This is a genomic window from Helicobacter bilis (assembly GCF_001999985.1).
In the GTDB taxonomy this organism is placed as follows: Bacteria; Campylobacterota; Campylobacteria; order Campylobacterales; family Helicobacteraceae; genus Helicobacter_A; species Helicobacter_A rappini.
The window spans coordinates 1497719-1555389 of record NZ_CP019645.1 but is presented as its reverse complement, the minus strand read 5'-3'; the positions used below and the strand labels follow the sequence as shown (position 1 = coordinate 1555389).

Annotated in this window: 46 protein-coding genes (1 of these 46 cut by a window edge); 18 read left to right on the top strand and 28 right to left on the bottom strand. The window is 33.9% G+C overall.

What is annotated here, in order from left to right:
- Window positions 1-356 precede the first annotated feature (356 nt).
- The 10 genes from XJ32_RS07250 to XJ32_RS07205 all read left to right on the top strand — a co-directional run bounded on the left by XJ32_RS07250 (window position 357) and on the right by XJ32_RS07205 (window position 13115).
- Window positions 357-872 (top strand): PBECR3 domain-containing polyvalent protein, encoded by a 516-nt coding sequence (locus XJ32_RS07250; RefSeq protein WP_077388843.1) that lies wholly within the window; start codon window positions 357-359, stop codon window positions 870-872.
- A 107-nt stretch (window positions 873-979) separates the two neighbouring features.
- Window positions 980-1552 (top strand): hypothetical protein, encoded by a 573-nt coding sequence (locus XJ32_RS12870; RefSeq protein WP_254422308.1) that lies wholly within the window; start codon window positions 980-982, stop codon window positions 1550-1552.
- 36 nt (window positions 1553-1588) lie between these two features.
- Entirely contained in the window at window positions 1589-2833 is a 1245-nt protein-coding gene (locus tag XJ32_RS07240; protein WP_077388842.1) for a glycosyltransferase family 10 domain-containing protein, read from the top strand.
- 352 nt (window positions 2834-3185) lie between these two features.
- A complete protein-coding gene (locus tag XJ32_RS07235) occupies window positions 3186-5801 on the top strand; it encodes a heavy metal translocating P-type ATPase (RefSeq protein WP_077388841.1) in 2616 nt (871 codons plus the stop codon).
- 118 nt (window positions 5802-5919) lie between these two features.
- Window positions 5920-6207 carry a hypothetical protein gene (locus tag XJ32_RS07230; RefSeq protein WP_004089118.1) on the top strand — a complete coding sequence of 96 codons (288 nt, stop codon included), beginning with the start codon at window positions 5920-5922 and terminating at the stop codon, window positions 6205-6207.
- Between the two features lie 16 nt (window positions 6208-6223).
- The gene (locus XJ32_RS07225) at window positions 6224-6964 is read left to right on the top strand and encodes a formyltransferase family protein (RefSeq protein WP_077388840.1); all 741 of its coding nucleotides are present in this window, start codon (window positions 6224-6226) and stop codon (window positions 6962-6964) included.
- A gap of 20 nt (window positions 6965-6984) precedes the next feature.
- A complete protein-coding gene (locus XJ32_RS07220) occupies window positions 6985-8163 on the top strand; it encodes a cation:proton antiporter (RefSeq protein WP_077388839.1) in 1179 nt (392 codons plus the stop codon).
- Window positions 8164-8473: 310 nt separating this feature from the next.
- Window positions 8474-10456: a ferrous iron transport protein B gene (feoB, locus tag XJ32_RS07215; RefSeq protein ID WP_077388838.1), complete on the top strand. Its 1983-nt coding sequence runs from the start codon at window positions 8474-8476 to the stop codon at window positions 10454-10456.
- 1 nt (window position 10457) lies between these two features.
- Window positions 10458-11048, top strand: coding sequence for a ribonuclease HII (gene rnhB, locus XJ32_RS07210; RefSeq protein WP_077388837.1), 591 nt, complete (start codon window positions 10458-10460; stop codon window positions 11046-11048).
- Between the two features lie 573 nt (window positions 11049-11621).
- Entirely contained in the window at window positions 11622-13115 is a 1494-nt protein-coding gene (locus tag XJ32_RS07205; protein ID WP_077388836.1) for a hypothetical protein, read from the top strand.
- A gap of 66 nt (window positions 13116-13181) precedes the next feature.
- Here the strand turns inward: XJ32_RS07205 and XJ32_RS07200 are convergent, their stop codons facing one another.
- The gene (locus tag XJ32_RS07200; protein ID WP_077388835.1) at window positions 13182-13454 is read right to left on the bottom strand and encodes a hypothetical protein; all 273 of its coding nucleotides are present in this window, start codon (window positions 13452-13454) and stop codon (window positions 13182-13184) included.
- 10 nt (window positions 13455-13464) lie between these two features.
- Window positions 13465-14001, bottom strand: a complete 537-nt coding sequence (locus XJ32_RS07195) for a coiled-coil domain-containing protein (RefSeq protein WP_254422307.1) — start codon at window positions 13999-14001, stop codon at window positions 13465-13467.
- A gap of 74 nt (window positions 14002-14075) precedes the next feature.
- On the opposite strand from XJ32_RS07195, the gene XJ32_RS07190 reads away from it, so the two are divergent.
- Entirely contained in the window at window positions 14076-14711 is a 636-nt protein-coding gene (locus XJ32_RS07190; RefSeq protein ID WP_005218673.1) for a hypothetical protein, read from the top strand.
- 394 nt (window positions 14712-15105) lie between these two features.
- On the top strand, window positions 15106-15693 hold the full coding sequence (locus XJ32_RS07185; RefSeq protein ID WP_077388833.1) for a hypothetical protein: 588 nt from the start codon (window positions 15106-15108) through the stop codon (window positions 15691-15693).
- A 303-nt stretch (window positions 15694-15996) separates the two neighbouring features.
- On the opposite strand, the gene XJ32_RS07180 is transcribed toward XJ32_RS07185, so the two are convergent.
- The 6 genes from XJ32_RS07180 to XJ32_RS07160 form a co-directional block, all read right to left on the bottom strand.
- Complete coding sequence (locus XJ32_RS07180) at window positions 15997-16467, bottom strand: DNA methyltransferase (protein WP_167619991.1); 471 nt, start codon at window positions 16465-16467, stop codon at window positions 15997-15999.
- Window positions 16468-16536: 69 nt separating this feature from the next.
- Complete coding sequence (locus XJ32_RS07175; RefSeq protein ID WP_254422526.1) at window positions 16537-16695, bottom strand: DNA methyltransferase; 159 nt, start codon at window positions 16693-16695, stop codon at window positions 16537-16539.
- Between the two features lie 41 nt (window positions 16696-16736).
- Entirely contained in the window at window positions 16737-16868 is a 132-nt protein-coding gene (locus XJ32_RS13200) for a hypothetical protein (RefSeq protein ID WP_302475930.1), read from the bottom strand.
- The gene (locus tag XJ32_RS07170) at window positions 16865-17515 is read right to left on the bottom strand and encodes a type II restriction enzyme NmeDI-related protein (protein ID WP_077388830.1); all 651 of its coding nucleotides are present in this window, start codon (window positions 17513-17515) and stop codon (window positions 16865-16867) included. Before XJ32_RS07170 ends, XJ32_RS13200 begins: the two co-directional genes overlap by 4 nt.
- Window positions 17516-17584: 69 nt before the next feature.
- The gene (locus XJ32_RS07165) at window positions 17585-18466 is read right to left on the bottom strand and encodes a DNA methyltransferase (RefSeq protein ID WP_167619990.1); all 882 of its coding nucleotides are present in this window, start codon (window positions 18464-18466) and stop codon (window positions 17585-17587) included.
- A 166-nt stretch (window positions 18467-18632) separates the two neighbouring features.
- Window positions 18633-19190, bottom strand: a complete 558-nt coding sequence (locus tag XJ32_RS07160) for a hypothetical protein (protein WP_077388828.1) — start codon at window positions 19188-19190, stop codon at window positions 18633-18635.
- 379 nt (window positions 19191-19569) lie between these two features.
- On the opposite strand from XJ32_RS07160, the gene XJ32_RS07155 reads away from it, so the two are divergent.
- On the top strand, window positions 19570-30735 hold the full coding sequence (locus XJ32_RS07155; RefSeq protein ID WP_077388827.1) for a helicase-like domain-containing protein: 11166 nt from the start codon (window positions 19570-19572) through the stop codon (window positions 30733-30735).
- A 134-nt stretch (window positions 30736-30869) separates the two neighbouring features.
- Window positions 30870-31703 carry a hypothetical protein gene (locus XJ32_RS12865; RefSeq protein ID WP_233714107.1) on the top strand — a complete coding sequence of 278 codons (834 nt, stop codon included), beginning with the start codon at window positions 30870-30872 and terminating at the stop codon, window positions 31701-31703.
- Window positions 31704-31792: 89 nt separating this feature from the next.
- Here the strand turns inward: XJ32_RS12865 and XJ32_RS11900 are convergent, their stop codons facing one another.
- The 9 genes from XJ32_RS11900 to XJ32_RS07105 form a co-directional block, all read right to left on the bottom strand.
- Entirely contained in the window at window positions 31793-31951 is a 159-nt protein-coding gene (locus XJ32_RS11900) for a hypothetical protein (RefSeq protein WP_155761474.1), read from the bottom strand.
- Between the two features lie 1205 nt (window positions 31952-33156).
- Window positions 33157-33639, bottom strand: coding sequence for a hypothetical protein (locus XJ32_RS07140; protein WP_077388826.1), 483 nt, complete (start codon window positions 33637-33639; stop codon window positions 33157-33159).
- A 613-nt stretch (window positions 33640-34252) separates the two neighbouring features.
- Window positions 34253-34834 carry a D-sedoheptulose 7-phosphate isomerase gene (gmhA, locus tag XJ32_RS07135; protein WP_077388825.1) on the bottom strand — a complete coding sequence of 194 codons (582 nt, stop codon included), beginning with the start codon at window positions 34832-34834 and terminating at the stop codon, window positions 34253-34255.
- A 90-nt stretch (window positions 34835-34924) separates the two neighbouring features.
- Window positions 34925-36031 (bottom strand): glycosyltransferase family protein, encoded by a 1107-nt coding sequence (locus XJ32_RS07130; protein ID WP_254422306.1) that lies wholly within the window; start codon window positions 36029-36031, stop codon window positions 34925-34927.
- On the bottom strand, window positions 35992-36354 hold the full coding sequence (locus XJ32_RS07125; RefSeq protein ID WP_254422525.1) for an NAD-dependent epimerase/dehydratase family protein: 363 nt from the start codon (window positions 36352-36354) through the stop codon (window positions 35992-35994). Before XJ32_RS07125 ends, XJ32_RS07130 begins: the two co-directional genes overlap by 40 nt.
- Window positions 36321-37010, bottom strand: a complete 690-nt coding sequence (locus tag XJ32_RS07120; protein ID WP_077388822.1) for an NAD-dependent epimerase/dehydratase family protein — start codon at window positions 37008-37010, stop codon at window positions 36321-36323. Before XJ32_RS07120 ends, XJ32_RS07125 begins: the two co-directional genes overlap by 34 nt.
- Window positions 36995-37921 carry a phosphotransferase gene (locus tag XJ32_RS07115; protein WP_077388821.1) on the bottom strand — a complete coding sequence of 309 codons (927 nt, stop codon included), beginning with the start codon at window positions 37919-37921 and terminating at the stop codon, window positions 36995-36997. The genes XJ32_RS07120 and XJ32_RS07115 overlap by 16 nt, the downstream gene beginning before the upstream one ends.
- A gap of 151 nt (window positions 37922-38072) precedes the next feature.
- Window positions 38073-39146 (bottom strand): bifunctional chorismate mutase/prephenate dehydratase, encoded by a 1074-nt coding sequence (locus tag XJ32_RS07110; RefSeq protein ID WP_155761541.1) that lies wholly within the window; start codon window positions 39144-39146, stop codon window positions 38073-38075.
- A gap of 201 nt (window positions 39147-39347) precedes the next feature.
- The gene (locus XJ32_RS07105; RefSeq protein WP_077388820.1) at window positions 39348-40766 is read right to left on the bottom strand and encodes a phosphomannomutase/phosphoglucomutase; all 1419 of its coding nucleotides are present in this window, start codon (window positions 40764-40766) and stop codon (window positions 39348-39350) included.
- Between the two features lie 381 nt (window positions 40767-41147).
- Between XJ32_RS07105 and argF the strand changes: the two genes are divergently transcribed.
- Complete coding sequence (gene argF, locus XJ32_RS07100) at window positions 41148-42128, top strand: ornithine carbamoyltransferase (RefSeq protein WP_077388819.1); 981 nt, start codon at window positions 41148-41150, stop codon at window positions 42126-42128.
- Window positions 42092-42535 carry a DUF2603 domain-containing protein gene (locus XJ32_RS07095; RefSeq protein WP_077388818.1) on the top strand — a complete coding sequence of 148 codons (444 nt, stop codon included), beginning with the start codon at window positions 42092-42094 and terminating at the stop codon, window positions 42533-42535. Before argF ends, XJ32_RS07095 begins: the two co-directional genes overlap by 37 nt.
- 430 nt (window positions 42536-42965) lie before the next feature.
- On the opposite strand, the gene XJ32_RS07090 is transcribed toward XJ32_RS07095, so the two are convergent.
- The 6 genes from XJ32_RS07090 to XJ32_RS07065 all read right to left on the bottom strand — a co-directional run bounded on the left by XJ32_RS07090 (window position 42966) and on the right by XJ32_RS07065 (window position 49049).
- On the bottom strand, window positions 42966-44393 hold the full coding sequence (locus XJ32_RS07090) for a DNA recombination protein RmuC (RefSeq protein ID WP_077388817.1): 1428 nt from the start codon (window positions 44391-44393) through the stop codon (window positions 42966-42968).
- Between the two features lie 28 nt (window positions 44394-44421).
- On the bottom strand, window positions 44422-45888 hold the full coding sequence (gene truD / locus XJ32_RS07085) for a tRNA pseudouridine(13) synthase TruD (RefSeq protein WP_077388816.1): 1467 nt from the start codon (window positions 45886-45888) through the stop codon (window positions 44422-44424).
- 76 nt (window positions 45889-45964) lie between these two features.
- Window positions 45965-46897 carry a hypothetical protein gene (locus XJ32_RS07080; RefSeq protein ID WP_254422305.1) on the bottom strand — a complete coding sequence of 311 codons (933 nt, stop codon included), beginning with the start codon at window positions 46895-46897 and terminating at the stop codon, window positions 45965-45967.
- Window positions 46898-46909: 12 nt separating this feature from the next.
- Window positions 46910-47128, bottom strand: coding sequence for a hypothetical protein (locus XJ32_RS07075; RefSeq protein WP_077388814.1), 219 nt, complete (start codon window positions 47126-47128; stop codon window positions 46910-46912).
- Between the two features lie 300 nt (window positions 47129-47428).
- Entirely contained in the window at window positions 47429-47857 is a 429-nt protein-coding gene (locus tag XJ32_RS07070; protein ID WP_077388813.1) for a thiamine-phosphate pyrophosphorylase, read from the bottom strand.
- A gap of 250 nt (window positions 47858-48107) precedes the next feature.
- A complete protein-coding gene (locus XJ32_RS07065) occupies window positions 48108-49049 on the bottom strand; it encodes an aldo/keto reductase (RefSeq protein ID WP_077388812.1) in 942 nt (313 codons plus the stop codon).
- A 154-nt stretch (window positions 49050-49203) separates the two neighbouring features.
- On the opposite strand from XJ32_RS07065, the gene tgt reads away from it, so the two are divergent.
- Window positions 49204-50328: a tRNA guanosine(34) transglycosylase Tgt gene (tgt, locus tag XJ32_RS07060; protein WP_077388811.1), complete on the top strand. Its 1125-nt coding sequence runs from the start codon at window positions 49204-49206 to the stop codon at window positions 50326-50328.
- A gap of 121 nt (window positions 50329-50449) precedes the next feature.
- Here the strand turns inward: tgt and XJ32_RS07055 are convergent, their stop codons facing one another.
- The 3 genes from XJ32_RS07055 to pheS are packed head-to-tail and all read right to left on the bottom strand — an operon-like array spanning window position 50450 to window position 54527.
- Window positions 50450-51070: an AMIN domain-containing protein gene (locus tag XJ32_RS07055; protein ID WP_005217413.1), complete on the bottom strand. Its 621-nt coding sequence runs from the start codon at window positions 51068-51070 to the stop codon at window positions 50450-50452.
- Between the two features lie 56 nt (window positions 51071-51126).
- Window positions 51127-53514 (bottom strand): phenylalanine--tRNA ligase subunit beta, encoded by a 2388-nt coding sequence (gene pheT, locus XJ32_RS07050; protein ID WP_077388810.1) that lies wholly within the window; start codon window positions 53512-53514, stop codon window positions 51127-51129.
- Window positions 53514-54527, bottom strand: coding sequence for a phenylalanine--tRNA ligase subunit alpha (gene pheS, locus XJ32_RS07045; protein WP_020995386.1), 1014 nt, complete (start codon window positions 54525-54527; stop codon window positions 53514-53516). Before pheS ends, pheT begins: the two co-directional genes overlap by 1 nt.
- A gap of 162 nt (window positions 54528-54689) precedes the next feature.
- On the opposite strand from pheS, the gene XJ32_RS07040 reads away from it, so the two are divergent.
- A complete protein-coding gene (locus XJ32_RS07040) occupies window positions 54690-55028 on the top strand; it encodes a histidine triad nucleotide-binding protein (RefSeq protein WP_020995385.1) in 339 nt (112 codons plus the stop codon).
- Between the two features lie 431 nt (window positions 55029-55459).
- Here XJ32_RS07040 and XJ32_RS07035 read toward each other — a convergent pair whose 3' ends face one another.
- Window positions 55460-56734 carry a hypothetical protein gene (locus XJ32_RS07035; protein ID WP_077388809.1) on the bottom strand — a complete coding sequence of 425 codons (1275 nt, stop codon included), beginning with the start codon at window positions 56732-56734 and terminating at the stop codon, window positions 55460-55462.
- A gap of 887 nt (window positions 56735-57621) precedes the next feature.
- On the bottom strand, window positions 57622-57671 hold the 3' end of the coding sequence (locus XJ32_RS07030) for a hypothetical protein (RefSeq protein WP_077388808.1). Its footprint extends 352 nt past the window's final position; only the last 50 of its 402 coding nucleotides appear in the window; its start codon lies beyond the right edge, outside the window; the stop codon is at window positions 57622-57624.

Here is a 57671-nt window from a genome sequence, read left to right as displayed (position 1 = left end):
AATACTTAACGCTTATTAATCTTACTTATCATAACATACCGAATGGATGACCAGCATCCGCCGCAATAAGATATTATCGTTATAGAATAGCACCACGCCCAGATTTTTTAAATACCGCTAGAAATGAAAGCTAGGTATTTTCTGGTTAATTACTTCAATAAATGTAAAAAGGAACAAAGCTTTATTTTTTAGTGATATTTGCTTTGAAGTTATTCCCAAGCTTACTAATGGGGTAGCCCCTGATAAAAGATTGATTAAAGAGATGCTAGAAGATGGATTAGCAGAAGTAGTAAATGAAAAAATGGGTGAATGGCGACTAAAACCTAAGCAATGTAAAAACTCATAAGGAAGTAGAAATGAAAAACAAACAGCATACAATCCCAACAAAAAGTAAAGTAGAAAAGGATTTAAGCACAGATGAGATAAAACAGATTATAAACACATGGGATTTAAATAACCCAAAGAAAAGCGATAAACTCATAATATCAAAGGTAGATGAATCTGAACTAGAATTACTTGCCAAAGATTTTGATTTTAAAGGTAATTATGCGGTTGCAAGGGAAATAGATTCAGAACATTTAGCTCATGCTTTAAATAGGCATGGTGATGATAGCAATACAGCAAATATTGCTATTAGTAAAGATGAGATTTTTGAGTTTTATCCAAATATTACAAAGCAGTATGATAGCAGAGTAGTAACAGAGAATAATACAATTATCTACTCAAAACAAATCAATGGGCATTTCATTGTGATAGAAGAAGTATTAACAGGTAGAAATAAACTTCGTTTTGATACTGCTTGGAAACAAAAAGGGAAGCTAAATGAAAAAGTGTTGTTTAAGAATGCTAAGGTATTCCCCAATGCAAAATAGCATAAAGTGGCAAGTGATAAACACAGCCTAGACCAAATTCTAGGTGGGACTTCCCACAATCAAAACCTTAGCATACTAAGATTATACCACAAAAAAAAGGATTTAACATGATACAAACAAAAAATCTCACTCTAAAGAAATTCCAAGAGAATTTTGATTTTATAGAAGCTAAGATGAAAGATAGTCAAATATATAAAGATGCCTTAGATAGTTTTGTAAAATATATGCCAAGCTACGCTTTTACAGATGACCAAAAGGCTTTAGCTTATAGCGATTTTATGGCTAAAACATTTTTAGGTGTATTTCAAAGTGCAGTCCAAACAGCATTAACCATAGACCAAAACGAAGTGGCTACAAGAGATGCACAAAATCAAAGTGCATTAGGAATTTTGGGTAAGAAAAAAGAAGTAGCAATGCTATCAAATCAAGTGAAAGAAAGCTTTTTTAAGATACAAGCAAGTAAAATGCAAACAGCACAACTTCAAGCTCAAGCCTTGCAAGATAAAATCAAGGCAGAAGTATTACATAAAAGTGCCAATGATAACGCACAGATAAACAAAGCAAACTGCATAGTTGTTCGCAATGGGATCAATTTATTGGGTTGTAAACCTACCAATTTAATTTATATTGCAGTCACTATATATGGTGAATATTTCTTGATTTTCATTATTTTGATGTAAAATTAACTTTTGAAATTTACTATAAGAGCAGGAAATATGAACAAACGAGTCTTAAATATGAGAATACTAGATTGGTGGAATGAGGATAATGAAGTAAATTTCTATAGTAATGCTCTCATTCAGCTACTACAACAAAAATATGATGTTGCATATAGCAATACCCCTGATTTTATCTTATGTGGTCCTTTTGGATATAAGCATTTAGAATATGATTGTGTGCGTATTTTTTATACAGGAGAGAATGTTCGCCCAGATTTTAATCTCGTGGATTATGCGATAAGTTTCGATTATGCAGTATTTGAGGATAGACATTTACATGCACCGTTAATATTTTTCAACACTTATCGTTCAAAAGAGTTGCAAAATACCTTAAAAAGTCGCATTCATTTAAGCAAATATAAAACAAAGTTTTGCGGTTTTGTCGCGAGTAATGGCTATATGACTGAAATGAGAGATAACTTTTTTGAGGCATTGTGTGCTTACAAGAATGTAGATTCTGGTGGTAAGTGGAAAAATAATATTGGTACTAGTGTCGATGATAAAATAGAATGGCTAAAATCATATAAATTTAATATTTGTTTTGAAAATGGTAGCTATCCGGGGTACCTAACAGAGAAGTTATTTGATGCATTTATGAGTGGGTGTGTGCCAATTTATTGGGGAGATACGAGTCTTAGATGTGGGATAGATAAAGAGTGTAACGAAACATCCAATAAAGATTCTAAAAAGGATATTTCACCGGAGGTTTGCACGAGCAATTTTTTTACCCGCAATTATAAGTATGACGAAAATCTGGATTCTAACGCTATGGGGGGGGGGGGGGAATATGGCATATTTGATACGCGTATTCCAAATATCCCTCCATATTTATTTGACTACAAAATTAACCCAAAAGCTTTTATCAATGCGCATGAATTTCCTACCTTCAAAGATCTTATAGATGAAATAAAGCGTATAGATGACAATGACAAGGCCTTTAGAGACATGCTAAACGAACCAATTTTTCTTGACGATTTTGATCCTCAAGAATTTTATTCTCAAAGAGTCTTTCATTTTCTTGATTATATTGTATCTCAAGGTCCCACTTGCGCAAAAAGAATAGGCAGGGGTTCTTATTTGCAAAGAAAAGAAAATGTGATGAAAACATGTCCTTACAATATTGATAGTTCGATAACACCCAAATTTATGCATTATTGCATGAAACATAGAAATTTTATTGAAAATATTAGAAAAATAAGCGAATTTCCACGAGATATAATACGCATTATGCGGGGAAAATAGATTCTTAATATTTTTAGCTTTATGCGACATTATTTTACTTGTATCACTTTAATATGCAGGTAAAAATTCTTATTATCTCACACATAAACAAATACACTCTTTGTGTAATATTTTCAAACAACTACTACAAGTTATACAACATGGTTTTATATGGAAATCTTTGAGTATTCATAAGCCATCAGCGCAAGACATTTTCACAATTAAACCCATTTGCAGTTAAGTGCAGATAATCATATATAAATAAAAATTCCAGATATACATATACCCCTATGGGTATATTAATCATGTTTATGTTATACTCTGCTTTTATTTTATATGGATTAAAATATGATTGAAATATAAGTGAGTTTATATGCAAAAATTTATTTTAGAAAATCTTGATTGCAATTCATGTGCGAATAAACTTGAGAAATCCTTGCAATCTATGCCTTGTGTAGAGAGTGCAAATATAAACTTTAGCACAAATACACTCTATATAAAGACAAGCGATATAGAAGCGATAAAAGCACAAATCGCTAAGATAGAACCAGATATAATCGTGCGTAGCACACATGAAAACACACATAATGTGTCTTATAAAAAAGAGTTGTCTCTGCTTTTAGCCCTTCTCTTTGGCTTTGCTGTGTGTATGTTATGTTTGCATTATACACCTTTAGAATCTAGCTCTTTTATCAAGTCTTTTAATATGATACTTGGTGTTAGCTATGCAGTGCTTTTGCATTATATGGAATCTCTATCATTTTTACATAGCATTTTTAGTGCAGTTACACCATTTCAGATTCTAATCTATATCATTTTATTACTACTCTACATTATCGCAGGATTGCCTATATTTAGGGCAGTATGGCGTAATATGAAAAATAAAGTCTTTTTTGATGAAAATACGCTTATGTTTATCGCGACTATTGCGGCATTTTGCATTGGTGAAATAAGCGAGAGTGTGGCAGTTATGCTCTTTTTCCGCATAGGCGAGTTTTTAGAATCTCTAGCTCTCAAGCGATCTAAAAAATCTTTGTATGATTTGCTAGATATTACACCAGAGATAGCGCATTTACAGATAAAACAAGCAGATTCTAATAGTATGGATTCTAGCGAGACGATTTGGCAGGATACTCACCCAGAGTTATTAAAGGTTGATGATATAATCCTCGTAAAAGTTGGCGAGAAAATCCCCGTTGATGGCATTATTATGCAGGGTGAGAGTTCGCTCAATATGCAGGCAATAAGTGGTGAGAGTAAGCCTATTGATGTAGCAAGTGGCGATGAGGTTTTAGCAGGGGCTATTAATATGCAAAGTGTGCTAACTATAAAAGTGAGTAAGCCTTTTTCTCATTCTCAAGTTGCAAAGATAAAAGCCATGATAGAAGACTCAAGCAACACAAAGGCAAAGAGTGAGCAAATCATTACGCAGTTTGCTAAAATCTACACGCCGATTGTATTTTTCATAGCACTTGGCATTGCGTTTATTCCACCGCTTTTTGATGGGGAATGGCATGAGTGGATTTATCGCTCTTTAGTGGTGCTTATGGTGAGTTGCCCTTGTGCTTTGGTGCTGTCTGTGCCGCTTGGATATTTTGGTGCATTAGGCATTGCAAGTAGAAAGGGCATACTCATTAAAGGCTCTACGCATTTTAGTAACCTTGCTAAGTTGCAGCAAGTCGTATTTGATAAAACAGGCACATTAACACAAGGCGTATTTCAAATAGAATCTATAAATCCGCTAACAGATATAAGCAAAGAATCTTTACTAGAGATAGCACAAAGGGCACAAAGATTCTCAAATCACCCAATAGCAAAAGCCATTATGCAAGATTCTAAAAATATGAAAGACTCTAAAAACACGCATATTTGTGAGATAGAAAGCTTTGAAGAGATAGGTGGAAAAGGCGTATATGCTAAGTGTTGCGGAGATAGAATCTTAGTTGGCAATGAATCTTTAATGAAAGATAAAGGCATAGATATAAGCCCATTCTACACGCATAAAGATACACAAGATAGCGGGTTTAGCATAATCCATATTGCAAAAAATGGAATCTATCAAGGCTACATTATGCTAGGTGATATACTAAAAGAAGAGAGTAAAGAATGTGTGCAGATTTTGCGGAATCTTGGAGTAAATCCACTTGCAATTTTAAGTGGCGATAATGAAAAAAGTGTCGCACATATCGCAAGAATGCTTAATATACAAAGCTATTATGCAGGGTTACTCCCTACACAAAAAGCAGAAAAATTACAGGAATTAATGGGGCTAGATTCTATATCTTATAAATGCGAAGTGGGGGTTAGTATGAAAAATAAAGAAAAGTTAGAATCTAGTGCTTGTCATGCTAAGGTGTTAGCTGAAATATCTAGCATGGAATCTCAACAAGATAAGATTCTAGATTCTAACAATAAAGATTTTTCACTTACTGCTCAAAATGACACGAAAATGGAATCTACAACTTGTCATGTTGAGCGTAGCGAAACATCTAAAAGATTAGAATCAAATTTAGAATCTAAACAAGATATTTCGCTTAACGCTCAATATGACAAGATTCTAGATTCTATAAAAATGCACCCTAAACCCTGCACCCACCCAGATTCGGCAGAGATTCTAGATTCTCGTAAAAACACCACAAAGCATAAAATCACAGCCTTCATAGGCGATGGCATTAATGATTCTATCGTATTAAAACAAGCAGATATTGGCATAAGCGTTGGCACAAAAGATTCTCATAGCGATATTAGTAAAGAGAGTGCAGATATAATTCTTACAAATCCTTCACCTATGGGTATAGTCCATGCCATAAAAATCGCAAGAAAGATTCAAGCACTCACTTGGCAGAATATTGCATTTGCATTAGGCACAAAGCTCATTTTAGTCCTGCTTGGTATCGCAGGTATTGCAAATATGTGGCTTGCTGTATTTGGCGATGTGGGTGTCGCCCTTTTAGCCTTGCTGAATGCCTTAAGGGTTGTTCGGGTGTAAATAAAATGACTAATAAGAGATAAACCTAATAAATACTAGAGTTTGCATATTCCATGAAACTTTGTTATAATGCCACTTTTATTGCTTACGCTTTGATGGCTATTAAAGGGATATGTAAATGCAGCAACACGATAAAAAACATAAAAAGTCTCACAACACACAAGCCTTGCAAAATAAAATACGAGATGAAGAAATACAAGAGCTAGAATCTCAAATCCTTGATATGTTTGAGGTAGCATTTCATTTTGCAGGTTTAAAGCCTAGCAATCTAGATGATGCACTGAACTATTATATGGAAGTTATGGAATCTCAAGATGATGATTTACCCTATAATGCACAAACAATTATTGCAAATATCTTGCTTATAAGACAAGACAAACCAGAATGGTTTGACACGCTAAACTAATCACAAAAGGAATTCTATGGGACAAACGATAAATGTAGTAATACTTGCAAGCGGAAATGGCACAAATATGGAGAATCTAGTCCTATCTCTGCATAATAAAACAATCACTCAAGCCATGCGGCAAAATGGCGTGAATCTCACAAAAAATAGCACGACTAAAGACAAAGCGCCCCTGCAAACAAGCCCAAATGCCTTTATCATAAATAGTGAGACAATACAAGATTCTATGCTTGCTAAAGATCCCTTAATCAATGTTTTAAGCATTGTAAGTGATAATAAAGACGCACATGCTCTTCATCGTGCAAAAAGGCTTGGTCTGCCTACACAGATAATAGATAGCACAGATAAAAGCAGACAAGAATTTGATAAGGCTTTATTGCTATATTTAACGAGTCTGCAGAGAGAATATGGGCTTAATTGTATCTTGCTTGCTGGATTTATGCGGATTTTAGGGGCTGAATTTTTAGAGAGATTAAAGCATATAAGAATCCTTAATATCCACCCAAGCTTTTTACCATTACATAAAGGGCTAAATGGTATTGAAAAAAGCTATGCTGATAGTAATGACTTTGGCGGTGTCAGTGTGCATTTTGTAACAAAAGAGCTTGATTCTGGTATGATTATCTTGCAAGAAAAAATACAAAAGATTCCAAATGAAAGCCTTGAAGACTTCACACAAAGAGTGCATGATGTGGAATATAGACTTTATCCACAAGCCTTTCTCAAGGCATTCGCTCAAGGCATACATAATGTTTAGATTCTAAGAAAAGTAAAGCTATGCACGGACAAGAGTTATCTACTTTTGCGGTTATTGCATTATTGATTGTAGCAGCACCTTATGTGAGTAGATTTACTCGCATTCCTGTTGCGGTTGTGGAGATTCTACTTGGTGCTTTTGCGTGCTATTTTGGAATCTTTAAAGGCAGTGAAACGCTTAATGTAGTAGCACATGTAAGCTTTTTGTATCTCATGCTTTTAGCGGGTATGGAAGTGGATTTGCGTGGGTTTAGTAGGCTTGGCAAAGAGTTTTACAAAAAGGCATGTTTATATTTTATTATTCTGTATGCAGCAGCGGGAAGCATTGTCTTAATCTTTAATCTTGAGTGGATTTATATTGCTATTTTTCCTGTGATGAGTCTTGGTATGTTAGTAACGCTTATAAGGGATTATGGGAAAAATCGTGAGTGGCTAAATGTCGCTTTAAAAATAGGTATAGTCGGCGAACTCGTAAGCATTACTGCCCTTGTTGTAGTGCAGAATGGCTACGCACAAAATGTAGGCACAATCACTTCATGGACTTTTTATAAAGCCTTTGCTTTTTTAGCCCTCTTTGTTATAGCATTTCTCATTATCTTTCGTATAGGTAAAATTGTCTTTTGGTGGAAACCCGCTATAAAGCTATGGTTTATGCCGACAAATGATAGCAATAATCAAGACATTCGCTTTAGCTTTATGCTCTTTTTCATTCTCATTGGAATCACGACTTTCATGGATATTGAAGATGTGCTTGGTGCGTTTTTAGCGGGTATGGTGATAGCTACTTTTTTTGCCTATAAGCACGATATGGTGCATAAGCTTAATGATATAGGATTTGGATTCTTTGTGCCTTTATTTTTTGTATATGTTGGCTCGACGCTCAACCTTAAAGAGATTCTAAGCAATTACAATGTTATGTTACAAGGAATCTACATTGCCTTTGGTATGCTTGCCGTGCGATTACTTGCCGCAAATATTGCCTTTGGGTCGTATTTTAAAAGCATTAAAAATACTACACTTTTTGCCCTAAGTGATTGTATGCCGCTTACCTTTTTAGTCGCCATCGCAAAGCTTGGGCTAGATTTACACGCTATCACACAAGAGCAATATTATTCACTCATTATTGCAGCCACTTTTGAGGGAATCTTTTTTACGATTTTTATTAAGGTTATTTTTTATTCTGTGAGGGGCGGACGCTAGAAAATCTTATATATTACAGATTCTCATATATCTCATAATTGTGATAATACAAACTATTTATTAAGTTTTGCTTTTCACTATCTCATTATATTTTCCTACTAAATACTATAAAGTACATAATAAATAAGCACTACAATCTATTTTTTATATAATATTCCTATCTTTTTATATATTTTAAACTTTTATTTTATAAAGATTCTCTCTTTGCCTGTGTCATAGGGCTTTATAGGTAAATATAAACTTCATATTTACAAGTTAAAATAAAAATTAATATTATTTTAATCACTCATTTTAGGAATGCTTATATAACATGAAAACACTCAAAGTCGTTTTAGTAGGGCAACCAAATGTCGGCAAAAGCTCATTAATCAACGCATTAAGCAATGCAAAAATGCGAGTGGGAAACTTTAGTGGCGTTACACTTGAAAAGGCAGAAGCTACACTAAACTACAAAGACTACATGATCACTATGATTGATTTACCCGGGACATATTCTCTAAATGGCTATACGACAGAAGAGAGAGTTTGCAAGGATTTTTTAGATAATGAGAGTTATGATATTATCCTAAATGTGCTTGATTCTACAAACCTAGAGCATAATCTCATCTTAACCTTGCAATTACAACAGCTAGATAAAGCAAAGCTAATCGCCCTAAACATGATTGATGAAGCTAAAATTGATGGCATAATGATTGACACTAAGCAATTAAGCGAAATGCTACATACAAATGTATGTGAAGTCTCTTCTACAAAGAAGCAAAATCTAAATATCTTACTTGATACATTGATTGCCACACATGAATCTTATATGAAAACTAGAGATACAGAATCTATACAAAAAGATTCTAATAATATAAAATGGCACAATACACAAGAAGAGATACAAGAGCATAAACATAACAACATAGGCATTACAAGCACACTCGCACAAAATGCACAAGTTATAGTCAATCATATCCAAAAGGTTACAAAGCCTCGTGCCGCAGGGAGTGCTAAACTAGATTCTATTTTACTACATAGAATCTGGAGTATTCCTATTTTCTTACTTGCTATGTTTCTTGTATTTCAGCTTAGCTTTGTGCTTGGGGATTTTTTTAAAGAAATGATAGAATCTGGTATTGACACACTTGCGACTTTTACAAAAGATTCTATAAGAAATGATCTTTTAGCTTCACTCTTAGGTGATGGGATTATTAAAGGCGTTGGGGCAGTCCTTAGCTTTTTGCCCTTGATTGCTACTTTATTTTTGGGATTGAGCCTTTTAGAGAGTAGTGGCTATATGGCTAGAGTGGCATTTATGCTTGATGGCTTGTTTTTTAAGTTTGGTCTGCATGGTAAGAGTTTTATCCCGCTTGTTATGGGCTTTGGCTGCTCTGTCCCAGCGTATATGGCGACACGAACTTTGCAGAATAAAAGGGATAAATTACTCACACTTTTTATCATCGGCTTTATGAGTTGTAGTGCTAGACTGCCTATTTATTTGCTTTTTGTTGGTGCATTTTTCTCGGCAGAATACGCTGGATTTATACTTTTTGGAATCTATTTATGCGGTTTTATTATCGCTTTAATACTTGCTAAGATTCTAAGAATCTTTGTATTTCGCGGGGAGAGTGAGCCTTTTGTCATGGAGATGCCCCGTTATAGAATCCCAACTCTTCGCGTAATATGGTTTAGCGTATGGGGCAAAAGCTATCTCTTTTTAAAGAAAGCTGGAAGCGTCATACTCATTGGGGCTATCCTTGTGTGGATACTTGCAAACTTCCCTAAAAGCACACTATTGCAAGAAGAATTTAATAGCGACATACAAGCACTCGCGACACAGAATCTAAGTGAGAGAGAGTTTGAAGAAAAGCAAAAAATATATGAAAATAATCTTTTAGAATCACAACTTGAATACAGCTTTGCAGGGCGACTAGGACATGCACTAGAGCCTATATTTGCCCCGCTTGGATTTGACTGGCGATTATCTGTTGCACTTATTACAGGATTTTCTGCAAAAGAGATGGTGGTAACAACGCTTGGTGTGCTTTATGCGCTTGGTGAAGAGGCAGTCGATGATGATTTGAAAAATCAAAGCCTGCAAGAAGAGCTAAGGGCTAGTATCGACACAAAAGCCGCTGTTGCCTTTATCTTTTTTATCATGCTGTATATACCATGCTTTGCTGCGACTATCGCCTTTATTAATGAAAGCGGAAAAAAGATTTATGGAATCTATCTTTTTATTTTCACAACCCTTGCCGCCTATACATTCGCATTTATCGGGCATGAAGTCATGGGCTTATTAGGCTATTAGCATGTTAATCTGTGGCATTGATGAAGCTGGTAGAGGCTGTGTGGCTGGTAGTTTATTTATCGCAAGTGTTATGCTTGATGAATGCTATTTTGAATCTTTTAAAAAGCTTGATATAAGAGATAGCAAACAACTCACACAGACACAAAGACAAGAAAGAGCAAATTCTATACAAGAGTTTTTGAGAGAGCATGGAGGTAGGGTAAAAATTGTAAGTTTTGATTCTATAAATATTGATTCTAAAGGTTTAGGGCAATGTATGCAAATGGGCTTAAAAGAACTTTTACTTCACGCAAAAAAACATCAATGCAAAAGCATTATATTTGATGGGAATACAAACTTTGGTGTGCAAGAAATTGACACGCTAATAAAGGGAGATAGCAAACATGTCCTAATCTCTGCGGCATCTATCCTTGCTAAAACAAATAAAGATTCTGAAATGCTTACTTTGCATGACTTGTATCCACAATATAATCTTAAAAGCAACAAAGGCTATCTCACAAAAGCCCATATAGAATCTATCGCTAAACATGGCTACAGCCCAATCCACCGCAAAAGCTATCATATTAAAGCTTTAGAATCTCGCTTATTTTAAATCTTTTAATTCTTAAGTTTATCTGCCTAGAGTTTAGTAAATGCTAGATTAAAAGTGAGTAATATTTTAGATTATGAGATACTGGGGCTAAAATAATGTCGGTCTTAAGACTTTGTGATATGATCTCTAGAGCCTAGCGATATAGTGAAACTATGGAGTAGATTTTGCGATAAAAATGACACGAAGACTTATGAGAATGTATTGTAGGGTATGCTACAATGAAAAAAGATACTCAATTTAGTAGTGTATGTTAGAAATACATTTTACATTGTAAGCCCAGAAATTGAAACAGAATTTCAAGCAGATTTGTGGCACAAGGCTACAAAGCATTTATAACAACAGAAATAATGGCTACAAAAAAATAATAAATTAGAATGCTTAGAAGTCATTGTCAATATACATGAGAATGCAGATCTTTTAGGAAAGGTTAAAGATGTTTCGACTTTGTCTCAACATGACAAGGAAAAAGTAAAACATGACAAAGCGATAATGACCACTATAAAAAAGGCTTAATCTGTTAAATGTATAATCAAGGTGAAAGCTTTATAGTTTATATTAAAGAAAGGATTTAAAATGTTTAGAGACGGCAACAACCAAGCAATGCAACTTGTTATGCAAGGTTATAGCGATAGCATTAGGGCAAAGACAAGTAATCAAGGTCTTGCAATGGCAAATGCCTTTAATCAAGGCTTAAGTAATGCAGTGCAAACACATGATAACCACGAACAAGCAATGCGTAATCGTGCTTTAACAGACGAGCAAATACAAACTGCAAAACATAACAATGCGTATCTAGCAGATACACATGATACAAGAGTGGCACAGACACACCAACAAGAGATGATGAATGATTTAGATATTAAGTTTAAAAGTGATACGCATGATTATAGAGTGGGGCAGGAACAACAGGCTGAAAGACAAATGAAACTTAATAATAACTATCAAGCAAAATTGAATGAAGAACAAAAATTAACAAGTGCTAGTAGAGTTAATGCAACTAATAACCAAAATTATGCGACTTCATCACAAGCAAAAACTAGTAAAAAATATAGTGATATGGAGAGAGCTAATTATGAGATAGAAAATGTTTATACAGATGGAAAAGGAAACTACTATTATAATTCAAAACGCACACAAGCAATGGATTCTGCAACTGCCGAAGCAAGAATGAAAAGAAATGCAGAAAAAGAGCAGAATAGAAGAGAATATCAAAACAGATTCACTAGTGATAATAGACAAGTGGTAGCAGGAAATCAAGCACAAGAAGCACAGAATACATTTAATATGAAAATGGGAGACCAGCAAAATAAAATGTATGATGAAGCAAAAACGTCTATTCAAGCGAGTGGGGATACTTATGATGACATTGTGTATAAACTTGGTGAAGCAGCTAGAAATAATGAATCTCAAATAACATTAAGAAATGGAACTAAAATGTCTGTTGAAATGGCAAGTATGTTAGGTAATGGAATGCTTAGGGGAAATAGTGGCGGTATTGGTGGGGGAATTAATATAAATCATGCTGATAAAAGCACAATAAGAGAAAGAGATATTGACGCTGCGTATAATTTATATGATGATAAAGATGACCCACAAGCAAGAGATAGAATAGCAATGCAACAAAAATACAAAAAAGAATATGGTGAAATATCTAAAAGTTTGGAAAGTATAGGTCATTTTAGTCAAATAATGCAGGATTTAGATGATAAAAATAGGGCAAGTCTAGCAATAGGCTCTTTAACGAGATTTATTGGAAGCGGGGAAGATTATGTTAAGTTTAAAGCACAAAATAGCATTACACTTGCTTCAATGGCAAAACAAACTTTTGGAGGTCAAATTAGTGATAGAGACATGCAAATAATGAGAGAGCAAACTGCAAAAATGTGGGAAAGCACACCTGCTACTATGGCAAGGTTAGAACAAACTTTAGCCAATCAAATATCTACCCTAAAAGGCAAAATAAAAGGCACACCTATTGGAATAAACATTATGACGCCAGAGCAACAGCAACAATATATAGGATTAACACAGCTTTATCAGGCAATAATGCAGGGGAAAAAGAATTAAATGCAATAGGTTATAGATGTAACGCTTACGCTCAACATGACTAGGGAAAGGCAACGCACAGATGAGTTACTCACAAACTCGCTGCCATTCATACTGCCTTGTATATTCATTATACACTTGTGCTTGATGACATGAAGTAGTGCCTAAAGGTAGGAGTTTTGGAGTCTGTAATGGCTCTATGCTTGGGGGGACAATAGGACATACTCTAGGATTGCATACAGGGCGGACTTCATAAGCATTGCTACATATTGCTTCTACATTACCATTTACACAAAGACAATCGCATTTTGCATACAATACACTAAACATAAACAGACTAGATAATATTGCTATTCTCATAAACACACCTTTAAAGCATTAATTTTAGCATACCTGCAATAAGAGCTAATGTAGCAAACTGCAAACCAAACACCCATTTTATAATATCTACCTTGCTTTTTGCTATATCGTCCTTTAACTCTGCTTTTAAGTTGGCATTATCTTGCTTTAATTCTGCTCTAAATTGCATAATTTTAGAATCCATTTTAGATAATTCTGCATGAACTTCTTCTCTTAACTCCGCTATGTCTTGTTTTAACTCTGCTTTTAAGTCTAGCATTTCGTTACGCACTTTGACTATATCTTGCTTTAATTCACTTCTTAACTCCGCTATATCTTGTTTTAATTCGCTTCTTAACTCGGCAATTTCTGCTCTTACAAAGTCGTTTGTAGCAATATTACTTCTTATATCTTTTATGGCTTCTTGTTTAAGATTATTTATATTCTGTGTGTCTTCACTTGCCTTATTGCTTACAACTTCATCTAAAATATGTATAACACCTTCGCTTTTATCTTGGAATACTTCACGCACTAAAGCTTTAAAACTCTCATTAAAATTTACACTCATTGTTTTTGCCTTACCGATATTTACACTCACTTTTATATATATTAGCATATCTTATTTTATAATGGGATAAAGCTATGACAAAAAGTGAAAAAGAACTTTTAAAAAAAGAAGTAAGAACATATTATGAAGCACATTATGAAGATATAAAGCAAGTAGCAAAGCTTTTTAAAGTCAATGAAAGGACTTTGTATAATTGGATACAAACAGAGAAGTGGGAAAAAGGCAAACTCGTTAAAAACACTGAATTAAAGGCTATTACAAATAAGCTTTTAAACGATAAAGATGTATTAGATAATATAGGCATAGCAAAGAATGCAATAAAGCATAATATGCGTGAAAATATGCAAAATCTATATAGCATTTATGAAGAAAGAATACTTGATAATACTGCTGATGAATTGCTATTAAAAGCGATGAGTGAGACTTTTATACATACTCAAATCACAAAGACTGCATTAATAGCACAAAGTGAGTTTAACAGACTTGCAAGTCTTAGTGTGAAATCAAGTGTGCCTAATCCTAAAGTGATACAAGCTGCAAAAGATGTGGTAAGTATCTTTACTGATATGAAAAAGTGCTTATATCCTAACCAAGATAATACGCAGGTAAATATTAAGGCTATTTTGAATAATGGGGTTATTAGTAAGGAACAGATTGCAGGACTTACGGACGAGCAGATTAGGGAGTATTTGGGGAATGATAACTTATAGTGTAGATATTCGTCTTTGATTATACATTTTGCAAGTTTTTAAAATTTTGACTAGTCATTGACCTCTAGGTAACTCCTAGTCAAAATTTTAAAAAAATCACGCACATTGCGTAAGCAATTTGCCCACACTTGCAAAAAGCCATAATGCAAATACTAGAATATGGATTTGTTTGTATGGTTTGCAAAAATCTTAAACGCAAGGGGAATTATGACAAGTTTCATAACTACCACACATGAACCTGCTTTAATGTTTGTCATTTTGAGGCGTAGCCGAAAAATCTTTTTTGCATAAGGTTTAGATGTTTCGCTTACGCTCAACATGACAAGGGAAAAAGAGAACATGACAAAAGGAAAAGGCATAATGTTAAGGGAAAATCCAATAAGAAAGGTTTAGTATGGCAAGTTTAACTGATTTAATACAAAATATGATTCAAGCAAATGAAACTACACAGCAAGAATTGCAATCTACAAAGCAAGAGTTTAACGACTTAAAAAGCTATGTAGATACTCAAGTAAGCGATGAAAATATCTTAGATATTATGCACGAGCAATTCATTAAAGATGAGTATTTCACAAGTGAGAGTTTCTATAATGATATAGGACAAGCTTTAATCAATAAATATGGCTTAGGCAATCTTATAAACTTAGATAGAAATCAAGTCAATGAAGCGGTAAAAGAGTATCTAGCAAAGAATCTAGACACAAAAGCGGTAACTGAATATATCATGCAAAATTATACAGGTGAAATACGAGATGCAATGATAAGAAGAATACGCATAGAGAGTAAAAGTATCCTTGATAATTATGACTTTTCATTGCAAGTATTGCCAAGACTTGAAGTATTGTTTAAAGAGTTTGTGAAAAACTATGAATTAACAAGCTATTTAATGAAAAGCACAGCACAGCTTTTTGTGGCACAAGAGAGTAATTTGGCGTTTATGTTAGAGTATATAGTAGCTAAGGAACTGCTGCATAATCCTTGATTGTTTAGATATTCGCCTTTGATTATACATTTAAGAGATTAAGGCTTTTTTATAGTAGTCATTATCGCAAAAGATAACTCCTACTATAAAAAAGCCTTAAAACTCGTAAAGCTATAATGCAAATGCTAGAATATGGGGTTTGTGCTTGTCATTTTGACCTTGAGTGAAACAAAAGGGAAAAATCTTTTTGCATTTATGAGAAATATCTTGGTAAAGTTACCTAAAATATGAAACTCTTATCAAAATGAAAGATGTAATAATGGACTTAAACTTAACCATCCTGTATGTTATTCTATATACATTTTAATCAACGGAATTTATAGGGCTTTTATTTTCTTTCATAAAATTTAAAATATTTTGATTGTGGTGGTTGATTTTATAGGCATAGGGGTAGCCAAAGGGATATAAGGGCTTATTATTTTGTAATAACGCCACATTGCCTACAAACTTAAATCCTAAATCTATCATCATCGCAATAATATTTCCTGTTACATTAACTTCTTGCTTATTAATCGTAAAATCGCTAATAACAATCGATAAATACTTTTTATTCTTTAACACTCTCTTGCATTCATTAAAAATCCCACTTAATGCTTTTAAAAAACTTTCATAATCTTCGCAATTCTCTAGATTCTCTTTAGAATCTACATTGTATGTCACTACGCCATCTCTTGCACCATTTCTAAATCCCTTATGCGATTTATCAGCCCTAAGCCCCTTGGAATTGTGTTTCAAAATATTAAAATAGGGTGGTGAGGTTACAATAATAGTCAATACTTTGCTCATCTAGCGTTTGTAAAAGTTTTTTTATTATCCCCTATCTCATAGCGATAATGATTTGCTTTAATTTTTTTGTAATCTTTGTAATGCTAAATCCCTATACTCTAGGTTTAAATCATAGCCTATACTTTGCCTTTCTAATAAACTTGCTGCAAGTAAAGTCGTGCCTGAACCACAAAAAGGGTCTAAAACTTTCATATGCTTTTTTGTAAAAAGACTTATGAGCTTTTGTATATCTTTGACTAAAAATGGTGCTGGATGTTTTAATGCGTCTTTATCAAGGCTACATTTTCACTTATCCAAAAACTTGAAGTAAGCTTTAGCCACTCCTTGCCTGTAAGGTCATTTAGTGTATTTCGTGGGTCATACTTGCCAACAGATTTTTCTGCATTCATACAATATCCTTTGCAAACTGCTCTAATCGTGGATATTTGACATTTACAAGCTTGTCTATATCGCTATATAACAAATATTGCCAATGATTCTTTTGTATAGATTCTATAAATAAAGGCTCTTTTTTACCTAAAAGCTCTTCTTCTCTATTATTTGGAATAACAATAAATTTAGGTATGCTAGATTCCAAAACGCTATTTCTATGTAAAGCTTCAATAATATTTGTGGAGTTTTCTATCTCAAAAGCATAATGTATTGACTTATTTTTTACGAACAAAATATCAATATATAAAGCCCTTTGTCTTGTAAAATCATCTTTAATAAAATTTAATTCAAAAATATTAGCATAATCGCTTAATTTTTTATTGTCAATATTTTCTCTTTGCTCTCTCTTACCTATGAAAATATCAAAGCCTAACTTTTTACCAATCTTTGCAAGATAACTTATATAAAGCGTGTGTTGTGTAGCGTTTTTAGATTCTATGGCATTAGGGCTATATACCCAAGCATTACTTGATTTTGTAGCAAATTTTTTAAGAGATTTTAATATACTATTTTCATCAGGCGTTAAACCATTTGGAAAATTTTTATACACAACATTTAGCATATCATCTAAGCTTACTAGCGCATTTTCTTTTAAGACTTGCAATACAAGCCTATCTACCCTTTGACTTAGTGGAATATCGGGGTGTTTTATGTATTCTCTAGGCTCTTTAAATCACCATAAATTCCCCGCCTTTGTTTCTTTATCTTGCCTTATTATAAAGATTTTATTAATATGTTTATTTAATGCAGTTTTAATATCGCCATCGCAATCATCACTAAAAATAAAGCCACTAGAAGTAATGTGGGCTAAAATTGCATCAAATAAAATTTCATAAGGCGTTGGCTCATTACGCAAAGCAATGGCATTAATGGCAATTTCTACAATTTTTTGACTTAGATTCTGTAATTCTATCTCTGTACTTATTTGTGTATGTGGATTTTTTATGCAACGCAAATAAAAATCTGTGCCTGAAGTGCCATAAGGATTTGCTACTACGCTTTCTCCACTGCGGCGATTTTTTTGATGGATAACCTTTTGTATAATAAATCCAGCATTTTTAAGCGAACGCATAAAGCTATTCCAAATAGCTATGTCTTTATTGTGAAATGTTATAACCATTTTTCCATCATCTTTTAACACTCTATGGAGCTGTTTAAGGCTTTTAGTAAAACGCACTTCATATGCTTTTATATCGCATTTTTTGCTAATAGTAATCTCACTAGCAAAATCTATGTTACCATATTTCTTATCATAAACTTTAAGCCATAAAAGCCATAAATAAGATAAATCTAAATACTGCACAAGCCCACCATAAGGCGGGTCAGTAATGATAAAATCCACGCTTTTTTCATTCACATAATCTTCTAGTTTTAAGATATTTACAACGCCATATTTTAAAGCAAAATTTTTAGAATCTTTTTGTTTATTAGCGTTACTAACCTCCTTACAAAGCAAACTTTTATCCACATACTTATTGCTTGCTAAAAGTGCTGTTTTTACCCCTTGTTTTTTGAAACAATTTCTCTCAAATAAAAGCAAAGGATTCTGCTCCATTTGCCTTTTTGCGCAGATGTAAGCACTCCTGCCCCAGCTTGTGCTAAAATTTCTCTTTGCTCCATCATTTCTTGGCACATTCATTTTGCAACACAAATGCACAATCATTATAAATCCAAACAATAATTGCTCTTTAATATGCGTATCTTTGACTTGTAAAATTTCCTTAAAGATTAAAGATAGAATAATTAAATTGCGTTTTGTCCATATATTTGAAATTATTACCGCCTATTTGCTTGATAAAATTTGCGCTAAACGAATCGCTATCTAAAAACGGCTCATCTATAAAATTTAATCCTAAATCTTGCAAATTGATAGAATCTGCAAATTTTAAAGATTTCAAATCTTTTTGTGTAGCTTCATAATAAATATTTTTATCCACTTTGCAAATTTCATAAATTTCTCCATCATAATATTTGAAATTATGAAACTCTCCATCATAAGCCCAAAGTTTTTGATAGATAGAATCTTTACGCACATTATCAATAATCTTTAACGCCTCCTTTTTAAAGGCATTAAAATCAAAATGTGTTGTATAAATTTTAAGCAAAAAGCTACTTAAAGGATTAATGTCAAAAGCAAGTGTTTTTCTTTTCAACCTTAAAGATTCTAATGCACTCATTCCACTACCACAAAAGGGGACCAAAAATACACCATCTTTTGGCGTATAAGTATCTATATAAGATGCCCAAACATTATGAGGCTTTTTACCCCGATACTTCATGCTGTATAATGGGTTCTCTTTTTAGCTCCACTAAAGCATTGTTTATATCTTCCATAACTCATATTCTCCCAATTTTTTCTTACCTAAAAATTTATACACATTTGTTTTCATTAAATATTAATTCTAAATGCTTTTGTGATTTTTGCAAGATAGTGTGTAAGTAACTAGTGTGTTTGGTTAATGCGATATTACCATTGTTATACAATACTTTTGTCAAGTTTGCCCTTTTTGTGTTTATTGTATTTTACAAGAAATGGTTGAGAATTCGTCAAATATCATTTTGCAATATATTATAAGTAATCAATAAAAATAGATTTTAAATGTATAAAAATAACATAAACAAGAATTACAAGAGAGAAAAGAAGTTATAGATAATGCTTTGAGTGAAGCTAGAAAAGATATAGAGACTATACAAAGGGAAGTTATAGAATCTAATCCTAACTTCATGCCTACTAGACAAATAGATGACTTTGACAATGAAGCAACTTATAAAATGGAAGTAGAGTTTGATAAACTCGGTATGCAAGAGTTTCAAAGAAAAATAGAGAGTGGGGAAATACAGCTAGATAAACCTACTCAAAAGACACTAGAGAATGCCTATTCACAATATAATCATTTATTACAAAAAAGAGAACTGCTAGAGAAAGACTTGCAAAGCTTTAAAGCCTTTGATGATAACAATATCTTAAAGACAAATAGCACACTTATAGCACAAACACAAAGAGTATTACATCAAATACAAGATGATATTAGCTTTACCAAAGAAGCTATAAAAGATATAGAGAGTGAATTAAGCACAAGTAATAAGGCTTTAATGCTTTTAAATACTCATGCAGAGACTAAAAAAGAAATCCATGCTTTTAGTAATCTTTTAGTCCCAACACAAACACAAACTAAACCAAGCTTTGCTACAAACTTAATGAAACAAGATACACAAGGCTTAATCCCATATAACAGCACACAAGCAAATAATGCTTTAATCCCTTATAACACACCACAAGACACTAAACTACTAGCATATAATGAAACAAAGCTATTAGAGTATAAAGAGACACTACACGCCTTGCAAAAGCTAGACAAAAGCTTTAAAGACTTTATGAGTATGCCGTTTAGCATTATTGTAGATTCTAAAGGCAATGCACTGCCTTTAACTTCTCAAGCTATAAAGAACTTTATATTTCATAATCTTTATAAAGAGTTTCTAAATACTACAAAAGCATTAAATAAGCCTTTAGCACAATTAGACTTTAAACCTTTAAGCAATGAGATAAAAGCACTGCCATATAAAGCTAATGCTAACCTAAAAGCACATTTAAGAGATATTAATGCTAAGACTAATGACTTTTTAGATTCTATGCAAGAGATTAAAAACACTACAAAAGAGATAAAGCTGCTGCCATATAATAAACCTAGTGAAAATAAAGCAGTAGAAGTGGATAGGTTTAGGAATGTGCTAGTTTCTAAGCCTTTGCAACATGAAAGCTTTGTTAGACAAGATTTGAGAAAGAGAGTTTGGCAAGAAAACGAGAATTACGATATTAGCAACCCCAAACTTTTTAGCTATAAATTCCTTGACAACAAAGAAATAATAAATATGCCAGACTTTGCATTAAGCGATAGGGGAAGGGCAATAAAAAAGGTAGTGGCAGAAGAGCCAAAACAAAGAGAGTTAATAGAACAGATAAATGCAGGGCAGACAGAAAAGTTTAGTGAATTTATGGATAAAGAAAGGGAAGCCCTGCAAGCCTTAAAAGTTAATCTACAGCATGATGAGACTACCGCACAAAGATTTATAGACATGGCAAATATGTTTAAGGATAATGAGCTAAAAAGGGAATATTTCAAAGAAATGCTTAATGTTGCTGACACTATAAGGCATCACACAAACACAACTTACCCTATGTTTGAAAAAGCATATAAAGATTTGTTAAAAGAGATGTTCCCAACAAAGCCAAAAGACATTCACTTTACAGACAAAAAGGGTAAGGAACATATACTTACAAAAGAAGTGCAACAACAATGGCTAGATACATTTAACCTTAAAAGCTTAGATGATACATTTATTCCAAGCATTCCACAAGAAGTAAGGGAAGCCATAGGTAAAGATATTAAAGTCAATTTTAAAGATTTATTGAAATTGGTAGAAAATGGTAGAGAAAAATATATCCCACAAATACGAGAAACTTTTTCAAAACCTGAAGCGGCGTTTATTGACGAGCAAAACGATTTAATATTTGCAAGGACAATGACAGATAATTTATTTTTTGTGAATGTGAGTCGTGATTATGGGGAAAATTTCTTAAATGTAACACTTAGTCCAAAAAAACATAATACTTTGTTAAATAAATTAAAAAATGCAAAAGAAGTATTTATTGATAAAGTGTCTCCCGAGCTTCGAGATTCCTCAGCACATAAAGCTTCTACAGATTTCCTGTCTTCCACCAGCAGAGACACACAGAATCCTACCACAAAACAGGAAATAAGTAAAGATATAGAATCTAAAAGCACACAAGAACCTGTAACACAAAAAGAAACACAAGAGAATACACAAGCAATAAATCAAAGTGAAGGCATAAGAGAGCAAAACCAACATTTACACCTTGAAAGCTTAGATACAACACGCTTTTTTGAAACTATCAATAATATGCAAGGCAAAAATCTAAGCAAAAAAGACAAAATACAATTATTTGATAGCTTTACTTCTGCCCTGCAATCTAGGCAAGATTTAATCATTGATGAAATTGAGAGAATCTTAAAACATGCAAATAAAAGCGGTGATAGGAAATATAAAGACTTTAGCGATTTAGATGAATACGCTATGAAGGAAATTTTCTTTAAGCTTAAAAATAGGGATTTATATGATGATTATGAAAGCATACTTAAAGCTTTAAAGGCTAATAAGGATATTGATTGGGATAAAAGCATTTTTAAAGAATTTCAAAATACTGAAAAAGGCATTGCTTTAAGTAATAATAAGATTAGCAGTGGCGTTGCAGAAGACTTTGCAAAAAGTCTAAAGGAATGGGAGCTAGATAATAATCATATTGTTAATAAATTTAAAGATACAATACAATCACAAAAAATAAAGGATACACATGCAAACACAAAACAAAACTCAAACACAACAAACCATACAGACAAAGAAACAAGCACAAAAGAGAGCTACACAGACAATCAACATGAAGCTACTCAAAGAGAGAATGGAGCTGACACTGAGTGGATTACTACACGCACGAGCAATAATCCACAAGAAAATAAGGACACAGAGACAACTCTCACAAGAGACAATGGAATTAGCGATGAGTATTCACCAAGCTCAAAAGAGATGGCACAAAGCGGGAATGAAAAAACTCATGAAAAAAGAGATATACGAGATGACTCTAGCCATAGCAGCAGCGACATTGAAGCCAATGCTAATATTAGCAGAGATACACAAGGACATAATGCTAGAATCAGACCTGATGAGACTGACAACAAGCGATATAAGCATGATGGAAACGATGATAGGACTAACTCAAGGACTAGAATACACAGAAATGTATCTCTAAAGAAAAAAGGCAAAAAGGATTCTAACACAAATATAGAATCTAAAGTTGCCACACAAGACATAGACACACAATCTACACCACAAGTAAAACCCAAAAAACTCACTGATAAGGAAGTAATCGATAATTTCTTAAAAGAATATGATAATCATGAATATGGAAGCAAAGACATATCATTAATAAAAAATATCGACAAACCTGAAAATTTAATGTATATAGTTAAGGCAATCAAAGATTTTAACGAAGCTAGAACTTTACAAGATGATATATTAAAAATTGATAGTAAAGCAATTGCTGATGCTGGTGTTTTAAGCCTTGAAGAAAGGCAGCAACTTGGCAGGGGAATGGGCGATTTGCTGCCAACTCTTAAGGAAGCTTTTCATTATTTGCATAAAGCACCATATCCTGCAGAAATATATAAGATAAGTAACATTAAAAAAAGATTAAAAGAAGTCAAAAAAGCCTATAATCTAGTCCAAGAAAAAGGCTTACATAGATTTGACTATCCACAAACAAATAAAGATGTTTCGCTTAACGCTCAACATGACAAGGAAATACCTGCAAACACACATGAAAAAGAAACACCAAAAACCACAAAAGAAATAATCAAAGAAGCAAAGGCAAGTGGTAAGAGTGTAAGAGAGACACAAGAATTAATAGACAAAAACAAAGCTACTGAAACATTCACAGATAGCTATGGTAAAACACATGAGATACCAAAAGAGATAGCACAAGCTTGGAAAAACACCTTTAATCTAAAAAGCCTTGATGAAGCTTATATCCCAAGCTTTACCCCTGAAGTAAAACAAGCTTTAGATTCTATTTTGCAAGGCGAAGATATTAAGCTATCTGCTGGGAGCTTAGTAAAGCTTATAAAAGAGAATAGATTAAAATATTTAGATAGGATTAAACCTACACTAGAACAGCCACAAAGAATTATTCTACAAAACGATGGGGCATTGATTTTTGCTAGAGATTTTGGAGAGGAAAAATATTTTACAAGTGTAGCCAGAAACAATGAAGGCGAGTGGATTATTAGAAGTAATGCACCAAAATCAAAAAATGGATTAAATAATAAAATATCAGCAGGGGGAAAAGAGATTTATAATAGTCAAGCGACTAATCAGATTAACGCTCATAGCCCTTACGATGATATAGCTAAGTCTAATATCAAGCTTGACAATGACATTATACCACAACAAAAACCAAAAGAAAAACAAAGTCCAAAAGAATTAGAAAATATAGAAAGTGATAGCAATCCAGCAGGCATTCTAAACCCTGAAGAATTAGCAACACTGAATAAAGAATTTAAACTCGGTGAAATACAAGACTTAAAAGGACAAAAAGCCCTATATGATGCAAATATAGAATCTCTTAGTTTGCTTGATGATATACTAAAGAGTGGCAGAGTAGCAACTGATGATGAAAAAAGGATTTTGAGTAATTTTAGAGGCTTTGGTAAGGCAAGTAATGAATTATATCAAGTGATAAAAGAAAAAGGTGAGAGACTAGATAGCCTTAATAAGCTTTTAGAGAGTTTGAGTGAATCTGTTGGAGCAAAGATAGATGCTGATTATTTATTCCGCAGGGCAGGTGATGCTTACTACACACCTACACCTATTGTAGAATCTATGGTAAAACTTGCTAAGGATTTAGGACTAAACAATAATCATGTTATACTAGAGCCTAGCAGTGGGAGTGGTAGATTCTTAGGGCAGTTTCACTCTAATGCTAATGTAGTAGGCATTGAGCTAGACCCTTTTACTGCTAAACTATCACAGACTATATATCCCTACTTTAAGATAGATAATGCAGGATTTCAAAACTCTAAATTTGCAAAAGATGACTTTTATGATTTAGTTATAGGCAACCCCCCTTATAGTAACTTTACTATTAGAGATGATAATTTTAGTGCTTCGGCTCATAACTACTTTATGAAAAGGGGTATTGATAAATTAAGAGTTGGGGGTATTAGCATACAGATAGTAACAAAAAGCTTTATGGATTCTAGTAATGACTTAGTGCGTAAAGAGATAGCTAAGAATGCAAAGTTTCTAGGTGGAGTAAGACTGCCAAATAATGCTTTTAAAGATGCAAGTGTAACGACTGATATACTTGTATTTAAAAAGGTGAGTGCTGCTGAAGCTAAAAAGCTAGATAACTCATGGATAGAGACAACAGAGTTAAATGGCATACCTGTAAGTAAATACTTTGTAGATAACCCACAAAATGTTCTCGGTGAAATGAAAGTTGGTAAAGGACAATTTGGGGATATAGTGCATGTTATAAATAAAGAGGGCATTGACTTTTCTAACTTTGATTTAATGCCATATTTAAATAAAAAATATGATTTTGATACATTAAGACTAAAAGATAATAATACGCATTCATTAAAAGACTTAGAGAGTGAAGTAAAGACTACACAAGATATTACAGATAGTCAAATGGGTGCTGTAAGATATGATAAAGAACAAGATAAGTTTATAAAAAATGATGGGGGAAGTGATGATGAGCTTGACTTAAAAGAGTATCTACAATCACTAGAAGTTACTTGGAAACCTGAAACAATAGAAAAAAGAATAGCTGAATATAAAGAGTTAGCCCCAAAGATAAGCGAATTGCAAAGCACATTAAAAAGCTTACAAAAAGCAGAGCTAGATTCTGAAGCAAGTAATGAAACAATCTCTGCATTAAGACAAAAGCTAAATAGTGATTATGAAGCAGTAGTGGGTAAGAATGGTAGCTTTTATACAAAGGATAAAAAGGTATCCCCTAGATTTAAACTCTTTGAAATGGTAGATGATACAAGCTTTGAAATCTTTGCATTAGAAAAAGCACCGCTTGTAAAGAATAATAAAGTAGTAGGGGCAGAAAGGGCAGATATTTTTACTAAGCGAATAAGCTATCCTTATGTAAGACCACAGAGTGCAGATAATCTAGCTGATGCCATGCATATAAGCTTAAATGAGACTGGATATAATGATTATCAAAGGATAGCTGACCTTTTAGGAAGCGATGTAGATTCTGTAAAAAAAGAGTTTTTAGATAAAAAGCTAGAGTATTTAGACCATAATGGCGAGAGATTAAGTAAAGATATATTCTTAAGTGGTGATGTAAAGACAAGACTAGAATCCTTTCATGATGAATATGGATTACCAAAGTTTAGCGATGATGAAACAATCGCTCATTATCAAAAGATAGCCTATGAAGATTTAAAGAATGTTATACCTGATGATATAGAAGTGCCACATATTGAAATACCATTAGGGGCGAATTGGCTTGATAAAAACATTACTGATAGCTTTTTAAGTGAGATTGTAGGACTAGACTATCTTAACACAAATTATATACATGGGGTTGGTTGGAAAGTCAATTTTGATGGATTAAAAGATAGAGACTTTATGATTGCAACAGGCAAGGATTTCAAAGCAAATACAGGTGTAGAATATATCAATGGTATTGATTATATAGAGGATATGCTAAATAATAAAACTCTAGTCGTGCAAAAGACAATAAAAGGTGATAAGGATAAAACAATCATATATAGAGACCCTATTGCAACACAAAGCCTAGAATCTTTAAAAAAGCAATTAAAAAGAGAGTTTAAACAATATATCCTAGATAATGATAGCTTCAGTGAAATAGCACAAAAGCAATATAATGATACTTTTAACAGAGAAGTAGCAAGAAAATATGATGGCAGTCATTTAAAACTACATGGGGCAAATAGTGATATAGAGTTAAGAAAACACCAAAAGAATGCAGTATTTAGATTTTTCCAAGAGTTAAGCTCTCTTTTAGCCCATGATGTAGGCACAGGTAAAAGCTATACAATGATAGCTTCTGCGATTGAGGGAAAAAGGCTTAAAGTGCATAATAAGCCTATGATAGTATTACCTAATCATGTAGCCCCACAAATAGCAGCAGAAGCAAGGAGATTATATCCTAATGCGAATATAAAGCTTATTCAAGCAGTATCAAGGAAAGATAAAAACAGAGCCTTAGCAAGTCTTAAAAACAATAGCCATGATATTATCATTACGACCTATACCGCTTTTACAAATATGAATGTAGCCCCAAGTGCTTTTCAGGATTATGTAGAAAAGGAAATCAAGTTTTTAAGGCAAATACAAAAGAAATTAAAAGAAGATGGTAATGCTTCTAAAAGAGAGTTAAACTCTATTGAAAGTCGCATAGAAAAAGCAGAAGAGAGGGCAACTAACTATGCTAAAAGTGTAGCCAATGATAAACAGAATGTATTCTTTGAAGATTTAGGTATAGACACCTTAATGTTTGATGAAGCACATTATCTAAAGAATCTGCCTATATTTACCGCTCAAAGAAATGTAAGAGGTATAGGAAGTGCAGATTCACAAAGGGCAATTGATGCCTTTATGAAAATAAGTCAAATGAGAGATTTGCCTAATAATAGAGTGCTATTTGCAACAGGCACACCGATTACAAACTTTATCAGTGATATTTTTACAATGCAGAGATTTTTAGGCTCTAAAGACTTAGAAGCTAAAGGCATAGATGTGTTTGATGAGTGGTGTAAAATGTTTGCAGGGGCTAGTAGTGAATTTGAGATGAAAGCAACAGGGGAGTATAAACTCACTTCAAGGCTTAGAGACTTCTCAAACCTGCCAGAATTAAAAGCTATGTATTATAAGTTTGCAGACTTAGTAACTAAAGAAGATATGCAAAAAGCCATACTAGAAGAAGGTGGCAAGATTATAGAACCAAAGGTAAGAAGAATACCTGTTGTATTAAAAAGAAACCAAGCACAAATAGATTTTATGGAGAGTGTGAAAAAAAGGGCAAAAGTTTTACAAGAAAATCCACAAGCTGCAATGGAGAAAGGCGGGGATAATATGCTAAAGATTATCTCTGATTCTAATAAAGCAAGTATTGATATGCGTTTAATTGATTCTTCATATAAAAGAGATGAGAATGGAAAAATATCAGCAGCAGCTAATAATATCTTAGAAGTGTATAATGACTTTAACGAGCATAAAGGCACACAATTAGTATTCCTAGATACTTCAGTGCCAAAAAAGCCCATCAAACCTGAAACACTAGAGAAATGGCAAAAAGAATTAGAAAGAATAGATTCAGTAATACAAAATCAATCTCATAATCTAAGCGATAATCAACTAGAAAAACTAAGAGATAAAGCAAGTGATTTAGAAAGCAAGATTGCAAGGGGAAGTGATGGATTTAGTGCTTATAATGATTTAAAAGATTTACTCATAGAAAAAGGTATTAAAGAAAACGAAGTAGCATTCGTGCATGACTTTGAGGGCATTAAAAAAGAAACTCTATCTCAAAAGATTAATAGTGGTGAGATTAGAGTATTAATCGGCAGCACAAGTAAAATGGGTGCAGGGAGTAACTTCCAAGAAAGACTAGCAGCAATACATCACCTAGACCTAGATTGGACACCTGCTAATATGGAGCAAAGAGAAGGCAGGATTATAAGACAAGGTAATCGCTTAATGGATTTAGTCCCTGACTTTGAAGCTAGAATCTATACTTATGTAACAGAACAAATGAGTGATAGCTTAATGCTTCAAACACTAGAGCAGAAAACAAAGATAATAAAACAAATACAAGACCCAAACCTTAAAACAAGAGTGATAGAAGATATAAGCGAAGATAACTTGCATGGCAGACTAAAAGCTATGACTAGCCCTAATGCGGAACAAGAGTTAGAAGCTATGAATATAGTAAAATCCATTGATGAAGTAGAGAATGCCATAAGCACACATGATTTAATCCTTAAAAATAATCACAATAAAATAGAGAATGCAAATAAATTAGAATCTAGTATGCAAAAGGATATAAACACACTAGAAGCTTTTAAAAAGCAAACACAAGATAATACTACCATAAGCTTTGGAAAAGAGAAAATAAACTTTGCTAAGGATAATAAGGCAAAGACAAGTAAAGATAATAAAACAGACACACCAAAGGCTACAAAAGATAAAGACAAAAAGAAAGAAAAAAGCCCTGAATCTTTAGCTAATGAAAAACTAAATGCAATCATACAAGACTTTGCAAAGTCTAGCGATAACATTAAAGTAATATGTGAGTATCGTGGATTAAATATCTTAGCAAAAAAGGGATATAGCGGCATGATTGACTTTTATTTAGGTAAAGATTTAAATGAAGCTTTAAGCATTTCTATAAGACTAGATGTAAGAGATGCTGCATATACAGATAAAAACTATATGCAAAGATTTCATAATGGCTACAATAAGCTTATAAGTGATGAATATATAAAAGAATTACAAGGGCAGATACAAAAAGCAAAAGATACAAGAGAAAAGGCAAAAAAGGCTTATGAAAAAGAGATTGCCAACAAAGAGAGTGTAGCGGAGCTTAGAAATAGCTTGAATGAAATGCTAGTAAGACAGGCAGAATTGCATAGCTTTTTAGGCAGGGCAAGTGATTCTGAAATAGAGAGACTAAAAGCTATATATGGTGATGGGTTTGAAGATATTGTGAAAGGGAAGTTTAGTAAAGAGAGTGAAAATAAAGCATTAGATAATAATACAGCTAATAATATAGCAGAGAATGACTTAGAACAAACACTAGAGCCTACTATGCAAAAGTTTAATTACGATGAGAGAAAGGCAAAAGATTTACTAGAGTGGCATAAAGATTCTAGTCCTTTGACAAAAGATGAAAATGGAGTGCCAAAAGTGTTTTATCATGGAAGCGGTGCGGAATTTGAAGTGTTTGAAAAAGAGAAAGACAGAAGTGGTTTGGGCTTTTGGTTTGCACTAGATAAGGATTATGCTAAAGAGAAAGCAAGGTTTAGAGGAATAAATGGAGGAATACTCTATGGAGTGTTTTTACACGTTAAAAAGCCGTTAGATTTAAGAAGGGCAAATAAAGATTATCCTGCTGATATTAAAAATGAATTGACAGAAAAAGGTTTAAATCTTAATTCCTATGACACACAAAGCAGGGAAGTACAAGATTTTTTAAGAAGTAAAGGCTATGATGGTATTATTTTGGATGTTGATTCAAGTGATTTTTTTGTAGTCTTTGATTCCAATCAAATAAAGCACATTGACAATAAAGGAAGCTATACAGATACAAAAGGCAATATCACTAAGACTAAACCAAAGAATAAAGAATCTACACATACCTACTTTAATGATAAAAGCCCTAACATCATGTATGCTAATCCAAAACATTTGGGAATAGGTTTTTTAAGTGGCACAGCAGCAGGAATTGAAACAGATGAGAATGGAAACATTGTAGGCTTTAATCCGCAAAACTTTGTCTTAGGCTTAATTGGTGGTAGTGTTGCAAGTAAGGCGATAAGCAAACTCTATAACAATGAAAGCACACAAAGATATGCTACTTTAGCTATTAAAAGCATACAACAAGACTACAAATCTTTGAGTGAGAATAATCCAGCTATGTTTGCTAAAATAATGCAAAAGTTTAATCCTAGAGATTTTTTAAAAGGCAAAAAGGAAATAAATAGCTTGAGTAATGAAATATTTAACAAAGAGTTAGCAAAAGCCATAGAATCTGCCTTGCAAAATGGTAAAGTAGAGACAATGCCACAAGCAGAGTTTAGAAATAAGGAAGAGTTTGCAAAAATGTTTGATAGCATAAGTGGAAAATATGGGATTATAGAAACGCCTTATAAGGAAGTGAAAGCGGATATAAAGAGTGCATGGCGACATTTTAAACACAATACTAATGGAGCAGATAGAGAAAACATAAAAGGTGGATTCTTTAAAACCTTTAAAGACCCTTTATTTATCGTAGAACAGGCAAGGGAAGGACAAAGTAGCCCTAGCGTGTATTTCTATAAGCCATTTTATGATAATGATAAAAAGTTAATGAATTTGTTTGGAATAGGGATAGATTCTGTTGGAAATATAGATTTTAAGACATATTATTTCGATGAAAAAGAAACTAGGTTAAACGCCATACTAAAGAGTGAAAAAATAAAAATCGTATATATGCAGGAATAGCGGTTGTCTCTCCTTTATGCAATCTAGCACAACATAAAGGCGTTTTGTAATAATCTCCCTTAGCTAGTATCGGTTAAGAGACTAAAACAACCATAAAAGACAACTAGATTATACCACAAAAAAAAGGATTTAACATGATAGACACAAAAAATCTCACTCTAAAGAAATTCCAAGAGAATTTTGATTTTATAGAAGCTAAGATGAAAGATAGTCAAATATATAAAGATGCCTTAGATAGTTTTGTAAAGTATATGCCAAGCTATGCCTTTACAGACGACCAAAAAGCTTTAGCTTATAGCGATTTTATGGCTAAAACATTTTTAGGCGTATTTCAAAGTGCAGTCCAAACTGCATTAACCATAGACCAAAACGAAGTGGCTACAAGAGACGCACAAAATCAAAGTGCTTTAGGCATACTAGGTAAGAAAAAAGAAGTAGCAATGCTATCAAACCAAGTGAAAGAAAGCTTTTTTAAGATACAAGCAAGTAAAATGCAAACAGCACAACTTCAAGCCCAAGCCCTGCAAGATAAAATCAAGGCAGAAGTATTACATAAAAGTGCCAATGATAACGCACAGATAAACAAAGCTAATTGTATGGTAAGTTATCAAAATGTATTATCAAATGCAAATAAACCAGACTTACTCAAAAGCTATGATATGCAGCAAACTACCGTGAATGCACTTAAGGCAATAGGTGAAGCTCCAATCAGTGATTATACAGATGAGTGGAAAAAGGTGCAAATACCTGACTACAATACAGACTTTGATACTACTATACTAGAGATATATGCTACTAAGAGTGTTATAGCTATTGATGAAGTGATAGGATTTCATATTGTTACCTCTATTGAGTTAGTAGAAGTTGAGTGGGATTTTGGTGATGGCAAGGTTAGCAATCAAATGTTAAGAGTAGCCAAAAAGATAATATACTCAAATCTTTCAATAAAGAAGGCTCATATAATGTAAGATTAAAAGCTTTAGTAGAAGTTGAGAATAAAGACTATGTCAATGATAAAAGCCAAGATAAGTTTGTGCTTAAAGAATACTTTAGGGATTTAGAGATTTTGGTGTGTTAAGTGTTTTTTTGCTAGTGTTTGAGTGTTAGTTTGTGTTGTAGAATCTTGTTTTATATGTTTTTGTGTGCTAGATTCTGCATTTTTTAGTTTAAAATCTGTATTTAAGCCAGTGCGACCCTTTCTAAGCCCACACGCCACATTTTAAAGCCAAAAATCTAAATTTATGCTTTTTTGTTGTTTATCAATGTTTCTGTGTCTTTGTGTTTGAGTGTTTTTTTCACGCCACACTTTAGGTTTTAACATCTGTGTCATGTTGAGCGTAAGCGAAACATCTTTATTAGATTCTGTGCTATCTCAACTTCACGCCACATTTGAAAGCCAAAATTGCAATTTTTGCATTCTCAAAGCCTTACAATCCACACGCCACATTTTGCCCGAGATTTTTATATTTTACATGTTTGTTGATAGTAGTGTGTGAGAGGGAACTTATAAAAAAGATTGTTTGTGAGTTTCTTTGACAAAAATACTATGAAATGAAGCAAACAAGGCGAGAATTTAACAAAATTGCAAGAAAATGTAAGTCATTTATGTAAGTTTAATGGTAGATTTAAGTGTAATTTCTATCAAAAAAGCAAAAACTAGCCAAATGTAGCCTAGTTTAGCTTAGTTTTAGAGCCTTATTTCAGTGGAATATCAGCCAAAATTACACAAATAACACACAAAAAACCTAAATCATGCAAACATAAATCACACTAGCCTTTGTATTTACACAAAAAGCCAATCAAAGCAAGGCAATTTCAAAAGAGCCAATCACACAAGCCATAAAGCGTTAAATATTTAAAAATATTTCAATCTCTCTGCAACTTATCTCACTCTTTAAGATTTTCTATCACACATAAATGACACAAAAAATACACTCATGGCACAAATTTTGACACACATATACATTTTATGCCCTATTTTGCGGACTTTGGATAGAATTGTGATTCCAACAATGAAATTTTAAGTTATTTTTAAGTTTTAAATAAAGTTTATTGTAAGCTAGATTATAAAGCATATTTACGCATTGCAATCACTAAGAACACAACACACAAGGGGATTTTTTACTCTTACATTAAAAAGCAATTACCCACTTATGCTAACTCACTTTATATAAGTTACAATATTACACACAAGCATATAATTTTTAAATTTTTTTTCTAGCTAACTCTTATAAATTTATATAACTAGAGAAAATATCGGTTTTTTGGGAATTTGGAGGCAAATAAATTACAATTAAAATGAGCGGACATTTTGCCAAGCCCACCTTTTTATTTCAACTTAGAGTAAATAAAGCGACTTGACAATGAAAAAATGTCGGTTAGACTGGGTAGGGATTTAGAATCCAATAACATGCGCAGTATTTATAATTCTCGTCCTAGTATTTGCAGAGTGGATATAATATTTAAGAAAGTGTATTTCAACCATTCATTATAGTAAGAAAGAGTTTTATAGGCTATTAATGTAATATTTTGGAATGACATATTAATGTCTTTCATTCCCGCTACAAATTTTGAGCCTTTTACAAACACTCGACTACCATTAAAATCATAACCAAGATAACCTCTCGCACCAACCATTGACATAAAGAAGTGTTGATAACCAGCCTTTAGACCAACATGAAATAAACCAACATTGAATGGAGCATCGAATTTATTCATATCAATATCTTTGTAGCCCCCATCAGCATAAGCCTTACTAGTATAGTTATACATTTCCAAACCAAAAAACGAAACACTACCATGCACACCTATAAATAAGCCATTATTTTCTTCTGCTAAAGCGGTATTGCCAAGCCCTATTGTAAGCAATGTGTTTGCAGCCATTACACTAAGCTTCTTCCTCATTTTTTAATCCTTTAAAAGAAACTTCACAAAAAAGCTCAAAGGATTTAAAATTTTAATAAAAACAAACAAATTACAAACTACAAAAAAAAAAAAACGATTTTTCTGCATTTCAATAGAAAAAATGTAACATTTTTATGGGATTTATCGATATTTTTACATAAAATGAGATGAAATCTTGTTTTATTTTAAGCTTTATTTAAGTATTTTAGGGTATGGATTCTTGATGATAAGTTTGAGTGAGTTGTATTTTATGGAATGCAGATTCTAAATGGCATTCCATTAGAAAATAACAATACAAAACCTTTTGCTTGTCATATTAAGTAGCTACAAATCCCACTTTCCTTATTGTTTTGCACTCCTGAATTTTTTAAATTTTTAAGTATCACTACACTGCATACAACAAAATACGATAATGCTTCAAGTCTAACTCCCCAACTTTTAGGATATATGTAGAATTTAAAAGTGAATATAAATATAACCTAGCAATTATGTCTTAAACCCTATAACACAAATACGAAGAAAATGACAGCCTATGCGTATGTATTATCCGCCATTTAACCCTATATTAACTTGCTATCATTCACATAAAACAAATTTCAAAAATCTTTACCACCTACGCCTTAGCTTCCGCAAAACTCTTTTCTATAAGCTCACATAAAATATGGATACATAAAATGTGAATCTCTTGAATGCGAGGGGTATCATCGCTTGGTGCGACAATGCTATAATCACAAAGATTTTTAATAAGCCCACCATCTCTGCCGCTTAGTGAAAGGGTGATACAGCCTATTTTATTTGCCACTTCAAGAGCATTAATAATATTTTGTGAATTACCGCTTGTTGAGATTCCAATCACCACATCACCTTGCATTGCAAGGGCTTCGACCTGCCTACTAAACACATGATTATAGCCATAATCATTGCCAATAGCAGTCAGTGCAGAAGTATCAGTACTTAGGGCAATCGCGCGAAGACCCTTTCTCTCCCGCTTATATCGCCCTGTGAGTTCAGCAGCAAAATGCTGACTATCAGCCGCACTCCCGCCATTGCCACAGATAAGAATCTTTTTATTATCCTGCAAGGCTTTGGTGATAGTTTTTGCACTCTCAAGTAGTATTGGTGCGAGTAAGCCAAGTGCCTTTTGTGCAGTATCTATATGTGCTTTTATCTCATTTGTAACCAAATCTATATCCATAATCATAACCCCTTATCACAATATATTCTTAATATTACTTAAATTTTGATAATAAAGGATTAATGATTGTAACTCTAGATTCGCACAACGCTACACCATATCACCAAAAATATGTTGAAGCATACTTTTAAGATCACTGCTATCGCGTTTTAAGTTAATACTATCACAACTTTTATAGGGGTTGGAGTTAGCATAATCATTAACAATAATTCGTTTAGCATGATATAAGCCATAGATTATTTGATGATATTTTATTCCTTCTTTTTCTAGCTGATTTTCTGTTATAGTTTTATAATCTAGCGTTCTTGAAGTGGTTAGGATAATATAAACTTTGCCTGTATCATAGAGTTTATTCAGCATTGCAACATTTTCGTCTATCTTGCCTGTCTCACCCCATTTTGGCGTAAAAAACTGCCCAGAATTTTTTACCAATGTGCCATCAATATCAACAAATAGTGTAGCAAATTCCCTTTTATAAAGATTCCATTCCTTTATTGTCCCCCAATCTAAATAATCTTGCACTTTTGAGTTAAAGAAAACATGTCCGCTAAGCATCATATTATAAATAATATGTGAGATATACAAATTATCTTCATGTGCTAACTTCTCATAATATTTACAAAATTCTTCACTTGATTCAAAGCCATACCCACCAACATTAAAGATTGAGCCAATCACGCGTTTTTCTATAATATTAGTTATAATATTTTGTTCATTTACAATCACAAAGCTTTTGCTTTTTGCGTATGTTAAATCCATATCATTTAAGTCATAAGTGGATACGAAATTGCCACTAACGCGATTTTCCACAAAGTAATTATCACTATCTTTAATATAGATTTGTCCGCATATATTTGCCTTTTTTATACCTTGATATACGGTTTCTGGTTGTGACTTTGTTTGTTTATCTAGCGTGATAATAGATAGTTTAGAATCACATTTTAGCATTTTAAATTGATCCATTAAAGGCTTTTGTAAATCATATTTTTCATAATGCTCTTTCATGCAAATAATATAGATTTTACTAAATTCCTTTAGATTTAAGCCTCTAATTGCCTCTGTTAGCATAAGATTCCCATTTGGGTGTGTAAGAAGCCATTTGGGCTTTACTCCCGGAAATCTTGATGAATGTCCTGCGACCGGTAAAATAAGATTCATTACATTACTCCAAATATCTTTTTTGCATATTCTATGCAATTAATTAATCCTTTGTCCATATCAATGCTAGGTTTCCAGCCTAGCTGTTTTGCTTTGTCATTATTGCCTAAGGCATATTTATTTACCTCACTCTCTAAGATAGAATCATGCAGCTTTAAAGCACCCTCATATAAAGGCGGATACTTTTCCCAAAAAAGCTTTGCATCTCTAAAAATAGGCTTTATATCTGTTTGTAAATATTTTGCGATAATTTCATAAATTTCTACAACAGAATAAGCCTTGCCTGATGCGACATTAAATGTGTCATACACTACATTATTATCATTCATCACAATCTCACATAGCGAAATAACATCATCAATATAGACATAATCTCTTTTTTGTAAGCCATTTGAATGAAGGACTGGTTGTTGCCCCCCCCCCCCCCCATTAATAGCGTTTTAATGATATAGCCAATTAAAGGTGGATGCTTTCTTTTCATATCTTGGTGTGGTCCATATACATTAAAGAAACGCAAGATAGCAATATGCAATCCATAGGTTTTAAAGAATGAATGACACAGCATTTCAGCTTGTTTTTTAGAAGTGGAATATATGAGATAAGGCGAGGTTTCATCACTCTCTTTTGTGGGAAACTCTTTGTTATTCTCATAAATTGCTGAAGTGCTAGAAAAGACAACTTTTTTCACACCATTAAAGCGTGCAGATTCTAAAACATTTGCACTTCCTGCTACATTAATATCAATGGCTTTATATGGGTCTGTTTGACAATCAGGCAAAGGTGCAATACCTGCAAAATGAAACACATAATCTATGCCTTTCATTACATGTAATAAATCTTTTGAGCGTATATCCATGCCGATAAACTCTCCAAAAAACTCATTATTTACAATCAAGTTATCTAATCGCCCATACGACATATTATCAAGCAATATAACTCTATGCCCCTTTTTACTTAGCACATATCCTAATTGAGAGCCAACAAAGCCCGCACCACCTGTAATTAATATGTTTGACATATTGTATCCTTTATGTTGAGATTGAGAATTTCAGTAACCACATAATCAAAAATGTGATTATCTTTTGCGTAGGGAAGGATTCTAAAAAGATTTATTTTTTGAAAAATGGTGTAATATTTTCTATAAAATTCATATTGCATAAAATGCTTATCTATCATTTCATCTAAGTAGCATAAAAGCATTGCAATTTTAGTTTTATCATAACTTCTTTCATACAACATTACACTCCATTTATGCTTTGTATCCTGCCTAAGCTTTACAATATCTTGCAAGGGCGTTTCAATAAAATTATCTAAAAAATCAATAAGTATAATCTTGTCGTTTGAGAATAAAATATTTGAAAAAGTAAGGTCTCCATGACATCTTCCAAGCGGCAGGGTAATCTCATTTGGAAGTTCTTTTAAATCCCTTTTTATAGAATCTAAACATAGGGTTAGAGATTTGTTTTTACATGTATTTATCTTTTGTGCAACCTCATCGTATTTATTACAGAATATTTCTTTATTTATAGTTGTATATATAGAATCTTTTAGATTATTTTCAATAAATTGCAATAAAATACGCATGGTTTGAGCGATACTTGTAATTGTAGCGTTTTCAAAAAATACAATAAAATCACTTGCATAATAATAAGGCATTGAAAAGCCAACTTTTTCATTATCCTTAGTTTCCCAATATTGCTGTAAAACTTGTGGGATTAGAATCTTGTCATGGTTGTCATACATATTAGCAAATAATATTTGCTTCTCGCATTGCTTTTTTAGTCTAGCTTTGTAGTCTTTATTTGTAGTGGTTTTTAAAATTGTGTGATTATTGATAATTTCTAGCTGACATCCAGAGTGTCCTGCTATATATATATATATATATATATCTTGTTTAGTATTTTGATATGTCAAAGGGTGTTTTGCCATCAATAATAAACCTTAAATTTATATGAAGTTATAGTATCATAAAAGTTTCTAGTATCTATTTGTTTTGTGATATTTTTATAGCGATTTAACAAAATATATAATTTCAAGGTGCATTTTATAGTTTTTCATTGAGCGATATTTTATACTTTTTTTACACAAACGCAGGGTAGCTGCCAAGCCATTTTATCTCATCGCCTCTTTTATCAAACAACCTCTTTACACTCTCATCATCTTTATGTCCGTAAAAATCCATATAGAATCCAGAGTGAAACGCCCCATCACTCTGTATCGGTCTAGAATCTATCTTAGTAATATTAATCGATTCGTCTTTAAAGTCTTGCAAAAGACCAAATAATGCCCCAGCTTTTCCAAAGTCTTTCATACTTACAAAAATAGAAGTTTTATCATTCTGTCCCTTTTCGTTTGTAAAGTCGCTGATGATTACAAATCTCGTTTGATTTGTGCAATGATTCTCAATATTTGCAAACATAATGGGGAGATTATATAGCTTTGTAGCGATTTCAGAACAGATTGCCGCACTACCACTCTCACTACTTGCAAGTTTTGCTCCAAACGCTGTGGAACTCACAGAAATATGCTCGATTTCATGCAGTTGATAGCTTTGCAAAAAGTTGCTACACTGCCCAAATGCAATGTCTTTAGAATAGATTTTCTTTATATCATTAATGTGTTTTTCCTTTGTCGCAAAGCTATGATGTATCGGCAGGATAATCTCGTTTATAATCTTAAAATTATGCTTTGCTAGATTGTCGATTGTCTCGCCTACCATGCCATTTGTGTTGTTTTCAAGCGGGATTACCCCATATTTTGCATTGCCCCTTTGCAATGCTTCAAACACCGCACTAATGGTTGTTAGCGGTAAATACGCACTTAAGGGACCAAAGCGATTTTCAGCGGCTTGATGCGTGTAGCTGCCAATAGGTCCTAGGAAAGCTATCTTTTGAGGCGTCTCAATATTTCTAGCAATGGCAAATATCTCATAAAAAATGGCTTCAATGATTGATTTATTGAGATTTTTTAGCCCTTTTTCCTTTGTGATTGATAAAAGATTCTGTATGATCGCTCTCTCTCTATCGGGGCGATAAATACTTGCGTTGTTTTTAACCTTTAAATGCCCAATTTGCTGCACGAAAGTTAATCTCTTATCTAAAAGCTGTATGATCTCTTTGTCAATAGAATCAATATTTTGTCTTAATGTTTGCAAGTCTTTTTCTATGCTTTGTTGTGTATGGGTTGTGGAATCTAGATTCTGTATTTTTTGTCCCGTATTAGAATCTAAGTGATTGTAATCTTGTGCTACTTTAGAATCAAAGCTAGTTTCTGTATTACTTACTGAAAAGTCCTTGCTTTTAGATTCTATATCTTTTTTTAAGGGTTGCTTCATCTTGCATTCCTTTTATTTACATCATTGCTTGATTAAGCTTAAAAGTGCTTGTTTATAGAGCGATAACTTCTCTTCTGTATAGGCTTCAAAACGCGTAACAAGTGTGGGTGTCGTATTACTTGCACGCACAAGCCCCCAGCCATCTTTAAATACAACTCTCACGCCATCAATGCTAATAATCTCTACAATCTCAGGAAAATCTGCTGAAAAGTCTGTATTTTTGCCCTCTTTTTGCGCCTTTAGAATCTCTTGCAATCTAGTCTGCAAACTCGCTATAATGTGAAACTTCTGTGCTTCATCTGTTTTTATTTTCTCTTCTTGTGTGCTATAAGTTTTTGGCAGGGATTTTATGCTTTCTTCTAATGTCTCAATGGGCGTTTTTAGATTCTCATGAGTTTGCTTCTCTTTATAGATTAGCTCTAGAATCCTTAAAGCCGCATATATCGCATCATCATAGCCAAAATACCTATCATTAAAGAATATATGCCCACTCATCTCACATGCAAGCTGTGCGTTTAACTCTTTTAGCTTGACTTTAAGGTTGCTATGTCCTGTTTTATACATCACGCTTTTGCCAATAGCATTAATGCAATCATACATGACTTGAGAGCATTTGACCTCGCCTATTATCGTTGGATTTGTAATAGTCTTTGCAATGTCTCGTGCGAAAAGTATAGCCAACTCATCGCCTTTAAAGTTGTGATTCTGTGAGATTAGGGCTACTCTATCAGCATCACCATCAAATGCGATACCAATATGAGCATTATGCGTTTTTAGGGCATTTTGTATATCCACTAGATTATGCTCTTCGCTTGGGTCTGGATGATGATTTGGGAAAGTGCCATCTGGCTCAAAGTATAAGGGGATAGCCCTCAATCCTAGATTTTCTATAATCTTTGTCAAAGCAATGCCCGCCACGCCATTACCGCAGTCAAATATAATAGTCTCTTTTAAATCCTTTAATATCGCAAACTCTTTTGTCATGTAATCTATGTAAGATTCTAAAACATTAAGCTTTACTGAATCTTTTTGTGTGATATGTGGCACATTGGCACTTGCCATTTTTCTGCCAAGTGTTTGAATCTGTTCTCCATAAAATGGGGCTTTATTGATTGTGATTTTAAAGCCATTGTATTGCGGTGGATTATGCGAGCCTGTAATCATAATCGAGCTTTTAATTTCTGTGCTAAAAGTGCAGTAATACGCAACAGGCGTGGGAATCATACCGAGATTAAAGACCTCTAATCCACTTGCTTGTAGTCCATAGCTAAGCCATTCAAAGAGAGTAGGACTATGTGTCCTTGCATCATATCCAATGGCGACTTTATTATCATGCTTTTTAATCTCTTCTCCAAGTAAATAGCCAATTTTTACGACCACTTCTTTTGTTAAATCAACTTCAAAAATACCTCGAATATCATATTCACGAAAAATCGACATACATTCCCCTTAAAACTCAAATAAAACATATTGTAGCATAAAGCTTTATAGCTACGAAAAATGGGGATAAATTTTGTGTTAATGCGAATTTTGAGTTGGTTTAATAATGTAAAATTATTTTGCATATTAGGATTTTCTGTATGAACTCATAGGATACAAAAATATAATTGATGTCGCAATTTCGACTTATTTTTGTCAAATTTTAGTCGTCTTAACACTAAGCATTGATGACAAGAATAAAACTTTATACTTGCTTTGGCAAAAAAATAGAATCCAACATAAATCTGACAAGAAAGCCTTGAAATTCTCTATAAAAAGCTATTTTTCTAGCGTTTTATTGTAATATTACACTTTTACTTTATTGCGATATGAAGGATAAACATGCGACATTTTCTAACTATCAATGATTTTACAAAGCATGAGATTCTAGAAATGCTTGCACTTGCGATAAAAATTAAAACTGAATATACAAATGGCATTGCGACACCATACTTAAAAGGCAAAACCCTTGCAATGATTTTTGAGAAAAGCTCTACTCGCACTCGTGTGAGCTTTCAAGTGGGGATCTATCAGCTAGGTGGCTTTGGAATCTCTTTGTCAAATAATGAATTACAGCTTGGCAGAGGGGAAATCGTCCGCGATAGCTCGGCTGTGATTAGCTCTATGGTGGATATGATTATGGTGAGAACACACATGCACGAGAGGCTAGAAGAGTTTGCTAGGTTTTCAAGTGTGCCTGTGATTAATGGGCTTAGCGATGTGTTTCACCCTATGCAGCTTTTAGCAGATTATCTCACTATGATTGAATGCGGTATATTTGTGCCAGATTCTATACTGCATGAAGTGGGAGCAAAAAATAGTATCGCAAAGCCCATTGTAGCCTATATTGGCGATGGGAATAATATGGCAAACTCATGGCTTATGCTTGCTTCCAAGCTTGGCTTTGAGATACGACTTGCCTGTCCTAAGAAGTATATGCCTAGCAAGGATATTGTAGAAATCGCAGAGAAAAACGCACAAGAGAGTGGTGCAAAAATAGTCATCACTGATGATATTTTTAGTGTTGCAAAAGACGCACATGTTATCACAACAGATACTTGGGTGTCAATGGGGCAAGAGAACGAAAAAGAGACGCGTATGTGGGACTTTAAAGATTATAAGGTAGATTCTAAAATCATGTCTTTGGCACATGAAAATGCGATTTTCTTGCATTGTCTGCCTGCATATCGTGGATTAGAGGTAAGTGAAGAAGTAATTGATGGGAAACAAAGCAAGATTATTGAAGAAGCACACAACAGACTTCACGCACAAAAAGGAGTAATGGTATGGCTAAACGAACAAAATACGACAAGAAAAAGCTAGTAGAAAGCCTGCAAACTCTGAGTAATGTAGCCTATATGGCAAAGCTAGATGATGCTAGATGGCTGCTTGAGTTTGTAGAGGGGGATTTTAATGAAAATGAAGCGTGGTTTCTAAAGACCACAGAAGGAAAGGAATTTGTCGCCCTGCCACAATTTGCCCTGCAGAATCTTTTAGGACATGTTCAACAGCATAATGAAGAGAAGTTTTTAATGCTTTTACGATATGAGATAAGAGAGCTTATGCCAATTGATTTAGAAGATACAATGGCAGTAGCCCTGCATGAGTTTCATTCCTACAAGCAATCAAATGGAAATATTCAAGATATTGATGCAAAGGCATTTGCAAAGAATATTAAGTTGGCACACCCAAATCTTTTCTTACGACTGGATAGTATATTTAAGTTGTAAGGGTATTTTTATTGTTTTTGCCATACTCCTTACGAGTGTATAAACAAAATTACATATAGATCTTTTATTGTTAATGTGAATTGTATGTCAATAATCTTATACCTTATTCTAAGAAATTGAATAGCGTATCATCTCGAGATAGCTGAAAGCAAGTTTTATGTATTTGGTTTCTACACTCTCAAATACACAAAAAAATAAGCACAGCATAACCTTGGGATGTTTGAAGTTCGGAATTTACTTAGTTTGCGTGAATAGAAATGCACCTAAAAACTCCTTATACTCATGCGTTTGATACTGAATTTTTGGGTTCAATTCCTTTTTATTTATATGGAACTAAGAATTCTTTATAGAAAGATTGTTTCATAAACTTAAACCCCAAGCGCCATACTCTCGCATGCTTATGTGTGTAAAAAAGAGATAAGAAGCTAAACTACAATGCGATTTTTTCATCGTCTGTGGTTTCTGGCATAGTGTCATTTTGTATATGTTCTTCTTCTTTGTTAATATGTGATTCTAATGCTTTATTGTTTTTTGGGCTTGTTTGTGGTTTTGTATCCGTTGTGATTTGGGACATGTAGTTGTCTAGATTCTTGATATAACTGCCAAGTGAGCCGCGACCTCTTATCTGAATCTCGGCTTTTTCATACGCATTTTGGGCAGTTTCTAAAGCACGGCTAATTTTTTCCATACTCTCTGTAAAGCCATCAAATTTTTTAATAAGTTTTACGCATTCTTGCAGAATCTTTGTGATATTTTTATCCTTTGCTTCATTACTCCAAATATGATGGATAAGCCGCAAAATCACCATAAGAGTCGTTGGGGCAGCAAGGATAATGCCCTTATTATAAGAATCTAAAAATAGCTGCATATCATGCTGTAAAATCGCACTATACGCCCCTTCTAATGGCATAAACATAATCACAAAATCAAGCTGTCCCCCTTCAATGCAATGCTGATATTGCTTGAGTGAAAGGCTTTTTATATGATTTTTCACACTCTCGATATGTGCGTTTAGGTGCATTTCTTTAGAATCTGTCGCATTGAAAAATCTCTCATACGCACTCAAACTCACTTTAGAATCCACAACTACAAAGCGATTATTCGGCAAATGTATCACAACATCAGGTCTCAAAATCTCTTTTGCTTCATTCTTCACAAATACCTGCGTATAGTATTCCCTATCCTTTTGCAAACCGCTAGATTCAAGCAATCGCTCTAAAATCACCTCGCCCCATTGCCCTTGCAGTTTAGAATCTCCACGCATTGCGTTTGCTAGATTGGTCGCATCGGCTGATATTTTAAGGCTTGCTTCTTTTAGGTGCTTAATCTCGGTATTCAAGGCAATGTGTCGCTCTTGATTGTCCTTTGTGTGCTGTGCTATCTCTGTTTTAAATCGTATAATCTCATCGCAAAGCGGCTTTAAGCTATCGGTTTGCTTTTCTTGGAATTGGCGATTTTTCTCTTCTAATAACTGCTCGCTTATTTCATAGAATCTTTGTGTCATTAATGCGGTGTGTTTTTCTTGGTTAGTTTGTAGTAGCTCTTGCATGAGTTCTTGCTTTTGTGTGTATTGGGCTTTTAGGGCGTTTTCCCTCTCTTGTAAGGCATTTGTTAGATTTAGCGTGTGTTCTTTTTTAAGTGATTCTAATTGTGTTAGATATTCGCTTTTTGTGGCTGTTAATGTGTGTTGTAAGTCTTGTATTTTTTCTTCATAATGTTTATTTGTAAGCAAAATGGCTTGTTCGTTTAATGCTTCTTTTATGCGTAAATCTTTCAGCTTCTTTCTGTATGAAAAAAGCATGATAAATAAGCAAATAATGGCACAAATATAAGGTATATGTATATATAGAGATTGCATATTTTTCCTTTATTGAATATTTTTTACATTAAAATTCTCGCACATCGCCATTTTTGATATAGGATAAAAAGCTTGTGGCATACGCACCGCTTGGGAGTGTAAAAGCGATTTCTACTTGTGCTTTTTCTGCGTTGTATTTGATAGATAAGTCGCTTGGATATACCCACGCATATCGCCTCGCTCCATTTGCCATAATGGGATAGGCAAAGTTTTTTTCTATTCTACATGCGTCTTGCTTTGCTAGTCTTACTCTATTTTGAGTGTTTTTAGATTCTAGGTTTTGTGTTGTGTGAGACTTTAGATTTTTTTTAGATTCTGAAATCTTGTCATTTTGAGCCGTAGGCGAAAAATCTATTCTAGATTCTAAAGTGTTAGATGCTTTGCTACGCTCAACATGATAATTCTTAGATTCTATATTCTGCTTAAAATCCACGCTATTTAGATTAATTTCTCGAATCTTATTCTGCCCTTTAAACTCACAATCGCATTCAAACAAATGAGATTCTAGAATCTTTTTGCAATCCATACCGCTTAATAGCCCTGTGATACTAATATCCCCATTCTTTAATCTCTCTGTATCATTTAATATAGTCTTAGCATAATTTATCTCTTGTATGTCATTTAACCTTTTATCTCCAAAGTAGAAAAATTTCCCATGTGGATAGTGCATACACACATCGCCTATGAGTGGTGTGAGTGGCAGGGCTTGTGAGTGCAAAATCTCAAAAATCTCTCTATCCATAGTGATATTATACATGCTAGAGAGTGCTTGTATAGAATCTTTAAGACTGAAACTTTGCATGATATTGCTTATCTTTAGTCGCTCTTCAAGCCATAGATTAAAGCATACGCTTTGCAGACTTGATATAAGCAGTTGCTCTAATGGATTTTGTTTATTTGGGGGCTTTTTAATCTGTAATGCCTGCATATAGTTATCCCCAAAATTACCAAATCTTTGATAGCCAAAAAAGTTTGGAAAGCCCTGCTTTTGTGCTAGAAGTGCTTCTTCTTTTAGCCGCTCAAAGCTTTGCGGGGTAACCTTTTTTAAGCGGATAAAAAACTTATTGCCTTGTAAATGTCCTATTTTTATTTTATTCCCATGCAGATAAGATTCTAGAATCTTTATTTGATCTATCTTGTGTAGATTATTTTCATAGGCTTTAAATGCTTTATTTGGGACTGAAATGTGCTGATAAGTAAGGGCGTGTTTATCCTTTAATCCAGCATAGCCGATATCCCTTTCTTTGATATGTAGGGCTTGTGCGATAAGCTTCACACACTCTAGTGTGCTTATATTCTTTTTTCTCACTTTTAAGATTCTATGCTCTCCAGTATTACTAAAAGGATAGAGTGGAATCTCTTCTACGATAAAATCTCTCTCATTATGTGAAAATACAAATGGGATCTTAGGATAAGATTTACCATAGAATCTTTTTTGTGTGGCGTATTGCTCTAAGAGTGTTAGTATCTCATCATTTGGCTTTGTATCGCTCATCAATTCTCGTCCTTACGAAATATTAAGATACAATTAAAGCATAAAATCGCTAATAACTTAGCCCTGCATTATAAATCTAATACACAAACTCATAATCTTTTAATGCTTGTTGTGGTGGAAGCAAAACTTTACCAAAATTAAGCGATACGCCAACCATAAAGTTTGATGCGGGCAAGTCTATATCATTTGCTTTAAGCATATAGTAACGCAAAAGTGGTGCGATACTCAAACTTCTAAATAGCTTTGCATCAATGCGAGTTTCAAGCAAAAGTTGATAATCAGGCGAGATTCTAGAATCTTTCGCATTGAAAATATACTTTTTATAGTTCATCGTATAAGTCCATTTCACATTCTTATTTAAGCTATACTCTAGCGATACACCCACTTCTAAACCTGCACCATTTAGCTTTGTCATGGGATTAAAATCATATTCGCCAAAGAAGTCAAAATAAAGATTTTTCACATATCTACCATCAAAGAGCTTTGCCCCTGCCATGTAGTTTATGATATGTCTGCGACCTATACTTGGCGTTGGATTAAACTCTGTTTGATAGGAAGCCCGCACATAAGGACCCATCTCAAATATCTCAAAACCCCAGTCAAAGTCCCACATTCTTTGCGTATAGTCTGTTGAAAATACCATTTTATCAAGGTTTTTGTTGGTAACAATGCTTTTGTTTGTCTGCGTGATTTGTGTAAAGCCATATTCTGCATAGGCGGTGTTAAAGACTACAAATCGTGGGGCATAGAAATTGCCATTTAGAGTAAAAAAGAATTGCAATGCAAGTTGGGAGTTACCCTTTAAGTTACTATCAGAAAAGCTTGTGTAGAGCTTTTGATTGCTAAGAGAGCTTTGTGTGAAGTTTAAGGCAATGCGGTTTAGATCCACCTCCCAGCCTACTTTATCTTCATTAATATCTGCTTTTGCTTGAATGAAAGGTAGAAGCGGTGCGGCTTGCATAGAGCAAGTAAGCATGAAAAATAAGGCAATAAGAAACTTTTGTCGCACAAAGATTTCCATTTAAGCATTATTCTCAATAGAATCTAGCGTAATCTTAGTATTATCCATGAATTCTACGCCATCTCCATGCTCCAAAATAATATCTGCAATGCTTTGCGTGATAATATCTTGCAAATATTGCTGTTTGCATTCTATATTTATTAGCACTTCATGGTAAGTCTGCTGTGCCTGTGGATTCTGTGTAGATTTTATAGTGGAATCTTGCATAGTGTTATTCATAATTGCCTTTCTATATTAAACTCGTTTGATTTAGATTCTAAAAGATTTATTTGTATTATAATAAAAAGGCGTATTATATCATTCTTTTTGTAATATGCATGAGATTTAGATAGCTAGAATTGCATTCATTTTATTGTTGTGTATCGTGTCATGGAATCTTGTTGTAATATTACATAGCGCAATGATTGTTATTTGAGATTCTAAGCGTTTATTAAGTCATCAAGGCATATCAACTTGGTTAAAAAGATTTAAATATGATATTGCTAGGCTTTAGAGTTTGTGTTGCTTTTTATTTTATTTTTATTTGCAAACATTATCCACGATTTTATTTGCAATGACATGCAAATTATACGCTTCATAACGCAAAGATTTAAAAGTTTGACTTTTGCCAAACTTTTGACATTCTTTTAGCTTTAGACACTCTTCAAGCACTCTTGCGCTTTCGCAGATTCTATGAAAGTTTGCATGAAGTATTGCTACTAAATCTAGCCTTTCAATCTCTGTGTCAATGCTGCCTTTTGCAATATCGCATTCAACATCGCGTGCTTGTAACAGCAAATCTGTATGCTGTAAAATAGCTTTATGTCGCATTTGCTTTAGCGTATAGGTTATTTCCTTGTTGTCATATACATAGCGAAATATATCCTCTACTACGCGAATGCCCTCTTGCAATCTATTGAGATTTGCATCTAATATACGCAATATTGTATGAGTTTTATCTGTATTCATAAAAGATCTTTAATTATAGAATGAAAAAGCAAGTGAATGTAAGGCTAAAAAATGAAGTCCGCTTGATCTAGATCCTTGTCATTTTGGATATTAAAAAATCGCTTATAGAACTCTATGATAGACTTCTGCCTTGCTTAACATGCAATTGTTACAGAATCTAGATTGCCGCTTTGAACTTGAGTGTAGGGGGAGGGGGGATCATATGTAGACCCTTGTTCACCCTACACATAACGAACATTAGGCATTATCTCTATTTCATTTTCTCATGCACACGAGATATAGCTTTCATATCTCTTGCATCAAGTTTAAAGTTAAAAATATCAGCATATTCTTTTGCTTGTTCTACGCTACTTGCTGGTGGTAATGTGATAAAGCCACTTTGCAAACTCCAACGCAAAGCAACTTGAGCACCTGTTTTATTATGTTTTTGTGCTACTTTTTGCAAGATTGGATCATACACAGAACCTTCAAAGTCCCCAAGTGCTGTTGTCGTGCTTACAGCAATTTTTCTATTTTGGAATCTCTCTACCAATACTTTATTTGCATGATTTAGTGTAAATGGGCTAATATTGAGCTGACTCACCATAGGCTTAATCTCGCATGATTCCATAAACTCATCAAATTGTTCTGCTTTAAGGTTTGCAATGCCGATGGATCGCACTCTCTTTTGCTTGTATAGATTCTCAACCGCACGCCACACTTCTCTTGTAATCTCTAGCCATGAAGCCCTACCTTTTGCCTCTGCAACCTCAACAATGACTAGGTCAAGATAATCTGTCTTCATCTTTGCAAGTCCCTCGTTGAAAGCATCTAGCACTTCACTTTCTGTTGAAATGCCCTTTGGCAATTGCAATGATAAAAATACATCTTGTCGTGGAAGCTGACTAAGCACATATCCATCTCCAGCCTCACTTGTCGCACCATGTGCTTCTATGTATTTGAAACCAGCTCTTAAAGCCTCTAATATAACTTGTCCGCCTTCTTTTGTGCCACCTAAAGCATGTGCACATGAGTCAATCCCATAGCGTGGAATCTCTACGCCATTAGATAACTTTTGTGTGCTAAAAAAACCTTGTATATCAACACGGGGTGCAGCAAACGCTACATTCAATAGGCTTTGTCCAAGTAGCATTGCACCACCAGCTATACCTGCGATTTTTACAAATTCTCGTCTTGTCATTGTGTTTTGCATATATTCTCCTTTACTTTCGGTAAGCCAAAATTATACAACATAACCTATGTATTTGCAAGGATTTTACAAGCTTTTACTCAAAAGATTCTCATTTTTTTATTAGAATCTCACTTTTATAAATCCACAAATATTTAGGAATCACAAGGGGGATTTTATGCAGTTTCAAATCCAAGCAAAAGTTGGCAAGGCAAGGGCATGCAGCTTTACTCTAGCACATGGCGATGTAGAAACGCCCATTTTCATGCCTGTTGGCACACAAGGCGTGATTAAGGGGCTAAACTCTCTTGATATTAAAAATATCTTGCAAACAAATCTCATTCTTGCAAACACCTATCATCTCTATCTTAGACCGGGCATAGAGACACTAAAAAAGGCGGGCGGGATACATAATTTTGCAAATTTTCATGGTAATTATTTGACCGATAGCGGTGGATTCCAAGCGTTTAGTTTGGGCGAAAATGTTAGACATGATGATTGCGGTATCGCTTTTAAATCACATATTGATGGAAGCAAGCATTTTTTTACCCCTGAAAAAGTGCTTGATATAGAATATGCGATAAACTCTGATATTATGATGATTTTAGATGATCTCGTAGGCTTACCAGCGACAAAAGAGCGACTTCTAGATTCTGTAAAACGCACGACAAAATGGGCAAAACAAAGCATTCAATATCACAATATGCAGAAAGAAAGACATGATTTAAAAAATAAAATCTTTGCAATTATGCAAGGTGGCACAGACTATGAAATGCGTAAAAGAAGTGCAGCAGAGCTTACAGAACTTGGCTTTGATGGCTATGCAATAGGTGGCTTAGCCGTTGGTGAGAGCAGTCAAGAAATGTATGAATGCCTTGATTATGCGTGTGATTTTTTACCAGAGACAAAGCCTCGTTATCTCATGGGGGTTGGCACACCTGAGAATCTTTTGGAGGGCATTGATAGAGGGGTGGATATGTTTGATTGTGTTATGCCTACGCGTAATGCTAGAAATGCGAGTATTTTTACAAATCAAGGCAGACTAAATATTAAAAAAGCATGTTATAAGAATGATTTCACACCGCTTGATTCTAAGTGTCATTGCCTTACTTGTTTAAATTTTACACGGGCGTATTTACATCATTTATTCCGTGCAAATGAGATTACTTATCACAGCCTTGCAAGTATCCATAACCTGCATTTTTACATTACGCTTTTAAAAGATTCACGACAAGCAATAATGAATCAAACATGGCAGGAATTTAAAAAACAAAAATTAAGTGATTTTGGGCAGGTGGATTAGAAACTAGACTATTTTTCGTGCTTTTTATGTGGTATCTCAACACTATTGGTATTGCATTAAGCAGTAAAATTAAAATTAAGTTTTATTCTAAACACAATTATTTAAAGTAAAACATAGGACATTATCTTAGCTGTATCGTATGTGTATTATTCTTAGCGCTTTTCAATGTGTATTGATAGATACCATCGAGTTCTATGCTTACGCGGTAAAGATTGCTTTTTGCATTTACGCCAACTTTTGCATAATACTTTTCACCTGTGCCGATATTGCCATCATAGGCTGCACCTTTATCGCGGCTAAAATCTACTACAATAGTCGTAGGATTTGCAAGTAAAAAGTGTCGTAAGATTCTATGCTTTGGTGAGCTTATCACAAAGGTTTTGCCTTCCATGTAAAACTCAAAATCATTCAAGCTAAAATATCGTTTAGAAATATTTCTTATAGCCTCTTGCTGTGTGATTTTAATGGGATAATGCCAATCGATTGTTTTATCTACTTTTAGCTGTTTGCTCTCAGTCGTGCCATCAAGATTTTGAAAAGTGAGTGTAACACTTTTTAGCTCCCTTGCATTACTTGGAAGCTGCACGCTTTCTGTCGTTAAATGTTTTTTGCCTTTATTATTTTGTTGTGCTTGAAAATCCCTTTGATTTGCATTAATCATAAATGGATTTTGACTAGCATACAAAATCATACAAGAAAACACACTTATCCCAAAAATAGCAATAATTTTAGCAAATTTCATTCATATTCCTTTTTGACTTTATAGTCAATGTAGCAAAAAAAATTCCATGCCTAATTTTAAAGCTTTAGTTTCGCATGGAATCTTTGCTCTAATATTTCTAGAATCTTTTGCAAACTCTCTTGCATTTGAGATTCTGTAAGTGTGTCGTGCATAGATTGAAAGATGAAGCGAATACTTAAGGCTATATTATCATCATTTTCATGATATATATCAAGTGGTAAAATCTCTTTTATATCGTGCAATGATGCCTTTTCAAGCTCTGATTTTATCGCACTAAAGCTTACATTTTTATCAAGTAAAAGCGTTAAATCTCTCTTATTTGCCTGATATTTTGAAAACTCTTTTGCAAGTTTATCATCTTGTTGTTGTGCGAGTAGTAAGGCAAAATCGATTTCACAAAAATAGACATTTCCTAAATCATACATTTCTGCAATATTTGGGTGTAATTTTGACATTACGCCGATAATCACACCATTTTGTAGCATATTTGCACTTTGATATGGGTGGATAAGCCTTGATTTTTGAAACTTGCTTGCTGTATTAATACACTCAAAATTACCGATAATCTCACTCACATTTTGTGCGAAGTTAAAAAAGTCAAGCCCTATTCCCTTAGGGTTTGGATAGCTTGGCGTTTTTAGATAATCACTCATTGCAAAGGCAAGATTCTGCTTTGCATTTCTATCTTTATCATACACATATCCAATCTCAAAAAGTCGTATGCCCTCATATCCATAGCGTTTATTTTTCGATAGACTTTCTAAAATATGCGGGATAAGTGAGGGTCGCAATGTATCAAGCTCACTTGTAATAGGATTTAAAAGCTTTTTATCTTCACTTAAAGGCTCAAAACCTAAACTCTCTAGCTTTTTAGAATCATCAAATACATAATGCACGCATTCAATGTAGCCATGTGCTAGTGCTTTTGTGCGTAGCTTCTTTGTCTTTTGGTGCGTGATGTAGGCTTGTGTGGTTTGTGGTATTTGCTCTATAATATGCTTTTTTGGGTGTATATTATCAACACCATATAGACGCAATATCTCTTCAACAATATCTTGCTTACTTTTAATATCATTTCTAAAAGCTGGGGGCTGGGCGATGAAGAAATTCTCATCACAAGTGGCTTGGATTCTAAAATTTAATCGCTTGAGTAAAAGGGCTATTTCTTCTTTTTCTATTGTGTTTCCAATGCAGTCTGAAATGTATTCAAAAGTCATTTGTATATTTGTTGGCGGATAAGCTCTAAGTATTTCTTGCACACCGGAATAAAGATTTGAATTAAGAGATTCTAAACTTTTACACATAAAATTCATACCTAATTCTAAATCTGGATTACTACCCCTAACAGAGCGGTGTAATACTTCATGTGTTAGCTTTGTTTTATCCATACCATAGGTATTATTAGCAATTAATACGGAATCTATAAAGCTTGCTTCTAATATGAAAGTTCGTGGATAATCATGCTTTTCTACTTCATAGAAAGTCGCACCAATACTTGTAAGTTTAGTATGTCTTGTAGTCTCGTTTTCATGAAATTCTGCATAGACAGATTCCAAGCCATTTTCATCTGCTTTTATTAAAAGCTTTGCTTCTTTCCCATTATTTGAGACATTATTAGAATCCATAGGATATACATTAAATAGCACACCTGTCATATAGGTCGCATATTCAGCAAAGTTACTCATAGGACACTGCTTATATCTGCCATTTAGTCCAAGCGTTAGGGCAATGGCAAGTGGTGTATAACCTTCTTTTATCTCAATGATTCTATATAAAAGTGAGGAATGCAAATCTCCATGCGGCACAACCTGTAAGAATCTGCCTACACCAAGTGCTATGCTTGGCTCATTTGCGACAATATTTTTAGGAATGAGATTAAACACACTTGCAATATCTCTTGCTACACCTAGCACAGATAGACAATCCCCCCTATTTGGTGTAATGCCTAACTCTAGCACACTTTGATGAAATATTGAGTAAGTATAAAGCTCCTTGCCTAGCACAAGCTCACCAATGCTAGAATCAAGCTCTAAGATTCCATCATTTAATTTTGGCAATCCAAGCTCTGTGCTAGAACAAAGCATACCAAAGCTCTCAACGCCCCTTATCTCACTCTTTGTAATAGTCGTGCTACCATCTTTACCAAAAGGAAGGACTGAATCTATAAGTGCTAAAGCTACATACTGCCCTGCATACACATTCTTCGCACCGCATACAATCTGTAATACTTCAGTGCCAATATCCACTTCACATACACTCAATTTATCAGCATTTGGGTGCTGTATCCTTTTCAATACCTTTGCTACGACAACATTTTGCGGGATTGTAGTCTCATATTCTCTCTCAACTTCTAAGCCTATGCTGCTTAACACTCGCACAAGCTCTTTCCAATCGATTCCACCTAATTGAATAAAATGGCTTAAACTCTCACTTGTAACTATCATTAAAACTGCTCCAAGATTCTCAAATCTGTTTCATAAAAACTGCGTAAATCATTAATCCCCCATTTCAGCATAGCAAGCCGCTCAATCCCCATGCCAAAGGCATAACCACTCACATCTTCATAGCCTACCGCACGAAATACATTGTGATTTACCACACCACAACCAAGTATCTCTAAAAAGCCTGTATGCGAACATACCCTGCAACCCTCCCCTTTACAAAACATGCAACTCACATCGACTTCCGCACTAGGCTCTGTGAAAGGAAAGAAAGATGAGCGAAATCTCACTTTCACATCACTCCCAAAGATATGCTTTACAAAATCTTCTAAAATATATCTTAAATGCGCAAAGCTTATATGATCCCCCTTTTCTACCACTAAACCTTCACATTGATGAAACATAGGCGAATGCGTCATATCATAATCTCGCCTAAAAGTAGCCCCTGTGCATATCATGCGAATTGGTGGCTTATTGGATTCCATTGTGCGTATTTGCGTAGGCGAAGTGTGTGTCCTTAAAAGCATAGAATCTTTAAAATAGAATGTATCTTGCATATCCCTTGCGGGGTGATATTTTGGCAGGTTTAATGCTTCAAAGTTATGAAAATCATCTTCTATAAAAGGACCATCTTGCAGGGAAAAATTTAATCCCACAAAATAATCAATGATAATATCACGCATTTGATATACAGGGTGTCCATTACTTGCAAAGTTAGCTTTTTTAAAGAGGCTTGTATCAATCTTTTCACTTTTTAGTTTTTGTTCTAAATCTTTTAGACTAATCTCTTCTTTTTTAATATGAAAGATGTTTTCAAACTCTTTTTTAAGCGTGTTTAATTCTGCTGCTACTTCTTTTTTCTCAATGCCTTGAAGTGTGCCAAGCTTACTGAATGCTTGTGTAATATAGCCTTTTTTACCACTCATTTCAATGCGTAAAGATTCTAGAATCTCTTTATTATCTGCTTGTGTTATTTTTGCAAGCGTGTCTTTTATACATTGTTTTAATTCCAACATGCAAAGCCCTTAGTGTTTCTTTGGTTTTTATCTTGTAATATTTTCTGTGAAAGTTTTATTCTATCTAAAGAAAATGGATTTTTGCTACAAAGTATGTATTTTTTGCTAGAATGATACATTCAAAATACAACTATGGCAAATAAAACTAGAAAAGGATATAGCATGGCAGAAAAAGGCATTTTTGAAAAAATCGTTGATAGAGAACTCCCTGCAAATATTGTGCTAGAAGATGATGAGTTTATGGCATTTCATGATATTGCCCCAAAAGCCCCGATACATGTGCTTATTATCCCAAAAAAATGGGTAAAAGATTTTAATGGCGTTACACCGAATCTTATGGGAAATATGAGTGCATTTATCCTGCGTGTAGTAGATACTCTTGGTGTGCGTGAAAGTGGCTATCGATTAATAACTAATATCGGGAGTGATGGCGGACAAGAGGTCCCGCACCTGCATTTTCACCTACTTGCAAAACGCAAACTAGAACCACATTTTGGGTGAGTTATGCAGGCTTGCTTCTAGAAACAAGGTATGAGATTGCATGGGGATGTCCTTGCGCAATTTTTTAGGTCATGAAACTTTTTATGCAGAAAAAGCACAAGTTTGAGTAACGCCAAAGTGCAAAAATCAGCACCATCAAAAAGAGTATCAAATCCAGCGTTTGTTATGCTAAGTAGATAAAACATAGCGAGCACTAGATTCTAAAAAAAAGATATTTTTGTCTTCTCAAGGACTTAATATGACAAATTGGAATTTTTATTATACAAGCTTATTGCAGCTTGTATAAGCAAGATGCATGATTTTATACAATGTGCCCTAAAAAGTTCCCAATGGTGTGGTTAAACATCGAGATTCCAAAAAAATATACCCACTAAAATCCATAGCCAACCCAACAATAGATGGTTGGCAGCATAAAATGCTTATATCATATCTTAATATGAAAGCTTGGCAAATGCCATCAATCCATGGTTGGCAGCACCAGCACCATGTGCGAATACATAGCCACCGCCAACATCAAATCCTAAGAATGAACCCTCATCGCTGTTTCTATTTTGTCTATATGCTTTCCATAAACCAACAGCACTAATCTCTGTATAAGTCCCACCACCAGCTAAAACTTGCGCTTCAAAAAGTCGGTGATTCATTTTACCAAATAGATACAAGGTCCAAGTGCCGCCTTGACCTATACCAGCACCATTGAGAAACTTACCATAGAATCTTGTCCTGTCATTAAGTGAGAAAACCTTGCCTTGCTCGTTTGCTAAAACCGCTCTTGCACCACCACCAAAGCTAATAGAATAGATTTCATATTGTTTGCCTGCCTTGTTTGTGCCATAGCGGACATATTTTACCTCTTCATCTGCATATATAAAACCTAAGAAATTGTCGGCTGCAGTGTTATTGTTTGCCATGTCGCCATATTGAAACATGAGATTCGCACTTGTGATTGAATGCCAATTTGGATTAAATTTATATGTATATTTCGCAGAAGCTCCAATCTGAAAAACAGGATTAAAGCCCATTTTTGTCGTGCCATTTGGTGCTTTTGTGTTGATTAATAGGTAAGGTGATAAAAAGATTCCTTTTTTACTATAATCTGCACCAAATAAGAACACTTCACCACCAATCTTTGCCTTACCACTATCAAAATATGGATTCAGCATAGCAAGATCAGAGCCTATCCTACCGGGTAAATAGCCATTGTCAAGAAATGAGTTAATATAATGCGCCCAAACTTTATACGCGGAAGTGTTGCCACTAGGATTCCACTGCACACTTACACCCTGCAGATGTCCATTTACAAACGCACTGCTACGCACGATTGTTGAGCCTGTATCTATATTATATCGACCAGCCACAACCTTTAATCCATTGTTTTTATACACCATGTAAATATCTGCGACATCACCATTTGAAGTATAAGGCAAAAGATTGTTATCTATGGGGAAAATGCTTAACACATTCCAAATGCCAGCCGCACCCATACCTACATTCCAATTTTCATTTAAACCAAAATCAGCTTTTACATAAGCATTTAAGCCAAGATTATTGAAATTACTTGAGCCATTTTTTGGCGCACTGTATCCAAAGAAACCAGCACTAAGCCTACCATGCGTCGTTAAATCTATCTTGCTTGCCATTAGCCCTTGTGCTGCACCAAGCGATATTGCACATGTTAGCAGTCCTTTTTTCATCATGTTATTCATGTCTTTCTCCTTACTTTCAAATATCAAATCTTACGCTTTAAGCGATTTAAATGTAGCACATAATATCTAAAAATTATGCAAGTCGTAATTCTACACTATTTTTTGCAGTTTGTATAGAAAAATTACCGATAGTATCCATCTTACATCTCCGTAAGACACTAGAGATTGATTACTTTAAAAGAGATAAGATTCAATTCAAAGTTCACAAAATAAGGTATAGAATGCTTATATGTGTGTGTCAAAATTTGCGTGATGAATGTGTCTTTGTGTATCTTTTTGTCTGCGGCAAAAATATTAAAAAGTAAGACAGAATTCAAAGAACTTAAAAGATGTAAGATTTCTGTCTTTGTGTGAATTAACTCTCTTAAAATTTGTTTTGCTTTATTGCCCCCTGGAGCATACCTGTTTATTTGATAGGTCGCAAATTAGCCGATATTTCATTGAAATAAGGTTTAGATAAGCTAAAAAAACTAGTGTTTGCTTTCTTTATGTGCCTTTGCTTCTACTATGAGTTTTGTATAGCAGATTCCCAACTATGATAATGTTCTGCATAGTTTGTGCCAACTTCTTTTATGGGTTTAATGTTTAATTTCTATTCTATATCCTTTCTTGCCGTTTCCTTTAGGGTTAAAGCCATATCGGGTTTATCCCTTGAGCCAGCTATATCGTTTAAAAGCTTGTAAATTCCATACCATGAAAACTATTTTCAAGCGTTTTTTAAGTTGGTAAGTCCTTTATCAAGATTGAAAAAGCTCTTGCAGCATTTCATTATTGTTATTAAGCAGTTCTTGCTGTCTTTGGCATCTTGCACATACAAAGCCCTTTAGAGTTCCATCTGCCTATTCTTCAAAAAATAGTTTTGGCTTTATTCAAAGCTTCTTCTGCTTTTATCTTTCTTTCTTCATGGTATGTAATATATTTTTACTTGCTTTTTTAT

What these genes read in the sequence shown, in the direction of transcription:
- XJ32_RS07250 (WP_077388843.1), top strand. Translation starts at nt 357, where the DNA reads ATGAAAAACAAACAGCATACAATCCCAACAAAAAGTAAAGTAGAAAAG.
- XJ32_RS12870 (WP_254422308.1), top strand. Translation starts at nt 980, where the DNA reads ATGATACAAACAAAAAATCTCACTCTAAAGAAATTCCAAGAGAATTTT.
- XJ32_RS07240 (WP_077388842.1), top strand. Translation starts at nt 1,589, where the DNA reads ATGAACAAACGAGTCTTAAATATGAGAATACTAGATTGGTGGAATGAG.
- XJ32_RS07235 (WP_077388841.1), top strand. Translation starts at nt 3,186, where the DNA reads ATGCAAAAATTTATTTTAGAAAATCTTGATTGCAATTCATGTGCGAAT.
- XJ32_RS07230 (WP_004089118.1), top strand. Translation starts at nt 5,920, where the DNA reads ATGCAGCAACACGATAAAAAACATAAAAAGTCTCACAACACACAAGCC.
- XJ32_RS07225 (WP_077388840.1), top strand. Translation starts at nt 6,224, where the DNA reads ATGGGACAAACGATAAATGTAGTAATACTTGCAAGCGGAAATGGCACA.
- XJ32_RS07220 (WP_077388839.1), top strand. Translation starts at nt 6,985, where the DNA reads ATGCACGGACAAGAGTTATCTACTTTTGCGGTTATTGCATTATTGATT.
- feoB (WP_077388838.1), top strand. Translation starts at nt 8,474, where the DNA reads ATGAAAACACTCAAAGTCGTTTTAGTAGGGCAACCAAATGTCGGCAAA.
- rnhB (WP_077388837.1), top strand. Translation starts at nt 10,458, where the DNA reads ATGTTAATCTGTGGCATTGATGAAGCTGGTAGAGGCTGTGTGGCTGGT.
- XJ32_RS07205 (WP_077388836.1), top strand. Translation starts at nt 11,622, where the DNA reads ATGTTTAGAGACGGCAACAACCAAGCAATGCAACTTGTTATGCAAGGT.
- XJ32_RS07200 (WP_077388835.1), bottom strand. Translation starts at nt 13,454, where the DNA reads ATGAGAATAGCAATATTATCTAGTCTGTTTATGTTTAGTGTATTGTAT.
- XJ32_RS07195 (WP_254422307.1), bottom strand. Translation starts at nt 14,001, where the DNA reads ATGAGTGTAAATTTTAATGAGAGTTTTAAAGCTTTAGTGCGTGAAGTA.
- XJ32_RS07190 (WP_005218673.1), top strand. Translation starts at nt 14,076, where the DNA reads ATGACAAAAAGTGAAAAAGAACTTTTAAAAAAAGAAGTAAGAACATAT.
- XJ32_RS07185 (WP_077388833.1), top strand. Translation starts at nt 15,106, where the DNA reads ATGGCAAGTTTAACTGATTTAATACAAAATATGATTCAAGCAAATGAA.
- XJ32_RS13200 (WP_302475930.1), bottom strand. Translation starts at nt 16,868, where the DNA reads ATGAATGCAGAAAAATCTGTTGGCAAGTATGACCCACGAAATACACTA.
- XJ32_RS07165 (WP_167619990.1), bottom strand. Translation starts at nt 18,466, where the DNA reads ATGGAGCAGAATCCTTTGCTTTTATTTGAGAGAAATTGTTTCAAAAAA.
- XJ32_RS07160 (WP_077388828.1), bottom strand. Translation starts at nt 19,190, where the DNA reads ATGAAGTATCGGGGTAAAAAGCCTCATAATGTTTGGGCATCTTATATA.
- XJ32_RS12865 (WP_233714107.1), top strand. Translation starts at nt 30,870, where the DNA reads ATGATAGACACAAAAAATCTCACTCTAAAGAAATTCCAAGAGAATTTT.
- XJ32_RS07140 (WP_077388826.1), bottom strand. Translation starts at nt 33,639, where the DNA reads ATGAGGAAGAAGCTTAGTGTAATGGCTGCAAACACATTGCTTACAATA.
- gmhA (WP_077388825.1), bottom strand. Translation starts at nt 34,834, where the DNA reads ATGGATATAGATTTGGTTACAAATGAGATAAAAGCACATATAGATACT.
- XJ32_RS07120 (WP_077388822.1), bottom strand. Translation starts at nt 37,010, where the DNA reads ATGTCAAACATATTAATTACAGGTGGTGCGGGCTTTGTTGGCTCTCAA.
- XJ32_RS07115 (WP_077388821.1), bottom strand. Translation starts at nt 37,921, where the DNA reads ATGGCAAAACACCCTTTGACATATCAAAATACTAAACAAGATATATAT.
- XJ32_RS07105 (WP_077388820.1), bottom strand. Translation starts at nt 40,766, where the DNA reads ATGTCGATTTTTCGTGAATATGATATTCGAGGTATTTTTGAAGTTGAT.
- argF (WP_077388819.1), top strand. Translation starts at nt 41,148, where the DNA reads ATGCGACATTTTCTAACTATCAATGATTTTACAAAGCATGAGATTCTA.
- XJ32_RS07095 (WP_077388818.1), top strand. Translation starts at nt 42,092, where the DNA reads ATGGCTAAACGAACAAAATACGACAAGAAAAAGCTAGTAGAAAGCCTG.
- XJ32_RS07090 (WP_077388817.1), bottom strand. Translation starts at nt 44,393, where the DNA reads ATGCAATCTCTATATATACATATACCTTATATTTGTGCCATTATTTGC.
- truD (WP_077388816.1), bottom strand. Translation starts at nt 45,888, where the DNA reads ATGAGCGATACAAAGCCAAATGATGAGATACTAACACTCTTAGAGCAA.
- XJ32_RS07075 (WP_077388814.1), bottom strand. Translation starts at nt 47,128, where the DNA reads ATGAATAACACTATGCAAGATTCCACTATAAAATCTACACAGAATCCA.
- XJ32_RS07070 (WP_077388813.1), bottom strand. Translation starts at nt 47,857, where the DNA reads ATGAATACAGATAAAACTCATACAATATTGCGTATATTAGATGCAAAT.
- XJ32_RS07065 (WP_077388812.1), bottom strand. Translation starts at nt 49,049, where the DNA reads ATGCAAAACACAATGACAAGACGAGAATTTGTAAAAATCGCAGGTATA.
- tgt (WP_077388811.1), top strand. Translation starts at nt 49,204, where the DNA reads ATGCAGTTTCAAATCCAAGCAAAAGTTGGCAAGGCAAGGGCATGCAGC.
- XJ32_RS07055 (WP_005217413.1), bottom strand. Translation starts at nt 51,070, where the DNA reads ATGAAATTTGCTAAAATTATTGCTATTTTTGGGATAAGTGTGTTTTCT.
- pheT (WP_077388810.1), bottom strand. Translation starts at nt 53,514, where the DNA reads ATGATAGTTACAAGTGAGAGTTTAAGCCATTTTATTCAATTAGGTGGA.
- pheS (WP_020995386.1), bottom strand. Translation starts at nt 54,527, where the DNA reads ATGTTGGAATTAAAACAATGTATAAAAGACACGCTTGCAAAAATAACA.
- XJ32_RS07040 (WP_020995385.1), top strand. Translation starts at nt 54,690, where the DNA reads ATGGCAGAAAAAGGCATTTTTGAAAAAATCGTTGATAGAGAACTCCCT.
- XJ32_RS07035 (WP_077388809.1), bottom strand. Translation starts at nt 56,734, where the DNA reads ATGAATAACATGATGAAAAAAGGACTGCTAACATGTGCAATATCGCTT.